Annotated in this window: 46 protein-coding genes and 1 tRNA gene; 23 read left to right on the top strand and 24 right to left on the bottom strand. The window is 63.4% G+C overall.

The features are described 5' to 3' along the window. The 3 genes from HZB49_RS20225 to HZB49_RS20215 form a co-directional block, all read right to left on the bottom strand. Positions 1-507: acyltransferase family protein (locus tag HZB49_RS20225; RefSeq protein ID WP_291614604.1), on the bottom strand; the 507-nt coding region annotated here is incomplete at its 3' end. 1,349 nt (positions 508-1,856) lie between these two features. Then, positions 1,857-3,038: a cyclophane-forming radical SAM/SPASM peptide maturase GrrM/OscB gene (grrM, locus tag HZB49_RS20220; RefSeq protein ID WP_291614602.1), complete on the bottom strand. Its 1,182-nt coding sequence runs from the start codon at positions 3,036-3,038 to the stop codon at positions 1,857-1,859. Between the two features lie 66 nt (positions 3,039-3,104). After that, positions 3,105-3,386, bottom strand: a complete 282-nt coding sequence (locus HZB49_RS20215) for a hypothetical protein (RefSeq protein ID WP_291614600.1) — start codon at positions 3,384-3,386, stop codon at positions 3,105-3,107. 276 nt (positions 3,387-3,662) lie between these two features. On the opposite strand from HZB49_RS20215, the gene HZB49_RS30075 reads away from it, so the two are divergent. The 4 genes from HZB49_RS30075 to HZB49_RS20190 all read left to right on the top strand — a co-directional run bounded on the left by HZB49_RS30075 (position 3,663) and on the right by HZB49_RS20190 (position 6,269). Beyond that, entirely contained in the window at positions 3,663-4,313 is a 651-nt protein-coding gene (locus tag HZB49_RS30075; protein WP_365858613.1) for a tetratricopeptide repeat protein, read from the top strand. Positions 4,314-4,511: 198 nt separating this feature from the next. Then, entirely contained in the window at positions 4,512-4,823 is a 312-nt protein-coding gene (locus tag HZB49_RS20200; RefSeq protein WP_291614607.1) for an ATP-binding protein, read from the top strand. Positions 4,824-5,013: 190 nt separating this feature from the next. Next, on the top strand, positions 5,014-5,745 hold the full coding sequence (locus HZB49_RS20195) for a sulfite exporter TauE/SafE family protein (protein WP_291614596.1): 732 nt from the start codon (positions 5,014-5,016) through the stop codon (positions 5,743-5,745). A 128-nt stretch (positions 5,746-5,873) separates the two neighbouring features. Beyond that, positions 5,874-6,269 (top strand): hypothetical protein, encoded by a 396-nt coding sequence (locus HZB49_RS20190; RefSeq protein WP_291614594.1) that lies wholly within the window; start codon positions 5,874-5,876, stop codon positions 6,267-6,269. Positions 6,270-6,345: 76 nt separating this feature from the next. On the opposite strand, the gene HZB49_RS20185 is transcribed toward HZB49_RS20190, so the two are convergent. The 5 genes from HZB49_RS20185 to HZB49_RS20165 form a co-directional block, all read right to left on the bottom strand. Beyond that, the gene (locus HZB49_RS20185; RefSeq protein WP_291614592.1) at positions 6,346-6,627 is read right to left on the bottom strand and encodes a cytochrome c; all 282 of its coding nucleotides are present in this window, start codon (positions 6,625-6,627) and stop codon (positions 6,346-6,348) included. Between the two features lie 12 nt (positions 6,628-6,639). After that, positions 6,640-7,866 (bottom strand): molybdopterin-dependent oxidoreductase, encoded by a 1,227-nt coding sequence (locus tag HZB49_RS20180; protein WP_291614590.1) that lies wholly within the window; start codon positions 7,864-7,866, stop codon positions 6,640-6,642. Between the two features lie 125 nt (positions 7,867-7,991). Next, entirely contained in the window at positions 7,992-8,702 is a 711-nt protein-coding gene (locus tag HZB49_RS20175) for a hypothetical protein (protein ID WP_291614588.1), read from the bottom strand. Then, complete coding sequence (locus tag HZB49_RS20170; RefSeq protein ID WP_291614586.1) at positions 8,695-9,195, bottom strand: RNA polymerase sigma factor; 501 nt, start codon at positions 9,193-9,195, stop codon at positions 8,695-8,697. The genes HZB49_RS20175 and HZB49_RS20170 overlap by 8 nt, the downstream gene beginning before the upstream one ends. Before the next feature lie 329 nt (positions 9,196-9,524). Continuing rightward, positions 9,525-10,826, bottom strand: coding sequence for an integrase family protein (locus HZB49_RS20165; protein ID WP_291614584.1), 1,302 nt, complete (start codon positions 10,824-10,826; stop codon positions 9,525-9,527). A 125-nt stretch (positions 10,827-10,951) separates the two neighbouring features. Here HZB49_RS20165 and HZB49_RS20160 point away from each other — a divergent pair. Beyond that, positions 10,952-11,049 (top strand) — tRNA-Ser (locus HZB49_RS20160). A gap of 116 nt (positions 11,050-11,165) precedes the next feature. Next, a complete protein-coding gene (queD, locus tag HZB49_RS20155; RefSeq protein ID WP_291614582.1) occupies positions 11,166-11,522 on the top strand; it encodes a 6-carboxytetrahydropterin synthase QueD in 357 nt (118 codons plus the stop codon). A gap of 30 nt (positions 11,523-11,552) precedes the next feature. On the opposite strand, the gene HZB49_RS20150 is transcribed toward queD, so the two are convergent. Together HZB49_RS20150 and HZB49_RS20145 are read right to left on the bottom strand one after the other, a co-directional pair. Further along, positions 11,553-11,951 (bottom strand): XRE family transcriptional regulator, encoded by a 399-nt coding sequence (locus tag HZB49_RS20150; protein ID WP_291614580.1) that lies wholly within the window; start codon positions 11,949-11,951, stop codon positions 11,553-11,555. Further along, complete coding sequence (locus HZB49_RS20145) at positions 11,936-12,247, bottom strand: type II toxin-antitoxin system HigB family toxin (protein WP_291614579.1); 312 nt, start codon at positions 12,245-12,247, stop codon at positions 11,936-11,938. Before HZB49_RS20145 ends, HZB49_RS20150 begins: the two co-directional genes overlap by 16 nt. A gap of 182 nt (positions 12,248-12,429) precedes the next feature. On the opposite strand from HZB49_RS20145, the gene HZB49_RS20140 reads away from it, so the two are divergent. Beyond that, positions 12,430-13,002, top strand: coding sequence for a DUF2478 domain-containing protein (locus HZB49_RS20140; RefSeq protein ID WP_291614577.1), 573 nt, complete (start codon positions 12,430-12,432; stop codon positions 13,000-13,002). Between the two features lie 25 nt (positions 13,003-13,027). Here HZB49_RS20140 and HZB49_RS20135 read toward each other — a convergent pair whose 3' ends face one another. Together HZB49_RS20135 and HZB49_RS20130 are read right to left on the bottom strand one after the other, a co-directional pair. Continuing rightward, a complete protein-coding gene (locus HZB49_RS20135; RefSeq protein ID WP_291614575.1) occupies positions 13,028-13,447 on the bottom strand; it encodes a CBS domain-containing protein in 420 nt (139 codons plus the stop codon). An 86-nt stretch (positions 13,448-13,533) separates the two neighbouring features. After that, complete coding sequence (locus HZB49_RS20130; RefSeq protein WP_291614573.1) at positions 13,534-14,016, bottom strand: hypothetical protein; 483 nt, start codon at positions 14,014-14,016, stop codon at positions 13,534-13,536. 280 nt (positions 14,017-14,296) lie between these two features. On the opposite strand from HZB49_RS20130, the gene HZB49_RS20125 reads away from it, so the two are divergent. Beyond that, positions 14,297-15,916: an FAD-binding dehydrogenase gene (locus HZB49_RS20125; RefSeq protein ID WP_291614571.1), complete on the top strand. Its 1,620-nt coding sequence runs from the start codon at positions 14,297-14,299 to the stop codon at positions 15,914-15,916. 8 nt (positions 15,917-15,924) lie between these two features. Then, the gene (locus tag HZB49_RS20120; RefSeq protein WP_291614569.1) at positions 15,925-17,658 is read left to right on the top strand and encodes a thiamine pyrophosphate-binding protein; all 1,734 of its coding nucleotides are present in this window, start codon (positions 15,925-15,927) and stop codon (positions 17,656-17,658) included. Positions 17,659-17,675: 17 nt separating this feature from the next. Here the strand turns inward: HZB49_RS20120 and HZB49_RS20115 are convergent, their stop codons facing one another. Both HZB49_RS20115 and HZB49_RS20110 read right to left on the bottom strand, forming a co-directional pair. After that, the gene (locus HZB49_RS20115; RefSeq protein WP_291614567.1) at positions 17,676-18,689 is read right to left on the bottom strand and encodes an NAD(P)-dependent alcohol dehydrogenase; all 1,014 of its coding nucleotides are present in this window, start codon (positions 18,687-18,689) and stop codon (positions 17,676-17,678) included. Between the two features lie 116 nt (positions 18,690-18,805). Beyond that, entirely contained in the window at positions 18,806-19,234 is a 429-nt protein-coding gene (locus HZB49_RS20110; protein WP_291614565.1) for a DUF3574 domain-containing protein, read from the bottom strand. 210 nt (positions 19,235-19,444) lie between these two features. On the opposite strand from HZB49_RS20110, the gene HZB49_RS20105 reads away from it, so the two are divergent. Then, positions 19,445-20,692 carry a rhodanese-like domain-containing protein gene (locus tag HZB49_RS20105; RefSeq protein ID WP_291614606.1) on the top strand — a complete coding sequence of 416 codons (1,248 nt, stop codon included), beginning with the start codon at positions 19,445-19,447 and terminating at the stop codon, positions 20,690-20,692. Between the two features lies 1 nt (position 20,693). On the opposite strand, the gene HZB49_RS20100 is transcribed toward HZB49_RS20105, so the two are convergent. Continuing rightward, a complete protein-coding gene (locus HZB49_RS20100) occupies positions 20,694-21,872 on the bottom strand; it encodes a cupin domain-containing protein (protein WP_291614564.1) in 1,179 nt (392 codons plus the stop codon). Positions 21,873-21,973: 101 nt separating this feature from the next. Further along, the gene (locus tag HZB49_RS20095) at positions 21,974-23,296 is read right to left on the bottom strand and encodes an autotransporter outer membrane beta-barrel domain-containing protein (RefSeq protein WP_291614562.1); all 1,323 of its coding nucleotides are present in this window, start codon (positions 23,294-23,296) and stop codon (positions 21,974-21,976) included. 715 nt (positions 23,297-24,011) lie between these two features. On the opposite strand from HZB49_RS20095, the gene HZB49_RS20090 reads away from it, so the two are divergent. Next, the gene (locus HZB49_RS20090) at positions 24,012-25,373 is read left to right on the top strand and encodes an adenylosuccinate lyase family protein (RefSeq protein ID WP_291614560.1); all 1,362 of its coding nucleotides are present in this window, start codon (positions 24,012-24,014) and stop codon (positions 25,371-25,373) included. Between the two features lie 66 nt (positions 25,374-25,439). Here HZB49_RS20090 and HZB49_RS20085 read toward each other — a convergent pair whose 3' ends face one another. Next, on the bottom strand, positions 25,440-27,962 hold the full coding sequence (locus HZB49_RS20085) for a methyl-accepting chemotaxis protein (protein WP_291614558.1): 2,523 nt from the start codon (positions 27,960-27,962) through the stop codon (positions 25,440-25,442). A 179-nt stretch (positions 27,963-28,141) separates the two neighbouring features. Between HZB49_RS20085 and HZB49_RS20080 the strand changes: the two genes are divergently transcribed. The 4 genes from HZB49_RS20080 (at position 28,142) to HZB49_RS20065 (ending at position 32,935) form a co-directional block, all read left to right on the top strand. Beyond that, positions 28,142-29,119, top strand: a complete 978-nt coding sequence (locus HZB49_RS20080) for a helix-turn-helix domain-containing protein (RefSeq protein WP_291614556.1) — start codon at positions 28,142-28,144, stop codon at positions 29,117-29,119. A 118-nt stretch (positions 29,120-29,237) separates the two neighbouring features. After that, positions 29,238-30,494 carry an aminopeptidase gene (locus HZB49_RS20075; RefSeq protein ID WP_291614554.1) on the top strand — a complete coding sequence of 419 codons (1,257 nt, stop codon included), beginning with the start codon at positions 29,238-29,240 and terminating at the stop codon, positions 30,492-30,494. Between the two features lie 38 nt (positions 30,495-30,532). Continuing rightward, complete coding sequence (locus HZB49_RS20070) at positions 30,533-30,748, top strand: hypothetical protein (RefSeq protein ID WP_291614552.1); 216 nt, start codon at positions 30,533-30,535, stop codon at positions 30,746-30,748. Between the two features lie 30 nt (positions 30,749-30,778). Beyond that, positions 30,779-32,935, top strand: coding sequence for an alpha/beta hydrolase fold domain-containing protein (locus HZB49_RS20065; RefSeq protein ID WP_291614550.1), 2,157 nt, complete (start codon positions 30,779-30,781; stop codon positions 32,933-32,935). Positions 32,936-32,943: 8 nt separating this feature from the next. On the opposite strand, the gene HZB49_RS20060 is transcribed toward HZB49_RS20065, so the two are convergent. From HZB49_RS20060 to HZB49_RS20045, 4 genes are all read right to left on the bottom strand, one after another. Next, the gene (locus HZB49_RS20060; RefSeq protein ID WP_291614548.1) at positions 32,944-33,996 is read right to left on the bottom strand and encodes an amidohydrolase family protein; all 1,053 of its coding nucleotides are present in this window, start codon (positions 33,994-33,996) and stop codon (positions 32,944-32,946) included. 42 nt (positions 33,997-34,038) lie between these two features. After that, positions 34,039-34,848 (bottom strand): MBL fold metallo-hydrolase, encoded by an 810-nt coding sequence (locus tag HZB49_RS20055; protein WP_291614546.1) that lies wholly within the window; start codon positions 34,846-34,848, stop codon positions 34,039-34,041. A gap of 420 nt (positions 34,849-35,268) precedes the next feature. Beyond that, positions 35,269-36,795, bottom strand: a complete 1,527-nt coding sequence (locus tag HZB49_RS20050) for a permease (RefSeq protein ID WP_291614544.1) — start codon at positions 36,793-36,795, stop codon at positions 35,269-35,271. Then, complete coding sequence (locus tag HZB49_RS20045) at positions 36,792-37,538, bottom strand: ABC transporter ATP-binding protein (protein WP_291614542.1); 747 nt, start codon at positions 37,536-37,538, stop codon at positions 36,792-36,794. Before HZB49_RS20045 ends, HZB49_RS20050 begins: the two co-directional genes overlap by 4 nt. Before the next feature lie 286 nt (positions 37,539-37,824). Between HZB49_RS20045 and HZB49_RS20040 the strand changes: the two genes are divergently transcribed. The 6 genes from HZB49_RS20040 to HZB49_RS20015 all read left to right on the top strand — a co-directional run bounded on the left by HZB49_RS20040 (position 37,825) and on the right by HZB49_RS20015 (position 44,707). Continuing rightward, positions 37,825-38,700, top strand: coding sequence for a branched-chain amino acid ABC transporter permease (locus HZB49_RS20040; RefSeq protein ID WP_291614540.1), 876 nt, complete (start codon positions 37,825-37,827; stop codon positions 38,698-38,700). 9 nt (positions 38,701-38,709) lie between these two features. Continuing rightward, on the top strand, positions 38,710-39,861 hold the full coding sequence (locus HZB49_RS20035; protein ID WP_291614538.1) for a branched-chain amino acid ABC transporter permease: 1,152 nt from the start codon (positions 38,710-38,712) through the stop codon (positions 39,859-39,861). Continuing rightward, positions 39,858-40,616, top strand: coding sequence for an ABC transporter ATP-binding protein (locus tag HZB49_RS20030; protein WP_365858588.1), 759 nt, complete (start codon positions 39,858-39,860; stop codon positions 40,614-40,616). The genes HZB49_RS20035 and HZB49_RS20030 overlap by 4 nt, the downstream gene beginning before the upstream one ends. A gap of 13 nt (positions 40,617-40,629) precedes the next feature. Then, a complete protein-coding gene (locus tag HZB49_RS20025) occupies positions 40,630-41,409 on the top strand; it encodes an ABC transporter ATP-binding protein (protein ID WP_291614536.1) in 780 nt (259 codons plus the stop codon). A 96-nt stretch (positions 41,410-41,505) separates the two neighbouring features. Beyond that, positions 41,506-43,344, top strand: coding sequence for an AMP-dependent synthetase/ligase (locus tag HZB49_RS20020; RefSeq protein ID WP_291614534.1), 1,839 nt, complete (start codon positions 41,506-41,508; stop codon positions 43,342-43,344). 163 nt (positions 43,345-43,507) lie between these two features. After that, the gene (locus HZB49_RS20015) at positions 43,508-44,707 is read left to right on the top strand and encodes an ABC transporter substrate-binding protein (RefSeq protein ID WP_291614532.1); all 1,200 of its coding nucleotides are present in this window, start codon (positions 43,508-43,510) and stop codon (positions 44,705-44,707) included. Between the two features lie 181 nt (positions 44,708-44,888). On the opposite strand, the gene HZB49_RS20010 is transcribed toward HZB49_RS20015, so the two are convergent. The 3 genes from HZB49_RS20010 to HZB49_RS20000 all read right to left on the bottom strand — a co-directional run bounded on the left by HZB49_RS20010 (position 44,889) and on the right by HZB49_RS20000 (position 49,271). Continuing rightward, positions 44,889-46,958 (bottom strand): PQQ-dependent dehydrogenase, methanol/ethanol family, encoded by a 2,070-nt coding sequence (locus HZB49_RS20010; RefSeq protein WP_291614530.1) that lies wholly within the window; start codon positions 46,956-46,958, stop codon positions 44,889-44,891. A 309-nt stretch (positions 46,959-47,267) separates the two neighbouring features. After that, a complete protein-coding gene (locus tag HZB49_RS20005; RefSeq protein ID WP_291614528.1) occupies positions 47,268-48,386 on the bottom strand; it encodes a lysozyme inhibitor LprI family protein in 1,119 nt (372 codons plus the stop codon). 90 nt (positions 48,387-48,476) lie between these two features. Next, positions 48,477-49,271 (bottom strand): transglutaminase-like cysteine peptidase, encoded by a 795-nt coding sequence (locus tag HZB49_RS20000; RefSeq protein ID WP_291614527.1) that lies wholly within the window; start codon positions 49,269-49,271, stop codon positions 48,477-48,479. Positions 49,272-49,861: 590 nt separating this feature from the next. Here HZB49_RS20000 and HZB49_RS19995 point away from each other — a divergent pair. Continuing rightward, complete coding sequence (locus tag HZB49_RS19995) at positions 49,862-51,643, top strand: FecR domain-containing protein (protein WP_291614525.1); 1,782 nt, start codon at positions 49,862-49,864, stop codon at positions 51,641-51,643. Beyond that, the coding region (locus HZB49_RS19990; RefSeq protein ID WP_291614523.1) for a VCBS domain-containing protein at positions 51,586-52,856 on the top strand (1,271 nt) is incomplete at its 3' end. The genes HZB49_RS19995 and HZB49_RS19990, both read left to right, overlap by 58 nt.

Below are 52,856 nucleotides of genomic sequence, written 5' to 3'. Positions count from 1 at the left end.
TACCAAATAGCACGTGACTTCAAATTTGAGGGTCCAGATCGAGGCGTTCATGGTGAAAGGATGGGGGTTCTCGCCGAAGACGCCGGGCAAGCCCGCGGAGGCCGAACCGAGCAGCAGCGTTTTCAGGCCGTATCGCCAGACGCGGGTGTCGGAGAGGAACTGAGCCGGGGTGCAAATAGTAACGATTGCGCCCACTAAAATTAACAGAAGCGCGCAAACGGCGAGAGCCGGGAAGATCCGAAGGCCCCGCGCGACAATGAATTGCGTGGTCGATGCTGATCGCGCCAGGCTGGCGGCCACGGTAAGGCCGGACAGAACGAAAAACACGTTCACCGCATGGTCGCCCAGATTGTAGAAGGTGACGCCGGACAGGATTTCGTCGGCCTTAAGACCGGAGTGCAGAAACAACGCATGAGAGACTACCACGGCCGACGCAGCCAAGAGGCGCATCAGATTAAAATTGTTCCGGTCGGGCTCGAGAATGTGCCCGACGCGCCTCAACGACATCTTGCTATCTCCCTAGTTTTTCAGGGGCAGGTCTGTGCCGCATTGAAACATCAAAAACATCAAGTCCACTCTCAGCAAAAATCATGCCGGACACCTGTTAACCATGGGCGCCCATGTGATCCCGAGCGTTGAAACAGTTCAAACACGGGCATCTTTTACTCAATGGAATTTTGAAAAGATTGACCGAAAGCGGTCTCTTGGAAGTAATGAATTGCGATCGAGTGTGACTGTATGCGGCTGCCATCTCGCATCTTTGATCTCGCAGCAGGTTCAAGAGCAGAACCAGTCCAATCACAAGAGGGTGATTTTTTCAAAATGATGTCGTTGCACCCGAAGTCGTGGCGTCTCTACGCCATTCACGACGAGATTTTAAGTGAATGAAAACAACCCATTTCGGAGTCTGGCGCGGCAGAGACCAACTTCGCGCCGAAAGGGCACAGTCGCCATCCCGTATTGGATCGCGGCCGTCGTCAGCAAAAACGCGTGTGATGCCCATCACAGCGGCGAATGGGGGCCTGCGCTAAGTTGAAGCCGTCATCGTGCCAAAGCAAGGAGAACGGTGCACAAGAAACACCCTCCTCCCCGTCACGACGTCGATCATAAAATCGAAACTCAGGAGATATCTCATGTTACGCAAGACCATCATCGCTCTCGCGGCTCTAGGTTTGATTGGGGCCACTGCGCTTGCCCCGACCACTGCCTCCGCAGACAACGAGCACGACCAATTCTTCAGCCTTCTACACGGACACGGACACGGACACGGACACGGACATGGACATGGACATGGAGGTGACCATGGGCATGGGCATGGGCATGGACATGGTGGGGGGCATGGGCACTGACGCCAGTACCCTGATGTCTACAACGACGTCTTGACTTGGCTGCCGGCTTGGGGATCGCGACAGGGGCGCTCAGTAATGGGCGCCCCTGGGTGGAGGCCGGCCTCAGTGAGTTTTCTGTCATTGCGGGGGCAGATTTGAGCTTGCGACCTCAAGGCTATGAGCCTGATGAGTTGGTGATCGCTGGTACCTTTGCTGGTATTGTCAGAAAGGCACCACCGACGAAGTCTTAAAAATCAATAGCTTGATGTGGAAAATAGCGCGCTACGATCGACGAAGATAGGCACTACTCTTTCGCCGTCGCGCTATGACGGACTATCCGGATCGGCTCAAAGCCATCCAAGCCTGATCGCCGCTTCTTTGGAACACTACGCCAACTCCGCGGTCAGGTGCCGCTCGTCGTTCGCGGGACCGAGCTCTCTTGGTCGACGGCAGCACCGATCGGGCCGACATTCGGGTCGTGTAGCTCTGATCTCCTTATGGCCGGCGTACAGGCGCTCCAGAGAACATTCAACCGGGCCACATACCCAAGGGTGGGGCGCCCGCACGGGAATGATTTGCCGCTTGCGCCAAGTCGGGTGGAAGCCGTTCTATTATATCCAAGACGACATCCACCGAGCGCTTGAAAGTGCGGCAATGTACCGTTTCAGTTGTTGCCGCGGAGCCATTCTCAAAAATCTTGTTTGATGGCGCACCTCCGCCACAAAGACCATAGTAGGCGCACGTGTCTGCACATTGACGCACACCCGCCCTGATGTCGGCATAAAGGCGGCTTTCGTGCACCCGGGCGGCAATTTCCTCGAAACTGTCACGGGCCAGGTTGCCAAAGCAGAACGATCCATATGCTTCGTGCTCAATGCCCAAAAGTTCCGGCGAGAAGGTGGAGAGATTGCCGTCGCAATCTAACGAGATGATGCGGAATGGCTCGTTCTGCTCGTTGCGGACTGGGGTGCCGTGCGCTTCGATCATCCCCATGCATTGCTCGACCTCTCGAACGAGAACGGGCCGTTGCCGTTGAACGGCGAGATCGAGGAAGCGCTGCAAGAACGAGCGGTACATCGCGTCCGCAGTCTCGCAGCTCACGAGTTTCGACTTGGCGTTTGCTCCTTCCTGCTCTTCAACATTGAAACAGATGTACCTGATCTGGTTCTCGACATAGAAATCGAGCATCTTCTCCGGCTGCGCCATGCTTTCGACCGTCAGCACGCTGATGACATGAAAGGAGATGCCCGCGCGCTGCAACATCCGCAAACCTTCGTACGCACGATCGAACGACCCAGTACCGTTCCTTTGTTTTCGGTAAAGGTCGTGCAGTTCGCGCGGCCCGTCGATGCTAACGCCGATGTTGACGTTCCACTTCTTAATGAGATCGCACCAGGCTTCTGAAATCAGCGTCCCGTTGGTCTGAATTGAATGTCGGATATTCAAATGAGGTGGGGCGATAGCCCGGATCAGCTCAAACATCCGTTCGTAGTAACTAACCGACAGAACCATCGGTTCGCCAGCATGCCATACGATTGTTACGGACTCCCCGATCGTAGGGAACGCAATGAGTTTCTTGAAGATGATTTCGGCTAACTCAAACGTCAGCCGCTTTTTCGAGGATCGATGGGGCAGATAGCAATAAGTACAATCGATGTTGCAAAAGGGCGTTGGCTGAAGAACCAAAAGGCTGGTTTGGCAATACTCCATTTACCGGAACCTCGCGGGGCGCGACCCGTTCCTTGGCTTGCCGCTCAGATGGCAAAGCCGGATGCGTCAGTGGTGATGATTGCCCCAATGATGGTTGTGCCAATTATTCCAATGGTCGTGCCAATTGTTCCAATTTGGCCAATTGTGCCAGTGCTGCGCGAGCTTTTCGCCCTTCGATTCGGTACCGGCCTTCGCTTCGCCTGTCACCGCAAGCTTGCTCAATTCCGCGATCTTAGCCTGCGCATTGGCGATCCGCTGGTCGAGAGGAACATCAGCCGGGTTAGACGCGGCGGGAGCCGCACCGGTCGTTAGAATTAGGGCAAGAACACCGAAAATTCCACGGAACATGGGAAACCCCTCCAGCTAACCACGCTATTATGTCAGAGCAGTTTACTTTCCTCAAGCCGTATTTGGCCGACGTGTCCTTGATGGCTTCGCGGAAATTGATCCGTGGGAATGGTGCCGATAGAGCGCGAATCGTTCGCTGGCGACGCAGGCGGGCCGCCGACCTCTGCATCTTCTCGGACGATTATATTGTTCGTGTTCGACGCCGCAGCAAGAACGCCGCCTCGTCTCGCATCCTTCCACAACACGATGTGGTAACATCCGCAGACTGCGACGAGCATCAATTACCTTGCAGGCCTGCTGCAGGCGCAGGGTGATCTTACTGGCACGCGGCTGCTCTACGAGCGCGCGTTGGCCATCAACGCGAAATTGCTGGGTCCGGCGCATCCGGACACGAATCGGACTCGATCTAGTCTTGCGAGACTATTGCTAGCCACCGGTCCCGCTGAGGCACATGCACTCGCCGAGGCGGCGCTCGCCGCCCACGACAGGGCGCTTGGAGCGAGCCACCCCTCGCGCAAGGAGTCCGCTCGCGTCGGTGCTGAAGGACTTGCCGCCGATCTGGTGAGGATTGATGCCCAGGGGAGCGAAGCGCCCGGTGGGGCGCGCGCAAACCGCACATCTGCCAAACAAGCCCTTCGCGATCGACGATCCGAAGGGTTTCAATGGGCCGGTGAGCGTTGTCACCAACGATCCGGGCCACGGATTCTACCAGAATCAAATGCAGATCAACGGCGGCAAGAAATCGACCGGTTCGCTGCATATTTGGATGTGGGCGCCTTGGTCATGGGGCATTATGACGGATCGAAACTCTCGGCGTGGAATATCGCAAGGCGATACACGCTGGCCGACAATTTCTTCATGGGTGCCTTCGGCGGCTCGTTCGCGCGGAAAACGTCGTTGACGTGGCTGAGCGAGACAAGCTGCTGACCAGCATTGCCGAAATGGACTCCATGATCGTCGCCGCAACACTGCAATTCGCCCGTGACGAAGCAATGGCTGAGCCGCGCCGCCGAACCGATCTCACCGCACTTCTTTCCAGCGTGGTTGACGACATAGCCGATACCGGACTTCCTGTTGCCGATGGAATCGGCGCAGCCCATCGTCTGCGAATGCCAGCCGGCTGCCTTGAAGCGCGCGCCCACCAATCTGATCGACAACGCCGTCAAGTACGGCAAGCGGGCGCGCGCAGCGATCCGTTCGACGCCGCAAGCGATCGAGATAACGATCGACGACGAAGGGCCTAGAATCCCCAAAGACGAGCTCACGCGCGTGTTTCAGCCCTTCTACCGCGTGGAAGGCTCCAGAAGCCGCGAGACCGGCGGGATTGGTCTCGGGCTGGCGATTGCGCTGTCGGTGGTCCAGGCGCACGGCGGCCGGCTTACGCCTTCCAGCCGGCCGGAAGGTGGTCTTCGGGCCTCTATCACTCTGCCTCTCTAGACAACGTGAGAGTGCATTCGCGGCCCTTAACGTCTTGACGCGTGTGTGGACCTACCTCTTCGAAGGCGAATAAGTCTTCGGTTGTTTTGGCGGTACATCGCCTTGAATGCGATGAGAATAGGAGGCAACTTGAAAAGAAGCTGGCGGAGCAACTCCAAGGGCTCGGCGGCAATAGCCCACGAGGGGGCCGATGCTGACACTGCTATTCGGTGCCGTATCCCTGCTCTATGCGACGGTAGGTCAAGCTGGAGGAACAGCTTTCCTCGCACTGATGGCTTTTGCCTCTTTCCCCTCGAACGAGATGCGGCCCACGGCGCTATTGCTCAATATCGCCGCCGCAACCTATTCGACATGGCTGTTCAATCGCGGCAGTTTTGTCGATTGGGCGAAGCTCAAACCGCTCCTGATTGCATCGCTGCCGACCGCCCTCGTTGGAGGGTTCATCGTACTTGATGAGAATGTTTATAACGCGATGACCGGCATTGTGCTCCTGGCCGCCGCAGCCATTCTCGCCTTCCGGCGAAGGAAGGATGGGGAGCCGGACCATTCCACTCCTTTGTGGGGTGCCATAGCCATAGGCGCGGGTGTGGGCTTCGTATCGGGTCTCACAGGCGTCGGCGGTGGGGTTTTTCTGGCGCCTATCCTGATCGCGCTGCATTGGGCATCGCCCAAACAGACCGCGGCCCTTTCAGCACCCTTTATCCTGGCCAATTCCGCAGTCGGTTTGGTTGGCGCGTTGTATGCCGGCCAAGTGCCGTCCGGTCACGCTTGGCTCTATGCCGTAGGAGCGTTGGCTGGAGCGATGGTTGGCACAACGGTAGGCTTGCGGTGGCTATCGCAAGCCGCAACTCGCTACGTTCTGGCAGCCGTCCTGGGCAGCGCGGGGGTTCAACTGCTATTCTTCGCCGGTCACTACGGCTAGTAGCCGTTTGCCGAGGGCAACATCGCCTCAAGGTGGACTAGCTAGAATATGGTGCGTCGCCCGGGGATATCATACTCGCGATCATCCAAGTGCGATGAAGTGATGAAGTCGACGAACGGTGAACCACTGTGTCCAACCGTTTTTCTGTTGCATCAACCGATAAACAAGACGCCCAGTTGCTGGGAACGCTGGCGCAAGTCGCGGCCATTTGGATCGTTTCAGATGCCGGATACTATTTTCTGCTGCCGCTATTCGGCGTGCAAGCAAACTACAATGCTGGCTCTCTTGCGGTCACGCTGTACTACGGGTTCTGGGTCGGAATAACAGTCATCATCTTCTGGCCTGCTTTTTGCCAGTTGGCACCGATGCGCCCGCTGGGCCACATTCGAGAATCGCCTGACGAGCCTTGTCGTTTGGTCGCTTGCCTTCGTTGGCTGCATTTTATTCGCAGCGTACGCGCTTCCTCGCCGCCCTTTATCCGAGCTGGATGCGCAAAGAGCTTTCGCCTTGCTGCTCATAGATAGATAAGGTCGGCCGTAAGAAAAAAGCCCCGCCGCGAGGGCAGGGCCGGCTTCTTAGCATCTATGACGAAAGGTCCAGTCAGGTGCCGTAGATCTTCGTCAGGTAGTCTTTGATCGCCTTGGCGTCGGCCTCGTCGATCGGCGCTTTGAACGCGTTGATCATCTTGTTGACGGTGGCGTCCCATCCCGCCGCGTTGAGGAATGGCGAGTTCATCTGGATGTAGTCGAGGCTGTGGCAGGCTTGGCAATTGGCTTCCACCTTATCAAGGCCCGGCCCCGGCTTCAATTTTATCGGTTTCTCTTGCGCGGCCGCCGGGACAGCGATCAGCGCGGCGACAACAGCGATAGCGAATGTCCGCATGGATAACCTCCCTTAAGCGACCAGCGTGATGTTCTGCATCACGTTGTTGTGGTAGCCGGCCGGATTGAAGATCAGTTCTGAGGTTTGCGCCTGGCCGATCCTGTTGGTTGCATTGACCATCACGCTGTTCTTGCCGGCCTTGGCTGACAGGTTGAAGCTCCATGGCCGGAACGCAAAGCGGCCGAGATCCTCGCCCAACGTCGCGGCGGCCCAAGTCTTGCCGCCGTCGGTGGAGACTTCCACCGCGCGGATGCCGTAGCCGCCGTCCCAAGCCATGCCGCTGACCGTGACTTTGCCGGTTTTCACTTTGGCGCCGTCGCGATGGCTGGTGATCAGTGAATTCACCACCATCTCGGTGATCGGGGTGGTGGTAGCATTTTCCTGCGTGATGAAGCGGTCCCTGAGCGGGAACTTGCCGACCGGAATGCGATAGGCCGGGTTCATCCAAAAGTTCGTTTCGGGCTTGGTCAGGGCGTTGATCGCGATGACGTGCTTTATCCAGTACGTGCCGGTCCAGCCGGGTACGATGATGCGGGCCGGGAAGCCGTTGAAATGCGGCAGCGGCTGGCCGTTCATCTCGTAGGCGACGATTGTCGACTCGTCGACGGCCTTCCACACTGGAATGCTCTTGATGAAGTCCGGCGTCTTGTCGACCGCCGGACCGTCGGCGCCGTTGAAGCCGATCTCGATCGTTTCCTTCTTCAGGCCGACCTTGTCGAGCACGTCCTTGAGCCGTGCGCCCTTCCAGCGGGCGCAACCCATAGCGCCGTAGCCCCATTCCACGCCCTGCACATGCGGCTTCGACAGGCCGCGGCGGTTGCCGGAGCATTGATTGACCGCGACCACCTCGACAGCCGGCATTTTCTTCAGCTCGTCGAGCGTGATCTCGGCCTGGCCGTTGGCGCCGTCGCCGCCGACCGCGATCTTGTAGGTCTTGACGTCGACGTTCGGGATATCAGAGAGGTGATAGCGGACATAGAATTCGTCATTCGGCGTGATCGGCGTGCGCAGATATTCGAGTGGCGCTTCGTAGTTCGGTGGCCGGTAGGAGAGCTTGATTAGCGGCTTCTTGCCCGGCAGCGCTTCCATGATGGCGGAGCTATTGACGCCCGTCGGTACGCCGGGCGTCAGATCGACGCCGGCGGCTTCGGCTTCCGTCGGCTGGCGTAGTCCCCCGATCAGTGCCGCGCTCGCGGCGGCCGATGTGCTGAGGAAGTGCCGGCGATTCATTTTTTGCATTCGTTCCCTCCTTCTCTTGCCGCTTGCGGCGGATTATCGATTTGCGTGACCCCCGTCACGAAATCGCAATGTAGAAGAAACGAAGGAGGGGCTCGATTTATTCCAACCTCTGCCGGCTCGACAGACTACCCGACGCAGGGGGGCGCTCCAATATTGGCTTCGCGCAGGCGCCGCTCGACCCGCTCGGGGTCGGAGCCGAGCCGGGTCTGCTGCTCGGCGGCCCCCGCGATGATGGCGAAACGCCATTGCGGCATGCCATGCGCCACCAGCTCGTAGACGAGGTCGCCGACCGCCCAATTGCGTCGGCTGGTTCCGGTGACCGCGGGCGCCTCGGCCCCCGCCGGCCAGGCCCGCAGGTCGAGACGGCATCCGTGCGGGCCGCGATAGCTCGCCGTGATCACCGGGACCTTGCCGGGGTCGATCGCCAGGCCGATGAGCTTCAACCCTGCCGTATCGAGCCTCGGGATGTTCGTTCCGGCCGGCAGCGACGCCAGCGTGATGGCCATCGGCCCCTCGGCGGTCACGGCGTCCGGGCTGGCGCTGGACAGCAGGCCGTGCACGGCCACAAGCCCGCCGATGACAGCGGCGACGCAGGCTGCGGCGGCAGTTAGCCGCCAAGCCACCGGCCGCCGGGTCTTGGGAAGCCGCAGTGTCGGCACGTCGTCGGCTGTGTTTGCGACAGTCGCCTTGAGCCGTGCCAGCGCCGCATAGGCGCGCGCCAGATCGCGATCGACCGCCAGACGTGAGGCGATCTCGGCGCGCTCGGCCGGCGCCAGCTCGCCATCGACGAGGGCATTGAGCGTCAAGAGGTCGTCTGGGTTCGGACTGTTATCCATGGTGCGACTTCAGTGGCTGGACGCGGCTCGCCTCGATCGCCGCAAGGAGCGCGCCACGCGCCCGGGCGATACGGCTCATGACCGTGCCGACGGGAACCTGTAGCAGGTCGGCGGCCTCGCCGTAGCTGAAACCGGCCATATCGATCAAGGCGATTATTTCCCGATGCGTCGGCGCAAGGACGGCGAGACCTTGCTCGACGGTGATCTTGGCAATGCGCATATCGTCGTAGCGCCAGAGATCGATCTGGGCATGGTCCTCGATGGGCGGCTGCCGCAGGCGGCGCAATTCGTCGAGGGCGGCGTTGCGGACGATGCGGAACATCCAGGCGTGATAGGCGGGCTCATCGTCCGGCACGCGCCTGGCGGCCAGCGCCCGGGCCGCGGCCTCCTGCACCAGATCGCGGGCGGTGTCGGCATCGCCGAGCATCGTCCGCGCAAATGCAAAAAGTCGCGGCAGCAACGCCGGCAGGCCGGCATGAGGATCGCGGACCACGTCGCTTCGTCGCCTCGGTTGGATCAGCACCGACTATCGGACCGCCAGCGCAATTATGCAACGGGCTGGGACGCGACTGCGCGATGGCCGGCTTGAGACCGAGGCTCCTGTTGACCCCCATCTTGAAACGGCAACCGCCCGATTGCGCTGCCCCTTTCGCCGATCGGACGACCGGGCGAGACACGAAAGGGGCTTAAGCGACTATGCGGGCACTGCGGCAGCCCCATGCTAAGATTCGACCGGCCTAGCGGATCAGAAAGCGTGGATCGTCGCGGCCAATGCTTGATGGCTACGTTTGGCTATCGGGATCCAACGTTTACGCTTGGAGTCTATGCAGCAATCGACATGGTATCGGGTTCAAGCCCCGGTTCAGCCTGATCGACAGTCTCCTCGACCTTCGTGCTTTTGAGCCACCGGACTAAAGAAGGATATCGCGTTGCTTCGAGGCTTTGAACGACCAGTTCTGATATTCGCTGCTGCTGTTGGCGCAGGTGGTCTCGTAGTAAACGGTCGCGCGTGATGTACCCCGCATTCACGCCGGGCAGCGAATGGTTCATCAGCAGATGAATGTCAAGCTCCGAAATACCCGCGGCTTGCGCGAGCGTGCGATAACTCTGCCGCAGTTCGTTACCCCACTTGGAAAGGACGTCACGCACTTCCTTGTGCTCCACGAGATGTCCGATTTCGCTGTCGGCTGGAAACAGCCACGATTTTGCCTGCTCGGAATACATGATCTGCCCCCACCTGATTGCGCGGACGACGCACCGGATCATCGGCCGCGATAGCGGGATGTCGAATGCCTTGTCCTCTCCACCTTTGGGCTGCGGGATGTGGATCAGCCTCGCACGTAGATCGATGTGCTCAATGCGAACCTTCTTAAGCGCAGTTGGTCGTGACCCACTGAAGAGTATCAAAAGGTGAAATTCCCGCCTTAGCGGGTTCTCCATTGCGTAAAGCTCCTTCAGCCAGCCACCGATGTCGTTCGGCCCCATCCCACTGTTGCGTCGATGCTCCTTATTCCAGTCAATGGCGGAAACCGGGTTCGTGGCAGGCAGATCCGTATTGCTTTTCCTGGCGTGGTTGTAGACGGCCCGCAGACTGCGCATGGCGCCATTGGCAATGTAGGGGCCGTTTTCTTTTGTTATCTTGTCGTGGTGTTCAACGACAAGGTTCGGCTGTCGGCCAAGCCGGGCCAGCGGATCGTCGAGCCAATCCTTGAACAGCCGCTCCATGTGATCTCGATAGTTTTCAATCGTGCCAGAGCTTCGACCCTTACGTTTCATGTGTGCATCCCGGTAGCGCTCCCAAGCCTGGCGAAGCGTGATTGACCCTGGCTTGATTTTGGGAGTTTCACCTGGACGTTGTCCTTTGGCTATCGCTCCAAGCGCTTCCTTAGCTTTGCCTCTGGCTTGGCGCGTGGTCATTTCGCCGAAGTCGCCGAGCTTTACTTGGGCTGTGAATTCACGAACACCGTCACGCCAGAACTCACCTTGAGCCATGAAGGTCTTGCGGCGCTTGCCGACGAGAACGAAGAATCCCAGCAATTCGCCATCGCGCACCTTGTACTGTTTTTTCCCCGCAGACAGACGCGCAATGCTTTTGTCGGTGAGAATCTCGCGTTGATCAGCCATGACCGTCCACCATTTTAGTCTGGGTTTAGTCTGGGGAAGTCCACGACAGGAGTTATCGTGGTGGCTCTACGCTAGCGCACGCCATGGCGCGAAATCTTATGATCAATCAGTAGCTTGTCGAAGGGGCGGGAGTATGGCAACGTGTCCCGACGCGCCGCAGAAAAGCTTCGAATTCAGACTACGAATCTGAGGGTCGGACGTTCGAATCGTTCCGGGCGCGCCATTTTACGACGCCGGTCAGAACAGCATTGCATCTGGTCGCTCGCGCATGATCCCGAAGGGTGGAAACCGGTTTTCGGAAAGGATCATGCGCAAAACGAAAGACATCTCAGGGACCAGATGAAGATATCGCAGGCGTTCAAGTTCGAGGCGGCACACTTTCTTCCGGGCGTGCCGGCAACGCACCGCTGCAGCCGGCTGCACGGTCATTCCTACCGCGTCGAGGTTCAGCTGGAAGGTCCCGTCGACGCCCATACTGGATTCGTCGTCGACTTCTTCGATCTCGAAGAGTCCTTTGCCGGCATCATGGATGCGCTGGATCACCGCTGTCTCAACGAGGTCGAGGGACTGGGCAATCCGACCGCGGAAAACATCGCGGTCTGGATTTGGGAACGCCTGAAGCCGGGCCTGCGGCAAATCTCCGCCGTGCGGGTCTACGAGACCGCGGACTGCTGGGCCGAATTCGACGGGCGGTGAAGCGCGTGCGTGGCGCACACCGCAGTACTACTACGCCGCCGACCTTCTTCCGCGCGACCGCGGCGGTGCGATCAATGCTTCCGCCGGTATTTCCCACTCGCGGTGCAGCCGCCAGGCCATCCTCATGGTGAGGGGACGCTTCCTCGTCAGGATGTCGGAGGCGCGCTGGCGCGAACCAAGCAGTCGGCCGAGATCGGCCTGCGAAAATCCGCCCGTCTCCATCCGGTAACGGATGGCATCGATCGTATCGGGCGGTTCGATCGGCCAGCGCTTGCGCTCGTAGTCCTCGATGATCAATGCGAGAAGATCGAAGCGGTCGGCCTCCGGTGTGTCGGGTTTCGGTTCGTTCTCGAAGTACCGCTCGATCTCGTTCAGCGCTGCATCGTAGTCCGCCTCCGAGCGAAGCGGGCGGATCATTTTTTTCGCCATGACACGGTCTCCGGGTCGATACGATCATACTCAGCGTGAGTTCCGATGAACTTAACGAGCAGGCGGCCGAAGGAAAACGACACATGGACGACCAGCCGGTATTTGTTGCCGCCGAGATCGAAGATGATCCGATTGTCGCCTACAAAGTCGACCGTGCTTCCAAACTGCCGCTTTATTTCGGCCGGACTTGTCCAGCGCGCTTTTGATGCAACCGTCACCCATGCGCGGATTGGGCCCTCAGCATGTGGGTAACGCGCCCAAAATTCCTTCAGCGTCCGGCGGGCGATCACCTGCATGCTGAAATTATATCATGTCACCATTTCGGTGACAACGCGTTCTGGTTGCCAAATGTCCAGGCCGGAGTCATGGGTTTTCAGGGATCGATCGTTCTACCCTGCCCCCTACAATTTGCGTTTCCGCAAAGTGCCGCCTCGCTACCTGCTTCAAGCTAAGCTATTTCGCAATTGAGGTGCCGCCGATGTCCGTCACGCAACTTGTCCCGAACGACGAGCGACCGTCGCCACAGGTGTGGCGGGTCGCGGCGATCGTCTATCCGGACAATGCCTATCCCGGCCCCGCCTTCGACGCACTCGTGCGGCTTTGTCGGGATCGCGGCATGGCGCTCGCCGGCGTGCTGCAGCATCAGGTCTGCACCGCGCCGGACCGGCGCTGCGACGTCGTGCTGGAAGACCTGACGACGGGCTACCGCACCTCGATCTTCGAGGACCGCGGGCCGGGCGCGGGCGGCTGCCGCCTCGATGAAGGGGCGCTTGCGGAAGCCACCGCCCGGATCGAAGGCAATCTGGAGGGCGGGGCGGACCTGCTGGTGCTCAACAAGTTCGGCAAGGCAGAATGCAGCGGCGGCGGACTGGTCGACCTGATGGCGAACGCGGTGGACCGCGGCATTCCGTCGGTGATCGGCGTGCCGAAAAGCAACCTCGAGGCCTGGCGCAAGTTTGCCGGCGACTTCGCCGTCGAGTTGTCCGACGACGTCAACGGGGTCGGACAGTGGCTCGCCAGCCTGCGCGAGCCGCCTGCCGTCGGCGACTAACCGGTTGCGCGGTGCCGGCGCCGCCTCAGTGATGCGCCGAGACGCTCTTGACGTACTGGGCTGCGAGTTCGGCGGTGGCGAACCGGCCGACATCGCCAAGGCTGATCATGCCGACCATCCGCTTGCTCTTGTTGATCACGGGCAGCCTGCGGATCTTCAGCGTCTCCATGTGGTGTATCGCTTTCGCCAGATCGTCGTCTTCCCGGCAGCAGTGGATGCCTTCGGTCATCACATCCCGCGCCGTCGTCCGCGCGGCGTTGAAATCCTTGCGCGCGAGGCCTTTGCAGACGATGTCGCGGTCAGTCACCATGCCGATCAGGTGATCGTCCTCGCCGATCGGAATGCAGCCGATGTCATGCGCCTGCATCAGTCTTGCGATCTCGGTGATCGGAGTCTCGGGGCTGACCCAATCGACTCCCTTGTGCATCACGTCCCTGACTTTCATGGAGGAACCTCCGTTGCAGCTCAGCCCCCGCTGGCTGCACTATACCGTGGACCGGAGGTGGCTGCACGCGACTCTAGCGGCAGCCTCTACTCGATGACGATCTCGCCGGTCATGCCGTGATCGGCATGGCTCTTGCCGTCCGAGCCCGTGATGCCGCAGCGCAGGTCGGTGACGCGGCCGGCGGCCACCGGCACGAACCACCATTCGGCGCTGTGCCCGGGATACACCTCGATCTCGCGGATCGCGCCCTTGAATTCGGCGAGCGTCACTGGCTTGCCGTCGCGCGTCTGCGTCACCTGCACCTTGCGCGTATAGATCATCTGGCTGAAGCCGTGCGAGGTGAAATAATGCGGCGCCTGGCTCTGGTTGCTGAGCACGAGCTTGTAGAGCTTGCCGGTCTCGAAGCGCAGCTTGTTGGGCACGAAGGCGTGCTCGCTGCCCTTGCCGAGTTCGACCGTCACGACGATCGGCTCCTGGCCGGCGAGGTTGCCGGCCGCGCGCGTCTCGACGGCGGGCGCCATCGCCAGCATCGCCACGAGCGCGAGGGTATTGGCGAAAGAAAATCTCATGTTGGTCATCCTCTTGGTCACCTGCTGCCGGCGTGCGGGGGGAGCTCCGCTCCTTGATTTGATGCAAATGCAAATGAGTTGCAATATCAGAAATCGTTGTCCCATGGCAATGGGAGCCGTCTTGGAGGACGATTCGCCGCAGAAGGGCGGGTTCGGACAACGCATGCGGCAATGCTCGGTTCGTCCGGACAGCCTTTGTTGCCTGCGGCAATCCTTGATCTGCACCAAACCCGGAATGCGCGGACCGTGGTAACGGGCCCGGAGTTTGGGGAAGGGGCCGATGCAGCAAGACCGCAGCGACGTACTGATCATCGGCGGGGGAATCGCCGGCATTGCCACCGCGCTCGATCTGCTCGACGGCCATAAGTCGGTGCTGCTGCTTGATCGCGACCGCGAAGAATCGTTCGGCGGCCTTGCCCGCGAGAGCTTTGGCGGAATGTTTTTCGTCGACTCGCCGGAACAGCGCCGGCAAGGCATCCGCGATTCCGCCTCGCTTGCGCTGCGCGACTGGACGAGCTTCGCAGAATTCGGCGCGGACGATCGCTGGCCGAAGGCCTGGGCCGAGGCCTATGTGCAGCGCTGCACCGACGAGGTCTATCGCTGGGTGCGCGGCTTCGGCGTCAGCTTCCTACCCGTGGTCAACTGGGTCGAGCGCGGCGAATTCACGCCGGGCAATTCGGTGCCGCGCTTTCACGTGGCCTGGGGAACCGGCAAGGGGCTGGCCGACGCCCTGATCGCGGCGCTGCGCGGACACCGCAATGCCGGCCGGCTCACCATCCGCTTCAATCGCCGCGTCGAGCGACTGTTGACGCAAGGCGGCCGCATCGAGGGTGCGGCGGGTGTCGACGAGGAGAGCGGGACGCCGTTCGAGGCCCGCGCCGAACAGGTCGTGGTGGCGGCCGGCGGCATCAACGGCGATCTCGGCCGCGTGCGGCGGAACTGGCATCGCGACTGGGGCCATCCTCCCGCCGAGCTTCTCAACGGCTCACACCGCTTCGCCGACGGACGCCTTCACGATGCCGTCACGGCTGCCGGCGGCGTTACTACGCACCTGGACAAGATGTGGAATTATGCGGCCGGCGTGCATCATCCGCGTCCGCGCAAGCCGAACCACGGCCTGTCGCTGGTGCCGCCGCGCTCGGCGCTGTGGCTGAACTGGCGCGGCGAGCGCATCGGGCCGCAGCCGCTGGTCTCCGGCTTCGACACGCGGCGGCTGGTCACCGATATTTGCGGCCAGCAGCGGCAATATTCCTGGCAGCTGATGAACATGAAGATCGCGCTGAAGGAGCTCGCGGTCTCCGGCGCCGAGCACAACCCGTCGATCCGCGAGAAGAACCGGCTGGGGTTTTTGCGCGACATCCTGTTCGGCAACCGCTGGCTGGTGAACGAGATGCTCACCCATTGCCGGGATTTCGTCACGGCGCCGACGCTGCCCGAACTGGTCGAGAAGATGAATGCGCTGCAGGGCGACCAGGCGGTGCAGCTCGATCGGGTCGCGGACGCCGTGGCGCAATATGATGCCACCATCGCGCGCGGGCCGAGCCTGAGGAACGACGAGCAGCTGCGCCGCATCGCCGCGCTGCGCGCCTATCGCGGCGACCGCATCCGGCTGTGCAAGTTCCAGCCGATCGACGACGCCAGGGCGCTGCCGCTGATCGCGGTCCGCGAATTCATCATTAGCCGCAAGAGCCTCGGCGGTATAATGACTGACTTGCAGAGCAGGGTTCTCGACGCGGCCGGCCGGCCGATCGAGGGGCTGTATGCGGTGGGCGAGGCGGCCGGCTTCGGTGGCGGCGGCGTTCACGGGCTGCGCGCCCTGGAAGGGACCTTCCTCGGCGGCTGCATTCTCTCGGGCCGCATCGCCGCGGCATCCATCGACGGCAGAACTCTGGGCGGGTGAGGATACACATGAAGAGAACCGGAGCCTGGCTGACGGTCTACGCGCTGGAGCAGATCGGCGCGCGTTTCACCTTCGGCATTCCCGGCGTGCACACGACCGAGCTGTACGATGCCCTGAATAATTCCAACCGCATCAGCCAGGTGCTGGTCACCCATGAGGGCGGCGCTTCGTTCATGGCCGACGCCATCGGCCGGCTGTCGGATTCGATCGGCGTGCTGACCGTGGTGCCGGCCGCGGGCCTGACCCATGCCGCAAGCGGAATCGGCGAAGCCTTTCTCGACGGCGTGCCGATGCTGGTGCTGTCGGGCGGCCCGCGCACCGATACGCCGCATCGCTACCAGCTGCACCAGATGGACACCCATCGCTTCATGGGCGGCCTGACCAAGGCGACGTTTCGCGTCGAGCGGCACGAGGACGTCGTGCCGACGCTGTTCAAGGCCTATGAGATCGCGGTCTCCGGCGAGCCCGGCCCGGTGTACGTCGAGCTGCCGGTCAATATCCTCTTGCTGACCGACGAGATCGGCGAACTGCCGGCATTCCAGCCGCCGGCGGCGCCGCGCGTCGAGGCGGCAACCGAGATCGCCCGCGCCGCCGAATTGCTGGCGGCGGCCGAACGTCCCTGCATCTTCACCGGCTGGGGCGCGCGGGATGCGACAGCCGAGCTGGTGCGTATCGCGGAATGGCTGGAGGCGCCGGTCGCCACCACCTTGCAGGGCCTGTCGGTATTTCCCGGCAACCATCCGCTGCATGCAGGCTTCGGCTTCGGCGCGTCGGCAGTACCGGCCGCGCAGAACGCGTTCAGGGATTGCGATTGCATCCTGGCGATCGGGACGCGGTTTGCCGAGATCGCCACCGGCAGTTACGGCGCCGCTGTGCCGGAGAATTTGATCCATATCGACATCAATCCGAACGCCATCGGCGCCAACTATCCGGCCAGGGTCGGCATCGCGGGCGATGCGGGAGCGGCGCTGAAGCAGCTGTCGGCCGCGCTGGAGGCTCGTGGGCCGCGGCGGCCGGCATCGTCTGCCCTGCGCGAGCAGATCGCGCGCGACAAGGCCGCCTATCGCGAGAGCTGGTACCGCCACGATGCCGCCGGCATCGTCAATCCTGCGCGCTTCTTCGACGAACTGCGCCGCGCGACGCCGGACGACGGCATCCTCGCCGTCGACGACGGCAACCACACCTTCCTCACCGCGGAGCTGATGCCGATCCACGCGCCGAAAAGCGTGATCCTGCCGACCGATTTCAACTGCATGGGCTATGCGGTGCCCGCGGCAATCGGCGCCAAGCTCGCCTTTCCGGACCGCAGCGTGCAGGCGATCGTCGGCGACGGCGCCTTCATGATGACCTGCATGGAGATCCTCACCGCCGCCAGCAACGGTCTCGGCGTGATCTATTACGTGTTCAATGACGGCGAACTCGCCCAGATTGCCCAGGCGCAGTCCATTCCCTACGGACGCAAGCCGTGCACGCAGCTTGGAAAACTCAACATCGAGGGCGTGGCGCTGGCGACCGGCGCGGCCTTCCTGCCGATGAACGACAACGCCGCGATATCGGGCGTCATCGCGCAAGCCCGCGCGATTGCGGGCCGCGGCCAGCCCGTCATCGTCGCCGTGCGCATCGACTACTCAAAGCGCACGGCCTTTACGCTGGGAACGGTGAAGACCAATTTCGGCCGCTTCCCGCTCAACGAGAAGCTCCGCTTCCTGACCCGTGCGGCGGTCCGCCACGTTGTCGGCTGAACGCGATCGGGTGCCGTTCATCCGATCGCGATTGCCACCTTGCCGAAATGCGCGCCGCTCGCCATGTGGGCGAAGGCCGCCTTGGCATCGGTGAATGCAAACACCTTGTCCACCACCGGCTTCATGCGGTTGACGGCAATCGCGTCCGCCATGGCCTGCAGGTCTTCCACCGAACCGACCGTCACGCCCTGCAGCCGCTGCTGCTGCATCACCATCAGCGGCAGGCGCGACTCCTGGTCGGGCCGACCGGCGAGCACGCCGATGAAGGCGATGCTGCCGCCGATCTTCGTCGCGCGGATCGACTCGTTGAGCGTGCCGACGCCGCCGACTTCCACGACGAGGTCGACGCCGTGGCCGGTCTCCTGCCGCACCAGCTTGCCCCATTCCGGCGCGGTCTTGTAGTTGATGGTGACGTCGGCCCCGAGTTGCCTGAGCTTTTCGATCTTGGCCTCGCTCGATGACGTCGCGATCACCCGCGCGCCGCTCATCTTCGCAAACTGCAGCGCAAAGATCGAAACTCCGCCGGTGCCCTGGGTCAGCACGGTCTGCCCCGGCCGGATGTTGCCTAGCTTCACCACCGCGCTCCATGCCGTGAGGCCAGCGCAGGGCAGCGATGCCGCCTCGACGTCGCTGAGATGATCCGGCGTGCGCACCAGCGCCGCCGCGGGCCAGACGCGATATTCGCACAGCACGCCGTCGAGCGCGCCGCCGAGATTGGAGCGCATCTTCGCCTCGCTCGGCTCGCCGCCGAGCCAGCCCTCGAAGAAGCTGCCGGTCACGCGGTCGCCCGGCTTGAACCCTGCGACACCGGCGCCTGCGCTTGCCACCGTGCCCGCGCCGTCGGACAAAGGTACCAGCGGAAATTTCTGCCGCGAACCGTAGCCGCCCTTCACGGTCAAGAGGTCGCGATAATTGATCGTCGCAGCCTTCAGCTTCACCAGCACCTGGCCGGGGCCGGGCACCGGGACCGGCTTCTCGACCAGGTTCATCGCATCGATTCCACCGGGTCCCTGCAACTCAAAGGCTTTCAATTCTGTCTCCTCCTTCTCGTGCGAATTGGCGTCACGCTACTTGCTTGCATGCGGGACGGAAAGACGGTTCTGATGGTGGGTACCATGCGGTGAAGGCCGTTCCGGCCCGCGTCCACCTAGAATCGCACGCATGCGGGGCCGATGATCAGCCCCACCGATTGCTGCTCGAATCTTCGCTTGTAGGCCTCGGCGATGGCATCGATCTTTACTCTGTCGTCGCCGCCGCCGGGCAGCACGATCTCGATCAGCTTGCTCGCCTCGTGCAGAATGCTGCCGCGCCGCGCATCGCGCCATTGTCCGGTCGAATCGATGACGGTGAAGCCGTCGGGAAACCGCGGCGAAACCTCGCGCGCGACGAAATCGCTCCAGTCGGCCTCGCTGACCCGGATCCGGTCCTCGACATTGCGGCCGAACAGCAACTGCGCCACTTGCCTGGCCTGCAGCGACGCGTCGCATGGAATGGAATCGGTGGTGGCGCCCGCCGGCGCCGCGGCGAGCACCAGGCCGGCGACGGCAGCGCGAAGCGGACGAAACGATCTGGCCATCCCTGCCATCATCGAACCGGTTCCTCCCTCGAGGTCATCCCGTCGTCTCGCCGGCATTCTGCAGCCATTGAATCCGGTTTCGCAGATCAATTGGAAGTCGCGATTTCGTTATGTTGCGAGATTGCCACGTCTCGCGTTCCGGCCCTGTGGCCTTGCAACGGCCGGGACGAATGCTACATCTGCGCACCCGCGTCCGTCCATTGCCGCATGATGATCCTTCCTTCCGCAACGCCAAGTGAAATCACGCCAGCTGGAGTCAGGACAGCCCTGCTGCTGCGCGAGGAGATCGCGCTGCTCGATCTCCGACATGAGGCGGAGTTCGCCACCGGCCATCCGCTGTTCGCCGCCAACATGACAGCCGGCCGCATCGCGCTGGAGGCGGAAGCGCGCCTGCCGCGCAAGGATGTCCCGATCGTCGTGTACGACAATGGCGAGGGCCTTGTCAGCGCGGCGCGCGAAAGCCTGGCAAGGCTCGGCTACGTCAACGTCCGCGAGCTCGCGGGCGGGCTGAAAGCCTGGGCGGCTTCCGGCTACGAGCTGTTCCAGGACGTCAATTCCTACGCCAAGGCCTTTGGCGAGCTGGTGGAGTCCCGCCGTCACACACCTTCGCTGCCCGCGGAAGATGTCGCCGCGCTGATCTCTTCCGGCGCCGACATCGCGATCCTCGACGTCCGCCGCTTCGACGAATACGCCACCATGAACATCCCGGGCTCGGTCAGCGTGCCCGGCGCCGAGCTCGTGCTGCGCGCCGCGAAGGCCGCGCCAGATCCCGCCACCACGATCGTGGTGAACTGCGCCGGCCGGACCCGCTCGATCATCGGCACGCAGTCGCTGATCAATGCCGGCGTGCCCAACAAGGTGGTGGCGCTGCGCAACGGCACCATCGGCTGGACGCTGGCCAGGCACACGCTCGAGCACGGCGCCAACCGTCGCGGCGCGATCGGCACCTTCGACGGCGCAGCGAACAACGCCCGCGACGTCGCCTATCGTGCCGGTGTCCGCCGCCTCGGCGCGCCGGATTTCGCCGCGCTCGAGGCGCAAGCCGGCCGCACGCTGTATCGCTTCGACGTCCGCGACGCCGAGGAATATGCCGCCGGCCACCTCAAGGGTTTTCGCCACTATGCCGGCGGGCAATTGGTGCAGGAGATCGACATGGCCGCACCCGTGCGCGGCGCGCGCATCGTGCTGACCGACGACAAGGGCATCCGCGCCGACATGACCGCATCCTGGCTCGCGCAGATGAGTTGGGAGGTCTACGTCCTCGACGGCGGCTATGACGGCTCGCTGGAGACGGGCGCGCCCGCAATGGTTCCGAAGCCCGATCCGGCGCAGCGCTATCGCAGGCCTTACGAGGGCACGGACGTCTCGGCAGAGAAGATGCAGGCCTATCTCGATTGGGAATTCGGCCTCGTCGAGCAATTGCGCCGCGACGGCACGCATGGCTTCTTCGTGATTTGACCTACTTCCCCGACCCGCTCTTGCCCGCGACGAACACGTCGCGGTGCGGAAACTTCTGCACCAGCTCCGCGGTCTGGCCAAAGTTGGTGGCGAGCACGTCGGCGGGATTTCCCGCGATCCATTGCGTGAGGTCGATGCTTTCGTAGATCCCGCTGTTGAAGCCGATCAGGATCCGCGCGCGCGTGTTGCCGGTGTTCTCGATCGAGTGTCCGTAGCCCTGCGGGATATAGCCGACGTCGCCCTTGTCCAGTTGCTCGGTGCGGAAGCGGCCGTGCGAGCCGAACAGCGTCACGCTCACCTGGCCGTCGATGACGTATTGCCATTCGTCCGCATTCGGATGCCAGTGCAGCGTGCGAAGCGCGCCGGGATCGAGGTCGAGCACCACGCCGGTCACGGTCCTGGAGATCGGGAAGCGGCTGGAGTCGACGCGCCATTCGCGGCCGCCGTCGAAGGTAGCGGTCGGCTGCTGCGACAGCAGGCGATATTTGTGCGTCTCGGGCGGCAGCTTCCAGCCCTGCAGGGGCGTCGATGGTTCAGCGGGAGGAATTTTGCCGCGGGCAAAATACACCTCCTCCTTCGGAAAGGAGTCGAATACGGATTCCGGCAGGCCGAAGTTCTTGGCCAGCAGCGGCTTTGGCGTGTGCCCGATCCAGTCGGTGATCGAGAAGGTGCCGAACTCGGAGAAATAGCGGTTGTCGAAGATCAGGATGAAGTGGCAGGGCCGCTCGCCCAGGCATTGCAGCATGTGGCCGTGGCCGCGCGGAAAATACCAGACGTTGCCGGGGTCGAAATCATTGGTCTCCGAGGCTCCTTGCGGGTCGATCACCGTGGTGCGCACGCGCCCCTCCAGCACGAACGCCCATTCCGCGGCGGTGGCGTGCCAGTGCAGCTCGCGCATCGCGCCGGGCTCGAGCTTCATGGAGACGCCGGCAATGCCCTTGGAGATCGGCAGCTGGGTGACGGTCGCTTCCTTGCCGAAGCTGTTGCCGATCACCTTGCCTTGCGATTTCTCCAGCGCGAACTTGAAAGTCGGCAGTTCCTTCTCTGCCAGCGCGGGATCTGGGACGTTGTTCATGAAGGAAGGATCGCCCGCCACCGCCTGCTGCGATCCGCTCAGCGTCGCCAGCGTGGCGATGCCGGCGGCGGCGGTGAGGAACTCGCGGCGGTGCGGATCGGACATGGGCGTCTCCTGATGCATCGGCGAACGGCGGGGCTGGCCAAGTGTAGCAGCGACCCGTCGCGGCCCGAAGACCGGAGACCTTTCATTTTCGAAAGACGCGATCAGCCCTTGGTCACCAGCACCGGTTTTGCTACCGGAAACTGGTAGCGCAGGCCGGCATTGAGTCCCCAAGCCTCGATATTGTCGCCCTTCCTGTAGTCGGCGCGAGCGTAGCCGACCCATTGCGAATCCAGCGTGCTGCCGGAAATGCCCACGCCGTATTGGCCGTAGGTTCCGACGCGATCGGCGCTGAGGTTGAAGATCGTCGGGCCCGCCAGCGTGACCGCCCGAAGCTGCGAATTGTCGGCGAATTCGTGCCACACGCTCAGCGCTATGAAGGGTTGGTAGTTCATGTTCGCGAATTGCTGGTTGAACCCGACGCGGACGCCAGCCCGCCCGAGCAGCGTGTCGATGTCGTTCACGAACAGGTTGCCGGCAGGCACGTTGAAGATCGCATTGCCGGCGAACGGGATCGGATCGATGCTGAAGCGGGACCAGATGACGGCGGCCGACGGCTCAATGAACCATCCGCCCAGGGAATAGTGATAGCCGGCCGACCCGCTCACCGAGTAGGCGTGTCCGTCGACCTTGCTGAAGAGGCCGACCTGATTCTGCGTGCCGGTGAAGCGATACTGATCGTAGCGGACCATTACATCGGCAAAAAAGCCGCCGCGGATGACAGCTGCGTAGCCGCCGACGAAGGGAACGTCGAATCCACCGGTGGCGAAGCCGTTGATCTCGCGGCCGGTCGCGTTGATATAGCCGCCGGTCACTCCGAAGTGGAAATCGGTGCCGTCCACGTTCAACCTGGCAATGTCGCCGCCGATTTGAAAGCCGACATACCGCTCGGCGAACCGGCTGGTGCAGGGCGTGGGCGCCGAAGGCGGAGTCACGAAGGTGACCGTGGCTGAGCCGTTCAGGGTGACCTCTCCGGTGATGGCGCGGCCCCAGACTCCGCCGCCGGGCTGGTCCGGTGCGCTCGGCTGGCCGGCGACAAAAGCATTGGTCTGGGTCAGAAAGGCCGTGTTGACCGTATTGAGCGTCGCCAGTAGGCCCGTCGCCGAGGAGAGACCGACCGAGCCGGCCGGCCCGCACGGCGCGACCGCCGGCGCCTGTGCGAACGCCGCAGATGCTGCGAGAATGACGACCAAGGCGGCTGCTCCGCCGCGAAGAATGCTTTGCACGATACCCATTGGATTGCCCCCGTCTGGTTCGCATGGCCTGTTGCGGGTCGTCATTCTTCCGTGACGACTGATTGCAGGTCGATTCACTGCCCCCGTGAGTTGCAAATCAAGGAAGTAAGGGGAGGCGGGGACGGAGGAGAGTGGTATTTCGGTGTGTGTGTTGCCCGTTCGCAACGTTCCGTTGCAGTGCACGCCATTCACGGATTGCGGCCCCTGAAATCATGCACGCCCGGGATGCGCGGCTTGACCGGACGAAATCAGGAGCGCCGGGCGCGAGTCCCGGGTGTTGCAAATCCGGAACGACGGGCAAATCACCGGTTCCGTTTTACGGAATCGATGTCAAGCCCTCGAATGAAAAATATTCTCCTTTTCAGAATACCCAAATCAGGTCCATAACCTCTCCCAGCCCGCGCCACCATGAGGGGACGCTTCGCGGTCGTCACGAACGTTGGCGCGGGTTGCGATGGACGCTGCGGCGTCAGGCGGGATCATTCCTGCCAGACGAAACGCGGCAGCGTACGGTGAAATCGTGTGGTCCTGGCGCCGCGACCCTGGCGCTACGCTGGCGGGGAGTCTTTCCGCCTGCAACGGGGGCAAGAAAGGCCGTTCCCCGGGGAGAGCGCGACATAAGCCGTAGAGCCATTGCGCGGGGAAAGCCGGGATGTCTCGGCTGTACCTGTCAAACCCGTGTGCATTTTCTTTCGCTACAGATCGCACACGGCGATGCGGGTGCCGCCGGCACCCGGCTTTCCCTGCGCCCTCAGTCGGAGAGAGGGCCAACGAGATGGCACAACCCGGGCGAAAACGCGCCGCGGCAATGCATATTCGCGCGCCGTATCAGGCGGGTCCCGGCTGGCGTCGAAATCGTGCGCCGGTGCATCATGCAGGCAGTCATGACACCTCCCGGGGAAATCCCATGCCCGCTTATCCGGCTTCGACCACCGTCCTCGATTCCATCCTGTTCCGCGACGCCTTCGGCACGCCGGCGATGCGTGAGGTGTTTTCCGATCTCGCGCTCGTCTCCCGATATGCCGAGGTCGAGATCGCGCTCGCGAAGGCCGAGGCGCGCTGCGGCGTGATTCCGGCAGAGGCCGCCGAAGAGATTGCGCGGCGCACCGATGTTTCCGCGTTCGATTTCGACCTGCTGCGCCGGGAGACCGACGTGGTCGGCTACCCCATCCTGCCGCTGGTGCACCAGATGGTGAAGCAATGCGGCGAGGCCGGGCGCTACGTGCATTGGGGCGCCACCACGCAGGACATCATGGACACCGCCGTGGTGCTGCAGATCCGCGCCGCGCTGCAGCTGATCGAAGCCGACATCGCGGTGCTGCGCGACATCCTCGTCGGGCTCTCGAAGCGTTACCGCGACACGCCGATGGCCGGGCGCACTCATCTGCAGCAGGCACTGCCCGTCACCTTCGGCTACAAGACCGCGATCTGGCTCGCGATGTTCGACCGCCATGCCGGGCGCCTCCAACAATTGAAGCCGCGCGTGCTGGTCGGCCAGTTCGCGGGCGCGGCCGGCACGCTCGCTTCGCTCGGCGACAAGGGGTTCGAGGTGCAACGCGCGCTGTGCGAGGAGCTTGGCCTCGGCGTGCCCGCCGCCACCTGGCATGTCGCGCGCGACGGCCTTGCGGAAGCCGTCAATTTCCTTGCGCTTGTCACCGGTTCGCTCGGCAAGATCGCGCTCGACATCATGCTGATGGCCTCGACCGAATTCGCCGAGGTCTACGAGCCGTTCGTGAAAGGACGCGGCGCGTCCTCCACCATGCCGCAGAAGCGCAACCCGATTTCCTCCGAGCTGATGCTGGCCGCCGCCAAGGGCGTGCGCCAGCATGCCGGGCTGATGCTCGATGCGATGGTGCAGGATTTCGAGCGCGCCACCGGCCCCTGGCATGCCGAATGGATGGCGATCCCGGAGAGCTTCGTGCTCACGGCGGGCGCGCTGCATCAGGCGAAGTTCGCCCTCGGCGGCCTGGTCGTGGACACCGACAGGATGGCCGCCAATCTCGGCATCAGCCGCGGCCTCATCGTGGCGGAAGCGGTGATGATGGGGCTTGCGCCCGCGATCGGCCGGCAGGAGGCGCATGACGTCGTCTACGACGCCTGCCGCCTCGCCAATGACAGGGGCATGACCTTGGCCGATGCGCTCTCCGCCGATCTGCGCGTTGCCGCGCGGATCGACCGCGCGACCATCGATCGCCTCACGTCGCCGGAAAACTATCTCGGGCTCGCGCCCGAAATGGTCGATCGCGTGCTTGCGAGCGCGAAGCGGTGAAGGCGGCTTTTCCGCTCACCCATCCTGCGCCGGGGCGCCGCGCCGGGAGGATCACCGCACTTGCGATCACGCCTTGAATGCCAGTCGCAGCCCGCCCCAATGCTTTCCCTTGATGTGGATGGGGACATCGATTTCCTTGAGCGTCACCACGTTGCCGCCCCCCATGTCCCGGTCATAGGTCTGCAGCGCGAATTCGCGGCTGGTGCGGGCGGCGCGCAAGCCGGCGCTGTCCTTGAAGAAGCGGCGATTGCGACAGTTCGCGGCATTCCAGACCGGATCGTCCCTGCGCGGGGTTTGCGAGAATTGCCGGTTATGCGTCGGCAGATAGGCATTCCGGTCGACGGCTGCGCAGAACACCACCCGCGGATCGAGGGCAAGCGCGGGCTCCTGGATCGCCGGCAGCAGCCGGTCGCACAATTCGGTGAACGGCGCGTCGAACTGCTGCGGGTTGGAGCCGGCGATTGGCCGGTAGTCGAAGTCGAACAACCGCGCTTCCGGGATCGTGCCCCTGGCAATCTCGGCCTCGAAGGCGGCGCCGATCTTCTGGGCGGCCTCGCGAGCCGCGGCCACGAAACTGCGGTCGGCCTCGTCCACCGATCGCAGGAAGCGCGCGATCGCCGCGTTGCGGTCCTCGGACAGCTCGTCGAACTGGACATGGATGCTCGACTGCCCGATCGAGATGATGGTTCCGGCGACCTCGCCGAATTGTTCGGTCTCGAAAACGACCGGCTGCCCTTCGCATGCTGCCGCCGCGGAACCAGTCGACCGGAAGCGCAGGCCTCCTTCCGAAAGGTCGAGTATCGTGCCTTCGATCCGGCTCGCACCGCAGCGCATCCGCGCCGGGACCGACACGGGGCGGCGGTTCTCCTGCGACCTTCGGTCGCCCGCGTCGGACGAGCGCAGCGACACCACCATGTTGGCCCGCAACTCGGCGACCCGGCCATTGGTGCCGGTGACGAGTTGCGACACCAGCCGGGACTGGGTCTCGATCTCGGCAGAACGGCCGGAGATCCGCGTCACGTTTTCCGAGACCAGGGCCACTCCCTGAGAAGCCTCGGTCAGGCTGCGCGCCACGTCGAGCAAGGTCGCTTCCTGTTGTTCCGCAGCGGCGGCGACCGCTCCGGTCACCTCCTTGATGCCGGACACGGCCACGCCGACCTTGCCGATCACGTCGATGCTCTCGCGCGAAACCCGGCAGATGTCCTGGATCCGGTGCGCGATGTCCTCGGCGGCCTCGCTTGTCTTTTTCGACAACGCCTTCACTTCGTGGGCGACGACGGCAAAGCCCCGGCCGGCCTCGCCCGCGCGGGCCGCCTCGATCGTGGCATTGAGCGCAAGCAGATTGGTCTGTGCGGCAACCTCGGAGATCAGATGGGTCACGGTTTCGATCCGCGTGGCCGCTTCGTTCAGCGCCGCAACCGTTGTACTGGCCTGCTCGACTTCCTCCGCTGCGCGGTTGGCGAATTGTGCGGTTTCCACCGCCCGCTGCGCGATCTCGCGGCCCGCGGCGGAAAGCTGCTCGGTCGCGGCCGATACCGAGGTGACGTTGCTGGTGGCCTGCTCCGAGGAGGCCGCCACGGCGCAAGCTTCCGAAGCGATGGTCTGAGCGTCCCTGGCGGCTGCTTCGCCGCGTTGCGAAGCATCGTTGCTGATCGCCAGCACTTCGGCTACCGCGCTGTCGAGATCGGCCTCGAGAATCCTGCACATGTCGATCAGCACCTGACGTTGTTCCTGTTCGGCGCCGGCGCGAAGCTCCTCCATGCGTCGGTCGCTTTCCGCTGCGCGCACGCTGTTGTCCCGGAATACCTCGACGGCGGCAGCCATCGAGCCGATCTCGTCTCGGCGGTTCAGGGAAGGAATACCGGTGGTCAGATCGCCGTCGGCGAGATTGCGCATCGCGCCGGTCATGGCGCTGAGCGGCCGAATGATCCCGAAAATGATCCCGAGAAGGCCAAGCACCACGGTGGCGCATACCAGGCCGGAAATGCTCCACAGCAGCGTGTTGAACCAGTCGACGCGGCTCGACGCATCGCTTTCCAGCGCGGTATTGGCGTCGTTGGCCTGCTTGACGATCTCGTCAATGATGGCGCGGTGCGCGGCATAGGCGGTGCTCAGCTCGGCGTAGGCCTTCTCGGCTTCCTTCCTATCGCCCCTGGCAAGCGCGTCGATCATATCGCGCTCCGAGGCCTTCCAGAAGCGCTGAACCTCGGCGTCGGAACGTTCGATGAGTTTCTGCTTCAGCCCCGCGTCCAGCTCCGACTTGCGCCAATAATCGCGCCGATCCTCATAGTCCTTGTGCAGTTCCGCGAGCCGTGCGCGGCGTCCGGCATGGGACGACGGATCGCGCATCGCGAGCGTCGATTCCAGATAGGCCTCGATGACGTATTCCGGCGGCGGCAGGATGTCGGCAATGAGATCGTTGCCGAGCTTGATCTTGGTATAGAGCGGCCCGCCAACCCGCAGCTGCTCCAGCGCCCACCGCCCGGTGCCGACGACGGCGACAAAGCCGAAGATGGTGATGACGGCAAACAACAGAATCCATTTGACGATCGAAATGCGCACGATGATTGCCCCCGGCTTGTCCTTCATCAGGTATCCCTTGGACAGGCATAAGGCGCGGCTAAAGCGGCTAACGGAATTCTGCAGCCCGCCGGCCGTTCTGTCAGGAATTTCCGGACAAGCGGATTCAGGACTCGTTAACCACGGTTTCGGCAGTCTGACGGCGATAAGTTCCGCGCGAAAGCGCTCATTTTTTCAAGTCCACGACGATGCTGTTCGAGAATTTGCCTGCGTCCACTGCATTGAAGCTCGACCGGTTCGAGGACGTCGACCATTTCCACGAGAGCGAGCGGTATGCGAATGCGGAGAGCATTCCGCTGCGAGCCGGTGATTTCTGCGTGATGCGGGCAAGCCTTGCCCTGCCGTCATGCACCTTGTCGCTGGTCCGGACCTTTCCGCGACTCATCAACGGCTTCGACTCCTCGGGGCGGCTGCTGATCGTCGTTCCCATGAACGACATCTCCTCGACGCGTCTGAACGGCAAGGCCGTCGGGCAATCGCTGATCCTGATCAAGGGGAAGGCGAACTGCACCGTTGTGGAGCCCGAAGGGCGGCTCGTTGCGATTCTTTCGATCCGCCCGGAAACGCTGGATCGCAGTTGGTCCGCCTTCAACGGTCACTTGCTGATGCATTTGCCGACGGCGGAGCTGGCTCGCCTGCAAATGCTGATCCGCAGTGCGCTGCAACTCGCCGCAACGGAGCCGGAAAGCCTTGCGGTTGTGGACGTGTCAAGCGCCCTGGAGGATTCGCTGTCCCTGGGCTTCGACGAGGCCATGTGTGCCGGCATGTTCCACGATTGCGACAATCCGGCGTCGCTGGCGCGCTACAAGGGCATCGTCGATCATGTCGATCGCTTGCTGAGTCACAATCCGATCGACGCGGCGAACGAAAAGCTGGCCGACGAGATCGGCATTTCCGTCCGCACGCTGCAGACCGCCAGCCAGTCCGTCTGCGGCATGGCCGTCCATCGCTATACCAGGCTGAGGCGCCTGTGGTCGGTGCGCCGGCAGCTTCGTACCGGCGCTACCGGCCTGACGGTGAAGGCAAGCGCGCTCGCCCACGGATTCTGGCATCTCAGCCAGTTTACCAACGCCTACCGCGCAAACTTCGGCGAACTTCCCTCGGTTACGCTCGAGCAGGCGCGGTTCGGAACCGGCGTGGCGCGATTGGCCTTGAACTCCCGCTAAAGTTACTGGCATCCTCGCCTGCGCAGGTGAATCGTCGGCGGCCACGGTTCCGCGAGCCCGGTGCGCTCGCCAGCCGCTTCCCGCGCACTCGATTCCAACAACAGAACATGGACGTCAGATGAATCAGCCCCAGCGCAACCTCGTTGCCGCCATCGATCCGGTCAAGCTCGACCGGCTCGCCGAAGTCGCGATCAAGGTGGGGCTGCGGCTGCGCGAGGGACAGGATCTGCTGCTCACCGCGCCGGTGGCGTCGCTGCCGCTGGTGAGGCGGATTGCCGAACATGCCTACAAGGCGGGCGCGGGCCTGGTGACGACGCTCTTCTCCGACGAGGAGCTCACGCTGGCGCGCTATCGCTTCGGCCACGACCAGAGCTTCGATCGCGCTGCCGGCTGGCTCTACGAGGGGATGGCGAAGGCGTTCTCCGGCAATACCGCCCGGCTGGCGGTGGTCGGCGACAATCCGATGCTGCTGTCCGGCGAAGACCCGGCCAAGGTCGCGCGCGCCAGCAAGGCCAATTCGATGGCCTATCAGCCGGCGCTTGAGAAGATCGTCAATTTCGACACCAACTGGAACATCATCGCCTATCCCAGCACCTCCTGGGCGAAGCAGGTATTCCCCGACGATCCCGAGGACGTCGCGATCGCGAAGCTTGCGGATGCGATCTTCTCGGCTTCGCGCGTCGACAAGGACGGCGCGGTGGCGAACTGGGAAGCGCATAATGCGCGGCTGCGCGAGCGTACCGAATGGCTGAACGGCCAGCGCTTTCACGCGCTGAAATATTCCGGGCCCGGCATGGACCTCACCATCGGTCTCGCCGACGGCCATGAATGGGAAGGCGGCGCCTCGACCGCGAAGAACGGCATCACCTGCAACGCCAACATCCCGACCGAGGAAGTCTTCACCACGCCGCACTGCCGGCGCGTCAGCGGGCATGTGGTGAGCTCGAAGCCCTTGTCCTACCAGGGCACGCTGATCGACAACATCCAGGTCAAGTTCGAGGAAGGCCGCATCGTCGAGGCGAGGGCCTCGCGCGGCGAGGAAGTGCTGAAGAAGGTGCTCGACACCGACGAGGGTGCGCGCCGGCTCGGCGAGGTGGCGCTGGTACCGCATTCCTCGCCGATTTCGAAGAGCGGGCTGCTGTTCTTCAACACGCTGTTCGACGAGAACGCCGCCTCGCACCTCGCGCTCGGCCAGTGCTATTCGAAATGCTTCGTCGACGGCGGCAAGCTGACGCCGCAGCAGATATCAGCGCAGGGCGGCAACCAGAGCCTGATCCATATCGACTGGATGATCGGCAATGGGCAGACCGACATCGACGGCATCCACGCCGATGGCCGCACGGTGCCGGTGTTCCGCAGGGGTGAGTGGGCGTAACGTGTTGGCCAAATCAATCTCGGAACTGGAGGCTTGTCATGTCCGCCGGAGAGGAGCCGCTTGAACCCTGTTGCAAGGACATGGCGGCTGCCTTGTCCTTCGAAACCGGACGCCATTTCTTCGTCGAGGACGGTGAACTGAGGCTGCTCGTCGCGCATACGCCGTTGCTTGACGGCGGCGAGGCCGAACTGGAGAATATCGTCCGCTTCTGCCCGTTCTGCGGCAAGCCGGCCAAGACGTTGTTCGAGCACTAGCAAATTTGAGCACCAGTAAGGGAGACGCCCATGCGCGTACTCGTGGCGGGCGGCGGCATCGGCGGACTGACCACTGCGATAGCGCTGCGCCATCAGGGTATCGACGCGCTGGTGCTCGAACAGGCGCAGACCCTGAACGAAATCGGCGCCGGCATCCAGATCGCCGCCAACGCCGCGATCGTGCTGCGCGAACTCGGGCTGGAGTCGGCGATGCGCGCCGTCGGCGTCAAGCCGCAGTCCTACGACTATCGCGACCTGCGCACCGGCCGCATGCTCTACCAGGCGCCGCTCGGCGATGAGGCGGCAGGCCGCTACGGCGCGCCGATGTACAACATCCACCGCGCCGATCTGGTCCAGCTGCTGTTCGATGCGGTGCCGCCCGAAGCAAAGAAGCTGGGCGCGCGCTGCGTCGACGTTGCGCAGGACGAGGGCGGCGTCGAGGTGACGCTGCAGACCGGCGAGAAGGTTCGCGGCGACGCCCTGGTCGGCTGCGACGGCATCCATTCGGCGGTGCGCAGGCATCTGCGCGGCGAGGAAGAGAAGCACTTCGCCAACATCCTGATGTGGCGTTCGCTGATCCCGGCGGAGCGGCTCGAAGGCCTCAATCTGGAAGAGCGCGGCAATTACTGGTTCGGCCCGGGCCGCACGCTGATCACCTATTGGGTGCGGCCCAAGAAGCTCTACAGCATCCTCGCCTCCGTGCCGGCGCACGAGGTGCAGCGCGAGTCCTGGGACGACAGCGGCGACATTTCCGAGATGCTGCGCTCGTTCGACGACGCCGAGCCGCGCGCCCGCAGGATGCTGGAGCAATGCAGGAGCGTCTTCATCACCGGCATGTACTATCGCGACCCGATCGACAGCTGGACGAAGGGCCGCGTCACGCTGCTCGGCGATGCCGCGCATCCGATGGTGCCGTTCCTTGCCGCCGGCGCCGGACAAAGCATCGAGGACGCCTGGACCTTTGCGCGCGTGCTGGCGCGGCGGCAGGACGATGTTCCCGGCGCGCTGCTCGAATATGAACGGCGGCGCCTGCCGCGCACCACGCGCATCCAGGCCGGCGCGCGCGCCGCGGTCAAGCTGATGCACGAGTCCGATGCGCAGCGCGTGCGCGACCGCAACGGCCGCTGGAAGGGCATGGCGCGGATCGATCCGCTGGCGGAGACCAGCTGGGGCCTTGCCTGGGCCTATGACGTCGTCAAGGCGGTCGAGGGACCGCCGGGCGAAGTGCTCAACGTCACGGGCCTGCGCGAAGGCAAACGCCTGCAGCGCGAGGTGAGCCAGCGCGCTTTCGATCTCTGGAAATATGCGTTCCGGCCCGAAGACGTTTCGCGCGGGCACGACGGTCTGCGCGAGGCCTATGACCGCTTCCTCACCACGAACTTTCCGTTGCCCGATGGCGTCTCCGCCGTGGAGGAAGAACTCGGCGACGTCAGGGCGTGGCGCGTGGCGGCGCCGGATGCGCCGCGCGGCAATGTCGTGCTGCATTTCCATGGCGGCGGCTACCTGATCGGTTCGGCCAAAGGCTCGCTGGAATATGCCAGCCGGCTTGCCACGGCGGTCGACGGCGCCTGCTACACTGTCGATTATCGCCTCGCGCCGGAGCATCCCTATCCCGCCGCGATCGACGATGCCGTGATGGCCTACCGCGCGCTGCTGGCGCGCGGCATCCCCGCGAGTTCGATCCTGGTGTCCGGCGAATCGGCCGGCGGCGGCCTTGCCGTTGCGCTGGTGCTGGCGCTGCGCAATGCCGGCGATCCATTGCCGGCGGCGATCCTCGCGGTAGCGCCGTTTGCGGACCTCACGCTGTCGGGACCGAGCATCAAGGCTTTCAACGGCAGCGATCCCGCGGCCAACCGCGATCTCCTCACCTTCATGGGCGCGTCCTACTTCCAGGGACACGAGCCGACCGACCCGCTGGTCTCGCCGCTGTTTGGCGATCTCGCTGGCCTGCCGCCGCTGTTCGTCACGGCAACGGAAGGGGAGGTGCTGCTCAGCGACGCCACGCGGCTTGCCGAACGGGCGGAGAAGGCCGGCGTCGACGTCACGCTGCGCCTGGTCGAGGACTCCGTGCACGTCTACACGATCTTCCCGTTCCTGCCGGAAACCAAGAGCACCATGGAGGAAGTCGCCGCGTGGTCGCGGCGGCATTTGCGCCGCAACGACGCCAAGACGCAGGCGGCCGAATAGTCACGGCGTCATGCAAGCTGCAGCCGGTAGAAATCCGCTGCGGTCCTGGAGAACAGCGCGGTCTTCTCGGCCTCGCTGTATTGCGCCGAAATCCGCTTGAAGGCGTTGAAGATCACTTGATAGCTGCACTGGCCCTTGTCGGGCGGAAAATTGCTCTCGAACATCGCGCGCTGCGGCCCGAATGCCTCGATACAGGTCTCGATGTAGGGCCGCCACGCCTGGGCCGCTTCCTCGGAAGTGGGCGGCCTTGGGCGCAGATGGAAATCATAGCCGAGCAGGCACATCGCGAGCCCGCCGAGCTTGACCACGACATTCGGACATTTCGCGATGTCCTGGATCGCGGCCTTCCACACCGCAAACGTCTCCTCGCGCTTGCCCGCGAAGCGCCCGAGCCCGACCGGCCCGCCGCAATGGTCGAGCACGATCTTGGTATCGGGAAAGGCGCGGGCGAGATCGGCAAGCTCGCCGATCTGCGGATGGAACAGCCAGGCGTCGAAGGAGAGATCGAGCGGCGCGAGGCATGCAAATCCCTTGCGGAAGGTCGGATCGAGCAGCAGCCCCTTCGGCCGCGTCGCATACATGCCGGCGACGTCGGGCTCGGGATCCCAGGCGGAGGAGTGCCGGATGCCGCGGAAGCGGCCGTTGCCGGCGGCGATCTCGGCCTCCAGCACGCCCCTGGCGGCGTCGCCGAGCAGCAGATTGGCATGGCTGACGATGCCGGCATTGATCTGCGCCTTGCCGTAGCCGCCGCTCGCGCTCATGGCCGCCACGCCGTTGGCGAATTCGACCTCACCGACGGGACGGAACGCCTCCGGCCCGCCGGCGCGGTACATCGAGCGGCAATCGACATAGACGGTGGCGACGATGTTGTGGCCGGTGGCGATGTCGGCGGCCATCTCCTCGATCATGTAGCGCAGGCCGCCGCGGTCCCAGAGATGGTGATGCGGATCGACGATCGGGCGGGCGGGATCGATGACTGCTTCGGCGTGCTGGGCAAGCCAGTCCTCGCGCGGATTGGCGTAGAGCCCGCTACTGGAAGCGGGCGCGGTGCTGGCGGACATTCTCACTCCCCGACGTTGTCATTATTGCCTGGACGGCGCGTCTCACACCCCGTCGAGAATGATCACCGTAGGCATCGTTGGCAAGCTGTCGCGAGAAATCTTCAAGGAGCGTTCGCTGCGCCGGTCGATCTCGAATTGCTGGCCGATCTTCTGCATGAACTCGTCGAGCGGGGTGGCGAAGCGGTGCATCGGCAGCACCACGGAAGAGCGCAGGCGTTTTGTGATCTCGGAGACGCCGTCGAGCGACATGGTGTAGGTGCCGTCGATCGGCACCATCAGGATGTCGATGCGGCCGATCTGGGCAAAGTGACTTTCGTCGAGCTTGTGGTGGAGGTGGCCGAGATGGCCGATGCACAGCCCGGCGGCCTCGAAGATGAAGATCGAATTGCCGTCCCGGATCATGTCGCCGCCGGCGAAGTCGCCATAGTAGCGGCGGATGTCGGTGGTGACGTTGCGGATATAGGCGTCGCCGAGACGCAGATCGACATGCGCCGCCTTGCCGCCGTCGCTCCAGCCGTGCAGGACGTGGGGGATCTTCGGATCGGGATACAGCGTGAAATGCGTGCTGTGCGCCCGGTTCATGGTGACGACGTCGGGCAGCCGGCCGGGCGCATGATAGGCGCCGCTGAAATCGGTCGCAATCCGCACGCCGCGCGGCGTGTCGATGTAGTAGGTGGAATGGCCGGCATAGGTGATGACAACATCCTCGGCCTTGGCGGCGAGGCGATAGCTCACCGGCACCGCGCGCGGCGCGCTTGCCATCGCCAGGCACTCGCTGCGCTGCGGGGTCTGCGCCAAGGCCGACGTGACGAATGGACAAAGCAGGGCAAGCGCGGCGATCAATCTCGACATGATTGGCCCATTCCCGAAGGGATGTCTTCGGCCACTCTATCGCCGAATCCGGTGGCCGTCATGACGGCAGTTCGTCGCGTGATCGAATTGCAATCCTATCGCGCGCCGGCCCATCCTCGAGTTGAGACTTGGCCTATTCGTCGAATCGATAATGACCGGCGACTGTGGCCCTTCAGTGCGCCGAAGATGTCTGTGATTTTGCCTGTCTGGCATTCAGCTTTGAATTCGATCCGCCCATTGGGCAGTTTGCTTGCGACAACTCTTCCACCCGCAACGAGGCCCAAATGTTCGAGCATGTCGTCGCTCAGCAAGATTTGGCCCTTTGCGCTGATAGTGATTTTCGTCATGCAAAGCCTCGCAACGCTGAGCCGGAAAGATAGAGCAAGAATGCCGGAAGCGCGAGGGCGAAACCGACGTGCATCACTCCCGCCGCGGGCTGATCTTCCAGGTGACGGCCATGATGGCCGCGGTCAGGACGCCGCTGATGCCTGCGGCGAACGGCGCGGCCAGCGCCAGTGCTGATGTGGCGGCCCAGCCGATCGAGGAAAACGCCTCCGCGAAGGTCGCGATGCGCGAGGAGGTCTGGCGGCGGCGGAACTGGCTGCGCCGGGCCTGCACGCGGAACCAGAGCTGGATCGCAGTGGCCGATACCGTTGCCACGATCACGCCGAGCGCGGTGATCGCCGCCTGAATGGGGGACGCAAGGGCAAGCGCAGCAACCAGCGGCGCGAAGATCGCGGCGATCGCGATCAGCACCACTTCGATCTTGGCTCTGACGACGCTGACGGGCGGCAACGGCGCAGTCGCAACCAGATCGGCCGCATCCTCGCCGGAGATGGTGAGCCAGGCGAGGCCGCCCGCGAGCTGGCCGGCCGCCATCACCATCACCGGCGTCACCAGCATGATCGCGGCGGAGCTGTCGGAGAAGCCGCGCCACAGCAGAAGCGCCGGCGGCACCAGATAGAGCAGTTGCATCAGGCTCTGCGACATCAGCCAGGGATCGCGCTTGAGCAGCACGAACTCCTTGCGCCGCAGCGCCTGCTGGCGCGAGCCGTTGCGGAAGGGATTGGCGTGCTGGCTTGCGCGGGCCGAGGCGTGGCTTCCGGAAACGCCGATGGCGGTATCGGCAAAGCGCGGCGAGAAGATCGCCATCACCGCGCCGAGCATGACGAGGCTGCCCGCGAGCAGGAGCAACAGCGCCTCGGGATCGCCGAGCGCGGCGCGGGCCGGCCACCACAGCAGGCTGTCGGGGCCGGGCGCGAAGCCGGCGGCGGCATCGGAAGTCAGCACCGCGAATCGGGACAGCGTGCCGTAGGAGAGAATGGCGGCGACCTGAAGCGCGATGACGAAGCCGGCGCCGACGACGGCGGCAAGGATCTGCGCGACCAGCCGCGTGCGGCCCGGGCCGATCAGGCGGAACAGGATCAGCGTCACGGCAATGGCGACGGCGACTGCGGAAAGTCCGATCGCGATGACGACGGCAAAGGCGGCGAGCCACCGTGCACCGCCGCTGATGACGAGCACGTCGACGAAGGGCGCCGCGAACAGCAGCGCCATCGAGGTGACGGAGAGCGCGATGGCGGCGATGCGGACGGAGAAGATATTGGTCAGCCGCACCGGCGAGGACATGATCAGATCGAGATCGGCGCGGGCGTAGAACACCCGCGTCACCGATTCGATGGCCTGCGACAGCATCAAGGCCCAGGCGAGTGCGATGGTGGCGGTCATCACGATCAGCGAGGTCTTGTCGAGCGGCATCTCGAGGCCGGCGAAGCGGCCGATCACGGCGTAGGCCGGCAGATGCATGATGGCGGCAAATACAACGAGGCCGATCATCGCGGCGCGCTTGCGGCCGCGGCGGCCGCCGGTGAGCATGGCGATCCATTCGCGCCAGGCCAGCCGCACCTCGTGCCGGACGAACCAGGACAGGCTGCTTGCGGAGCTCATGCCGCGGCAGCCTCGTCGACCAGCGCAATGAACATGTCTTCCAGGGTGTCGTCGCGGCCGTTGCGCTGGCGCAACTCGTCGAGCGTTCCCTCCGCGACCAGGCGGCCGGCGGCGATGACGCCGATGCGATCGGCCATGCGTTCGGCGACCTCGAGAATGTGCGTGGTCATGATGACCGTGCAGCCGGCGCGTACGCGCGCCTGCAGCAGGCCCTTGACGTGGCGCGCCGACAACGCGTCGAGGCCGGTGAGCGGCTCGTCGAGAATGATGAGCCGGGGGTCGTGCACCAGCGCGCCCGCCAGCGCCACCTTCTGGCGCATGCCCTTGGAAAACCCTTCGCAGCGTTCGTGCAGATGCGGGCCGAGGCCGAGCGAGGCGAGCAGTTCGTGTGCGGAAGCCTCGGCCGATGCTGCGTCGATGCCCCAGAGGCCGGCGACGAATTCGAGATATTCCAGTGGCGTCAGCTTGTCGTAGATCATCGGCTCGTCGGAGACCCACGCCATCGTCTGCTTGGCGGCGACGGGATCGGCGAGCGCATCGATGCCGAGGATCGACACCGAGCCGGCATCGGGCCGCAGCAGGCCGGCCACCATGCGCAGCGTGGTGGTCTTGCCCGCGCCGTTGGGGCCGAGCAGCGCGTAAAATTCGCCCCTGCGGACGGCGAGATCGAGCGCATCGACCGCCGGGCGGTCAAAACGCTTGGTTAACCCTCGCACTTCCAGAGCGGCTTCGGCGATCGTCATCGGAAAATCCATGTCCGCTTCGTTACAGACCATGGACAGAAAGATATTTCGGCGCGGTGAATCGCCTTGCCGCAATGATTAACAATTCGGCGGGCTGCGGCATTTCTCCGCAAGAAGCAAGTGCCGGGGGCAACCAAGGTTTGTTGACAGGGATCAGGGCTTTAGGGCTGTATAGCCGCGGCCCGCCGGAGGGCAAATCGGCGTGCCAAGACGCCGTAGCGTGTGGACACAAGATACGAAAAAGGCGGTCTTCCAAGAATCGCCGTCGTATCGGGGGAGGGATTTAATGCTGGACTTCGTTCAGCAGCTGGTGAGTGGCATTGCGCTCGGCTGCGTTTACGGCCTGATCGCGCTCGGTTTCGTCCTTATCTACAAGGCGACCGAGGTCGTTAACTTTGCCCAGGGCGACCTGATGATGCTGGGCGGGTTCTTCGGCTTCACCTTCATCAGCATGCTCGGCTTCAATTACTGGTTCGGCTTTGCCTGCGCGGTTGCCGCGATGGCGGTGTTCGGCATGGTGGCCGAGCGCGTGGTGGTGCGTCCGATCCTCGGCTACCCACAATTCTCCATCATCATGGTGACGATCGGGCTTGGCTTCTTCCTGCGCTCGATGGCCGGCATCATCTGGGGCACCGACGACCTCAAGATCGATACCCCGTTCAGCCAGGGCGTGCTGAAAATCGGCTCGCTGGTGCTGGCGCATGACAAACTCTCGGTCATCGCAGCTACGGTGATCCTCTGCACACTTCTATATCTCTTCTTCAATCGCACGACGCTCGGCACCGCGATGCGGGCGAGTTCGGAAAACATGCTCGCCGCCTATTACATGGGCATCCCGGTCAAGCGCGTGGTGTCCATCGTGTGGGCGATCAGCGCCGCGGTTGCCGGCACGGCCGGCGTGTTGCTGGCGCCGATCACCTTCGTCCATTCCAATGTCGGCCTCGTGCTGGGGCTGAAGGCGTTTCCGGCGGCCGTGCTCGGCGGGTTCGGGTCGATTCCCGGCGCCCTGGTCGGCGGTGTGCTGATCGGCGTGATCGAAAGCATGGCCGGCTTCTACCTGCCCCAGGGGTGGAAGGACGTCGCGCCCTATATCGTTCTGCTGGCGGTGCTGCTGCTCAAGCCCGAAGGCCTGTTCGGCCATCACGTGCGCAAGAAGGTTTGAGGAACCGCCATGCGTTTCATCTTCAAGACCGACTACGAAGACGACATCCGGCTGTTCCCGCATTCCGGCTATGTCTGGACCTACGGCACGCTGCTGGTGCTGCTCGCGATCGCGCCCTTCGTGCTCTCCAGCTACATCATGAGCCAGCTGGTGTTCGTCTGCATCTACGCCACCGTCGGCGTGGGGCTGATGATCCTCTCCGGCTTCACCGGTCAGGCCTCCCTCGGCCACGCCGCGTTCCTGGCGATCGGCGCCTACACGGCCGCCTATCTGCAGCAGTATAATGTGCCGTTCCCGGTGTATTTCCTCGCCGCCGGCCTGCTGACCGGCGTAATCGGCGCGCTGGTCGGTTTTCCGGCGCTGCGGCTGCAGGGCATCTATCTCGTCATTGCGACCATCTCCTTCGCCTTCATCGTCGAGGAAATCCTGGCGCGCTGGGAAAGCGTGACCCATGGTAACGAGGGCATGCGGGTGAAGACGCTGTCGTTGTTCGGCCTGATGATTCCGCGCGATAGTCCTTCCTTCTATTTCCTCTGCCTGGGCTTCCTGATCCTGACCATCATCGGCACGCTCAATTTGCTGCGTTCGCCGACCGGCCGCGCCTTCATCGCGATCCGCGACAGCGAGACCGCGGCGCGCAGCATGGGCGTCAATGTCGCGCTCTACAAGGTGAAGTCGTTCGCGATCTCGGCGGCGATCACCGGCTTTGCCGGTGCCCTGTTCGCGCACAAGCTCACCTTCATCTCGCCGGAAATGTTCACGCTGCTGCTCTCGATCGAGTTCATCATCGTGATCCTGATCGGCGGCACGTTCAGCCTGCACGGCGCGGTGCTGGGCGCGATCTTCCTCGTCATGATCGACCCGTTCCTGACCTATCTCAAGGACGATATGCCCGGCATCATCTCCGGCAGCGCGTCGGCGTTGGGCGCCAGCAAGGCTACCGCATCGAATATCCAGAGCAGCGTCGCAGCCTTTGCTTCGGCCAACGGCCTTAAGGGCGCGATCTACGGCTTCATCATCGTGGTGTTCGTGCTGTTCGAGCCGCTCGGGCTCTACGGCCGCTGGCTGAAGATCAAGCTCTTCTTCCAGCTGTTCCCGCTCTACAAGCGCGCCACCTTCAAGCGGCAGAAGATCTACGTGAAATCGGAGCGGAACCGATGAGCTATTTTCGGGCCGAAAACCTCTCGCTGCATTTCGGCGGCCTGAAGGCGGTCGATTCCGTCAGCTTCGCCGTCGAGAAGGGCGAGATCCTCTCCATCATCGGCCCCAACGGGGCCGGCAAGAGCTCGATCTTCAACCTGATCTCGCGCATCTATCCGCCGACCCACGGCAAGATCTTCTTCGAGGATCAGGACATCACCCACCAGCCGGCCTACGACATAGCCGGACTCGGGATTGCCCGCACCTTCCAGAACATCGAGCTGTTCGAGAATGCGACCGTGCTGTCCAACCTCCTGGTCGGCCGTCACCGTCACTCCACCACCAGCCTGTGGCAGGAGCTCTTGTTCATGCCCAGCGTGCGGGCGAGCGAGAAGTTGCATCGTCGCCGCGTCGAGCAGGTGATCGAGTTCCTCGATCTCGAGCCCTATCGGGACAAGCTGATCTCGGGCCTGCCTTACGGCGTGCGCAAGGTGATCGAGCTGGCGCGTGCGCTGTGCTCCGAGCCGAAGCTGATCCTGCTCGACGAACCGTCGTCGGGACTGAACGTGGAAGAGACCGACGACATGTCGTTCTGGATACGCGACATGAAGAGCGAGCTCGGCATCACCGTGCTGATGGTCGAGCACGACATGAGTCTGGTGAACCGCGTCTCCGACCGCGTGATCGCGCTGAACTACGGCAAGGTGCTGGCGATGGGCTCGCCTTCCGAGGTGCAGAGCCATCCCGACGTCGTTGCGGCGTATCTGGGCGCTTGATGAGGACGATGCCATGAGCGCTACCGACGTCATCCTCAAGATCAGCAACATCGAGAGCTATTACGGGCCGATCATGGCGATCCGGGGCATCAGCCTCGAAGTGCCGCGCGGCCGGATCGTCACGCTGTTGGGAGCCAACGGCGCCGGCAAGACCACGGTGCTGAAGACCATCTCCGGCATCCTCGATCCCCTGAAGGGTTCCATCGAGTTCATGGGCAAGCCGATCCAGCGCATGGAGGCCGACAAGATCGTGCGCATGGGGCTGTCGCACGTGCCGGAGGGACGCGAGGTGTTCCCGTTCCTGACGGTGCGCGAGAATCTGATGATGGGGGCCTATCCGCGCAAGGACCGCGACGGCGTCGCCCAAGACCTCAACATGGTCTACGGCTACTTCCCGCGGCTGAAGGAGCGCATCAATCAGCCGGCGGGACAGCTCTCCGGCGGCGAGCAACAGATGCTGGCGATCGGTCGCGCCCTGATGAACCGGCCGACCATGCTCCTCCTGGACGAGCCGTCGCTCGGCCTGTCGCCGATCCTGGTGAAGGAGATCTTCACCATCATCAAGCGCGTCAACGAGGAGCAGGGTACCTCCATCCTGCTGGTCGAGCAGAACGCCAAGGTGGCGCTGGAAACGGCGCATTACGGCTATGTATTGGAGATCGGCCGCGTCGTCATGAACGACACCTGCGAGCGGCTGATGAATTCGCAGGATATCCAGGAATTCTACCTTGGCGCCAAGGAAGCCGGCGCCCGGGGTGAGCGGCGCTGGAAGAAGAAGAAAACGTGGCGTTAAGAAGGACTTGGCGCTAGATTCAGCCCCGGCCCCCGCGGACAAGACCGGCTTCAGCCGGCGGACGGGGAGAGGGTTTACGAGAGGGAGGAAGCAAGCATGGCCGGAGCGGCAGTGCTGACGGTGGCCGACACGATCGCAAGGAGCTTTGTGCTTGCCGTGGAAAAGCGCGGCGACAAGCCCGCGGTCCGCGAGAAGAAGTTCGGCATCTGGCAGCCGACCAGTTGGCGGCAATGGCTGCAGATATCGAAGGACATCGCCTACGCGCTGCACGCAATCGGCTTTCGGCCGGGCGACGTGGCTTCGATTCTGGCGAACGCCGTGCCCGAATGGGTCTATGCCGACATGGGCATCCTGTGTGCCGGCGGCGTTTCTTCCGGCATCTATCCGACCGACTCCACCGCGCAGGTCGAATATCTCATCAATGACTCCCGCACCCGCGTCGTGTTCGTCGAGGACGAGGAGCAGCTCGACAAGGTCCTGACCTGCCGCTCGCGTTGTCCGACGCTGGAAAAGATCGTGATCTTCGACATGGAGGGGCTGTCCGGCTTCACCGATCCGATGGTGCTGTCGCTCGCCGAATTCATGGCGCTCGGACAGAACCACGAGCAGGGTCGTGCGGAACTGTGGGACGAGATGATCGGCAGCCGCCGCTCCGACGATCTCGCCATCCTGGTCTACACCTCGGGAACGACCGGTCCGCCCAAGGGCGCGATGCATTCCAACCGCAGCGTCACCCACCAGATGCGTCACGCCAACGACCTGTTCCCGTCGACCGACGCGGAGGAGCGGCTGGTTTTCCTGCCGCTGTGCCACGTCGCCGAGCGGGTCGGCGGCTATTACATCTCGATGGCGCTGGGCTCGGTGATGAACTTCGCCGAGAGCCCGGAAACCGTGCCGGACAACCTGCGCGAGGTGCAGCCGACCGCCTTCCTCGCGGTGCCGCGGGTGTGGGAAAAATTCTATTCCGGCATCACCATCGCGCTGAAGGACGCGACCAACTTCCAGAAGTGGATGTATTCGAAGGCGCTCGCGATCGGCAACCGCATGACCGATTGCCGGCTCGAGGGCGAGACGCCGTCGCTGGGCCTGCGCATCGCCAACCAGTTCGCCTACTGGCTGGTGTTCCGCAACATGCGCCGGATGCTCGGGCTCGATCGCTGCCGCATCGCCTTCACCGGCGCCGCGCCGATCTCGCCGGACCTGATCCGCTGGTACCTCGCGCTCGGCATCGACATGCGCGAGGTCTACGGCCAGACCGAGAACTGCGGCGTCGCCACGCTGATGCCGACCGAGCGCATCAAGCTCGGATCGGTCGGTACGTCGGTGCCATGGGGCGAGGTCAAGATCTCGCCGGAAGGCGAAATCCTGATCAAGGGCGACTTCCTGTTCATGGGCTATTTGAACCAGCCGGAGAAGACGGCCGAGACGATCGACGCCAATGGCTGGCTGCACACCGGCGACGTCGGTGCGATAGACAACGAAGGCTTCGTCAAGATCACCGACCGGATGAAGGACATCATCATCACCTCCGGCGGCAAGAACATCACGCCGTCGGAGATCGAGAACCAGCTGAAGTTCTCGCCCTACGTCTCGGACGCGGTCGTGATCGGCGACAAGCGGCCGTTTCTGACCTGCCTCGTCATGATCGACCAGGAGAACGTCGAGAAGTTCGCGCAGGACCACAATATCCCCTTCACCAACTACGCGAGTCTGTGCCGCGCCACCGAGATCCAGGATTTGATCCAGCGCGAGATCGAGGCGGTCAACGCCAACTTTGCCCGCGTCGAGACCATCAAGAAATTCTACCTGATCGAGCGCCAGCTGACGCCCGAGGACGAGGAACTGACGCCGACCATGAAGCTGAAGCGCAGCTTCGTGAACAAGCGTTACGCCGCCGAAATCGATGCCATGTATCGCGATCGGGCGGTGGCATAGGGCTTCACGCCCGAAGCAAAGAGAGGGCATGATCCCGGGAAGTGGAGACCGGTTCCCGGAACGAGATCATGCCCCACCAGGAAGTGCGGGAGCGACGAAAACGGCGGAGGATTGAAGGCCCCCATCCTTCGCTCAACACGGGCCAACAAAGAGGAGACTGCGAATGTCGAAGTCGTTCAAGGCGCTGGGCCTTGCGGTGGGTGCGCTTGCGCTGACCCAACTGCCGGCTGCAGCCCAGACCAAGATCACCAATCAAGGCATCTCGGCCGACGAGATCGTGATCGGGACGCATCAGGACCTGTCCGGTCCGATCAAGGTCTGGGGCGTGCCGGTATCCAACGGCATGAAGATGGCGGTGGAGGAGATCAACGCCAAGGGCGGCATCCATGGCCGCAAGATCAAGCTGGTGCTGGAAGACAGCGGCTACGATCCGAAGCGCGCGGTGCTCGCCTCGCAGAAGATGGTCGAGCGCGACAAGGTGTTCGCGATGGTCGGGCCGATGGGCTCGCCGACGGTGCTCGCCTCCCAGGACGTGCTGTTCGACGCCGGCGTGATGCAGCTGTTCCCGCTGACCGCGGCCGAATTCACCTTCAAGTTCGATCCCGCCAAGCCGCAGGAGCGGCTGAAGTTCAACAACCTGCTGCCCTACGTCGAGAGCACCCGCGCTGCGGTCAAATACATGGTGGAGCTGAAGGGCTTCAAGAAGCCCTGCATCATGTACCAGGACGACGAGTACGGCAAGAACGTGCTCGACGGCTTCAACCAGCAGCTTGAGGTGATGAAGATACAGCCCGCCTCGGTCACGAGCTACAAGCGTGGCGTTGCGGATTTCAGCGCGCAGATCGCCAAGATGAAGGCCGACGGCTGCGACATGGTGTTGCTCGGCACCGTGATCCGCGAGACCATCGGCGCGATGACCGAAGCCAAGAAGCTCGGCTGGGACGTCACCTTCCTCGGTGCCACCCCCACCAACGTGCTTGAAGTGCCCGCGCTCGGCAAGGAAGCGGTCGAAGGCCTTTATGCTGCCTCCGGCTTCGAAATCCCGTACCCCGACACTGCCAAGGGCAAGGTCAAGGACTGGCTCGAAAACTACAAGAAGATGTTCGGCACCGACGCCAACACCCAGGCGATCATCGGCTACAATACGGTCCAGACCTTTGCCTTCTATGTCGAAAAGGCAGGCAAGGACCTGACCGGCCAGAAGCTGATGGACTCCCTGGAGTCCGGCGCCGAGTTCCGCGACATCTTCAACTCGCCGCCGAGCAAGTTCTCCAAGACCAACCACCTCGCCAACACCATCACCCAGGTGCAGCAGATCAAGAACGGCCGCTGGGTCCTGGTGAAGGACGGCCTGATGTTCTGAGGCCGACCTCAGGTCCAACGAAAAGAGGGCTGCGCGAGACGATCGCGCAGCCCTTTTGTTTTGGTGCTGTCTCCATCTTCGTCATGCCCGGGCTTGTCCCGGGCATCCACGTCTTTCTTCGTAGGGCCTCACGTGGATGGCCGGGACGAGAGCCCGGCCATGACGACGGCTGGCGCCGTCGTCACTTCGGCCGGATCGCGTCGGCGGTGCCCTGGATGAAGGCCTGCAGCTTCGGGATGTCCTCTTCCTTCAGCTTGCCCGTGAAGTCCGGCATGCCCTGGTCGCGCATCGGTCCCTTGAACACGAAGTCCTTCAGGTTGGTGATGACGTCCTTGGAGACGTAGCCGAGGTTCCTCACGTTGCCGCCCTTGTCGACTCCAGGCACGCCGTGGCAGAGCACGCAGTTGCTGAGATAGAGCACCGTGCCTTCGCCGACATGCTTCGGGTCATAGGGCACGCCGGCCAGCAGGCCCTCGGTCTGGTATTTCACGAATGCCGGCGGCGCGGCGTTGCCGTCGATCGCGAAGGTGTAGACCGTGCCCGGGCTCTGCGTTTCGGTGGCGCGTTGCATGATGCCGTACACGCCGCCCCAGCCGACTGCGATCGAGACATATTGCTTGCCGTCGATCATGAAGGTGGAAGCCGCCGCGACGACGCCGCTGCCGACCGGCTTTTCCCAAAGCTTCTCGCCCGTCGTTGCATTATAGGCGATGAAGCGTCCGTCGGCCGAGCCCTGGAACACCAGATTGCCCGCGGTGGTGAGTGTGCCGCCGTTCCACGGCGCCACGTATTCGACGCGCCATGCTTCCTTCTGCTTGACCGGATCCCAGGCGAGCAGGCGGCCGAAAGGCTTGTTCTGCGGCGGATCCGCATCGAAATTGTAGCCGATATTCCAGCCGAGGCCGCCATGAGGCTTTCCGGGAGCGTTTTCGTTGTGCGCCCATTTCTTGTCCTCGACCACCCGCACGGGAACGTTCTGCGCCGGCAGGTAGACCAGGCCGGTCTGCGGGTTGAATGACATCGGATGCCAGTTGTGGGCGCCGTACGGCCCGGGAATCATGTCGTACGGCTTGTCGGTACGCGCATCGGCCGTCTCCATCGGCCGGCCGTTCTCGTCATAGCCGGTCGCCCAGTTCACATCGACGAAGTTTTTGGCCGAGATGAACTTGCCGTTGGTGCGGTCGATGACGAAGAAGAAGCCGTTCTTCGGCGCGTGCAGGATCACCTTGCGCGGCGCGCCGTTGATATTGATGTCGGCAAGGATCATCGGCTGGGTGGATGTGTAGTCCCAGTTGTCACCGGGGGTTTCCTGGTAATGCCAGATGTACTTGCCGGTGTCGGCGTTGAGCGCCACCAGCGAGGCCAGATAGAGATTGTCGCCGCCGGCAGGGCTGCGCGCGTTGCGGGCCCAGGGCGAGCCGTTGCCGGTGCCGACATAGACCATGTTGAGGTCGGGGTCGAAGGTGATGGTGTCCCACACCGTGCCGCCGCCGCCGTTGACCCAGTACTTGCCGGAGGGATCCCAGGTCTTGGCCGCCGCCGCCATCGAGTCATCCTCGAACGGTTTCGACGGATCGCCCGGCACGGTGAACCAGCGCCAGGCCTGGTTGCCGGTCTCGGCGTCGTAGGCGGTGATGTAGCCGCGTGCGCCATATTCGGCGCCGCCATTGCCGATGATCACCTTGCCGTTGAACACGCGCGGCGCACCGGTGATGGTGTAGGAATGCACCTGGTCGATCAGCGTGTCCTTTTCCCAGGCGACCTTGCCGGTCACCGCGTCGAGCGCGACCAGCCGGCCGTCATAGACGCCGACGAACACCTTGCCCTTCCAGAGCGCGACGCCGCGATTGACCACGTCGCAGCAGCCCTTGTAGCCCTTCTCCTTGTCGACCTTCGGATCGTAGCTCCACAGCCGTTTGCCCGAGCGCGCGTCGATGGCATGCACGACGCTCCAGGATGCCGTGACATACATGATGCCGTCGACCACCACCGGCGTCGCCTCGACGCCGCGCGAGGATTCCAGCGGATAACTCCATACCAGGCCGAGCTTGCCGACGTTGTCTGCGGTGATCTGGCTGAGCTTGGAGAAACGCGTTTCCGCATAATCGAGGCCGATTGTCGGCCAGTCGTTCGACATCGCCGTGTTGGCGCGGATCATGGCGCCATCGACGGCCGAGGTCACCGCCTTGACGTGGTCGGGCGATCCCTTGGCCGGCGTCTGCGCCGACGCCACGCCAAGCGACAACGCCATGCCCAGACCAAGGGCCAGCGCAGCGCCCGCAAGGCGCCCTGGTCGACCGGATTGTAAGGGGGTGTCGGGGATAAACAGGCAAGCGGAAGCAACACGCGGCGAACGCATCATTTCATTTCCCTCCCAGTGATCTCTAGCGGATCTGTCGAGATCGTATGCCGCGGGAAAGGACGGCGTCAATGAAACGCGCGATGCGAAACGCAAAAGAGAAAAATCGTCTCGTCATCATTTTGCAAAAACGACTGATGCGGTGGTATCCCAGACGCACTGCAACATCGGCGCGAAAGCCGATTCCGGTGGGCCCGCGCGCTACGGCCCGCGCTGCACCGTGCCGTATTCCACCGGCCGCAAGGCCTCGGTGCTGCAGCGCCAGCTGCCGTCCTTTGTTTTCTGGAACGCGAAGGACTTCTCGACGGTGACGCGGTAGCCGACCGAGATGCTTTCCCGGCCGTTGGTCGCTGCCTTCGGCTGATGCGTCTGCAAGTCCCAGCAGGTGCCGGTGCAACCGGATGCGATCGGGCTGCATACCGCAAACGGCGTCAGCACCTTCATCTCGACTGCCGCCGTCACGATCGCCTCCCGCTCGGAGGCCTCGACGTCGAGCTGGATGACGCGGCTGATGCGCAGGAAATTCTCGCAGCTGTTGGCCGAATGGACGCGGCCCACGCAGAGATCGACGGCATCCGCATCGGGCGCAGGCGAAAGCATGTCCTTGCCGAAGAACTTTCTGGGATCGCCCCTGGCGGCGGCGACCTCGGCCAGTTTCTGCTTGATGAGGTCGTTCAGGCAGGGCTCGGCGGACTCCAGCTCGTTCAGCGGCACGTTGTCCTTGTCGTCGAGTTCGCAGATGCGGTCGCGGGTGCGGGTCCATCTGGCGAATTCCGCAAGCGCGCCCTTGGCTTGATCTTCCTTCAGCTTCGCGATCAGGGCGACGACCCGGGTGGTGAGATCCTTGTCGGCGATCGCGAGCTCTGGATCGGCGCAGATCACGAGACTCGCGGTGGTGTTGGCCGCCAGGCAGTCGAAATTCTCGTCGGCCAGGATCGCGATCCGCTCCTGCGTTGCCTTGGTCAGGCAGGCCTTGATGGAGGCAAAGCTCCCAGGCTGTACCGGCTGGAGGCCGAAAAGGCCGCAGCTTGAATCGCGCGCTCTGATCCACTCCACGTTCTCGGCAACCGCTGCGCGGCGATCCAGAATGCGGCTCAGCCGGGCCTCCACCGCGCTGCTGAGCTTCGGCGCCAGCGCGTTGAGATCGGGATCGCCGCAGAACAACTGCTCCGCCGTCTCCCTCAACTCGGCACATTTGTTCTTGCCGAACAGCGGCAGCATCTCGGCCATCGGCCGCTTTGCATCGGGCGGCGCGCCTTGCGCAAGGGCCGGCATGGTCCAGCCGAACTGGAGCGCGAGGATAGCTGCCGCAATCCGCATTTCAATTCCTGCCCGGGCGAGCCAACGCAAATTTCCGCCCGCACCCGATGTACGGCCGGCGGCAGAATGGAATCGGATAGGGAAACTTTGTCAATCCATCGCCGCTGCGGCAATTTTGGCCGCAGCGGGAGCGGGCAGGGTAGCAGGCTCAGCAACCGGCGCTGCGATGCCGGACAGCAGCGGGGCCGGCACGTATCGCCGGATGCCGTCGCGATCCATCACGAAAGCCGGCCGGTAATTCCTGAGGTCGGCGTCCTCGATCATCGCCATGCGGCGGTTGTCGAGCGTCAGCCAGCGGCCGTCCAGCCGCGCGGCGGCCACGGCATGATCCTCGCCGCGGAGGGCGTCGCGCACGATCAGGATGCGCAGATCGTCGGCCGCGACGCCGGCAAGGCGAAGGGCGGCGAATTTTGCGATCGCATAGTCCTCGCAATCGCCCGCGCCGCGAATGAAGCTGGCAAGGGGAGAGGCCCACACGTCGGCCTCGCCATACTGCGCCTCGTCGCTCACGGCGCGGATGGCAAGGTTGATGGCGCGATTGATCTCGCCGAGTTTCGCGCGACCCTCGCGCTGCCGCGCGGCGTCGACGATGGCGAGCAGCCGCAGCGCGGCCGGCGAGATGCAGCCATCGCGGTCGCCGTCGCACAGCGCAAGCTGCACCATGTCGTCGTCGAGGCGGCGCTGCAGGCCAAGCCATTTGTCGTGCAGGTTGCCCGCGGCAAGCACGGTGGCGGAGAGGCCGAACGGCTCAGCCGGTTTCGCGGGCAGGTCGGGCGTGGCGGCAGCCGGCGTCTCGGCCCGCAGGCCCGACACCGATCCGAACCAGGCCAGGCCGCATGCAAGCACGATCGCGCGCCATGCGCGCGATTGACCGAAAAACCCCATCTGACGCCCCATGTCCGGGCATCGGCGGGCTGCTTAGCCTTCGCGCGTGACCGGATCGTTTGACGGGACGAGGATCGGGGAGGGAGCTTTGGATTGGCTTAAGGGGGGCGAATTGGCGCCGGAAACCGCAAAACAGGCTGAAACGAGCCTCAGCGAATTGCCGAAGATTTTATCGATCCGGACGCCCGCCCTTGGGCCCCTAGGGGCCGGCTATCGTTGATTCGGGGTTAACAGGCCTGGTTCACTGACGGATGCGTGATTTGTTAGCTAAATCACAGTTCTAGCCTCGCGGTCCGTGCAATATCGGGGCGTAGAAATACGGGACGGGTCGATCAAAGTAAAAATTCAACGCGATATACTTTGAATACGTTCGATCCGTTCAGATTCGGTTCAGCTGGACGGGGATAAGCTTATGATTTGGGATCTCATTACTGCAAGTTTCGCAAAATCCTCAAGTAGAATGGGTTCGTCTTCCGCTTTGCCTAATCGAACAGCACAAGCAATGGATGGTTTCGCCTAGCACCTGCCAATGATATGCAAGACTATGTTGCTGAATAATTTCTGAATATTAACCCTTTTCCGGTGGCCGCTTGAATTTCGTTTCAAAATTCGATGGCAGCCTGCCTTTCACGGGAACTCACCCGAAGGCGCAGACGCATGTCGAGACGGTGCAGACCAAGGCGCCGTCGGATGCGATCGTCGTCAAGGACGCCAATCTCCTCTTCAACGGCGACTTCAGGCGGGCCGGCACCGACCTCGTCATCTCCAAGGATGATCACGAGTTGGTGTTGTCGGACTATTTCAAGGGCGACAAGCGCGCGCCGATTGCCTCGCCCGACGGCGCCTGGCTCAGCGGCAAGATCGTCGACGCGCTGACCGGCCATGTCCAGGTGGCGCAGGCCGACGGCAGCGCCAGCGCCGCCAAGATCATCGGCCATGTCACCAAGCTGAGCGGCAACGCGACCGTGGTCCGCAACGGCGTGTCGATCATCCTGAACAACGGCGACAACGTCTATCAGGGCGACGTGGTTCAATCCGGATCCAACTCGACCGTAGGCATCACCTTCATCGACGGCTCGGTGTTCGGTCTCGCATCCAATGCGAAGATGGTGCTGAACGAGATGGTCTACGACCCCAACGGGTCGAGCAATTCCTCGTTGCTCAGCCTCGTGCAGGGCACCATTTCCTTCGTTGCCGGCGCGACCGCCAAGCACGGCGACATGAAGGTCGACACCCCCGTCGCCACCATGGGCATCCGTGGCACCGCCGTGCTGGTGGAAATCGATTTCGTGGTGACTGTGCCGGGCAGCGCTCCGCCCGCGCGCTTCCAGGTGCTGGTCGAGCCGGACGGCACCAGCGGCTCCATTTTGCTGCTCGACCGGGTGACGCTGGCGCCGCTGGCGACCGTCAACCAGCCCGGCACGGTGACGACCGTCAGCGGCCAGGGCACGGTTTCTTTCCTCGCCTCCGCGCAATTGTCGCCGGAATTGATGAAGCTGATCTCGGAGGTCTTCTCCCTGAGATTCACCGACTCCAGTCCGAAGTCGAATACGCATTTCACGGACTCGGTGGTTCCGGAAATCACGTTCCCGGTGAAGTTCGCCGGGGGCGAGACCGGCACGGCCACGCTTCGCATTGTCACGGTCCAGGAAGGATCGACCGGACCGAGCGGCACTCCGCCGGCCACCAAGGACCACATTCCCGGTTCGCCCGGCATCGTGACCTTCAACAAGGAACTCGCCGAACGCACGGCTCTCACCGGCAGTTCGCTCGTCGATACCACGTCGGGCGGGGTCAGCTATTCCGATCCAAACCTCGGCGACGTGCCCACCGTCAGCACCACGTTCCTGGGCTTCGGCTACAAGAACGCCACGGGCCAGGATGTCAAAGACACGCTGACGGCGACGCAGCTCAGCGCGATTGCTGCGGTCTCGGTGCCGCTGGTCGTGGTGCAGGACGCCAACGGCAAGAACAACGGTACTGCGACCTGGACCTACAACGTCGAGGACCACTCACTCGATTTCCTGGCCGCAGGCGAGATGCTGACGCTGACCTACGTGGCGCGCGTCGACAATAATTTCGCGCAGAACAACGAAATCAGCTTTGCGTCGTTCACGATCACGATCACCGGCACCAACGACGTGCCGACGATCGTCGTGAACCTGACGACGGCGTCGGACGGAGTGGTCGAGGACGCCGCCTTGAAAACCTTCCCGGATTTGCGGAAGGCGCCGGCGCGGGCGTCGCCAACATCGGAACGTTTGCGCTCAATGCGGTCGGCGAAGTTCCGGCGGATGCCGACACCAAGGGCTCGGTGGGCTGGACCTTCACGCTCAACAACAACAGCACCGTCCTGCAGTCGCTGGCGGTAGGCCAGACCATCACGCAGGTCTACACGGTCACGATTATCGACAACAACGGCGCGGCGGTCACCCAGGACGTGACGGTCACGATTGCCGGCACCAACGACGATCCGGTGATCATCAGCAGTGCTGGGGATGCTTCAGGCGCGGTGACGGAGGATACGAACCCCACCACGTTGACCACGGGCGGCACGCTTTCGATCCGCGATCTCGACCTGATCGACACCCATGGGGCGACGGCCGTCTTCCTGACCTCGTCCTCGAACGCGCATCTGCCGGGCTTCAGCGAAGGCACTACCAATATCGGCAGCTTCGCGATCGACCCGTCGGTGACGGAGAGCAACGGCGATACCGACAATACGGCGACGCTGGGCTGGACCTTCACGTTGGCTGATGACGACCCGATGCTGCAATCGCTCGCGGCGGGGCAGATCATCACCCAGGTCTATCGGGTCACGTTCACCGACAACAACGGGGCGACGGTCACCCAGGACGTGACCGTCACGATCACCGGCTCCAACGATTCGCCAAACCATGCGCCGACGATCATCGGGGAATTGACGACGGCTACCGGCGCGGTGACCGAGGACGCGGCGACGCCGACCTTGTCGACGGGCGGTATAATCACGTTCAGGGATGTCGACCTGATCGACACCCACACCGCGGGCTTCGTGCTGAAGTCGACCGATGCCACCGCCGACCTGCCGGGCTTTGCCGAGGACAATTCGGCGCTTGCGGACAATATCGGCACGTTTGCGCTGACACCGGCGACGGTGGTCGGCGGGACCGTGGTGGAGTTCGCCGACACCAATAACACCGCGACCGTGGGCTGGACCTTCACGCTCAACAACAACAGTTCCGTGCTGCAGTCGCTGGCCGCGGGGCAGACCATCACGCAGGTCTACACGGTCACGATCACCGACAATAACCTCCTGCCGGTCACCCAGGACGTGACGGTGACGATCACCGGCACCAACGATGCGCCGGAGATCGTCGGGGCGTTGACGACGGACAGCGGCGAGGTGACCGAGGATGCGGCGACGCCGACCCTGACGACCGGCGGCACGATCACCTTCCAGGACGTCGACCTGATCGACACCCATACCGCGGGCTTCGTGCTGAAGTCGACCGATGCCAGCGCCGACCTGCCGGGCTTTGCCGAGGGCATTTCGGCGCTTGCGGACAATATCGGCACGTTTGCGATCGACCTGTCGGTAACCGA

This window comes from Bradyrhizobium sp. (assembly GCF_016219575.1).
Classification (GTDB): domain Bacteria; phylum Pseudomonadota; class Alphaproteobacteria; order Rhizobiales; family Xanthobacteraceae; genus Bradyrhizobium.
The sequence above is the reverse complement of the archived record's forward strand: the minus strand, read 5'-3'. Positions and strand labels throughout refer to the sequence as shown.

Coding starts and splice junctions, on each gene's coding strand:
- HZB49_RS20165 (WP_291614584.1), bottom strand. CDS start 10,826: ATGGCTGATCAACGCGAGATTCTCACCGACAAAAGCATTGCGCGTCTG.
- HZB49_RS20025 (WP_291614536.1), top strand. CDS start 40,630: ATGAGCGCTACCGACGTCATCCTCAAGATCAGCAACATCGAGAGCTAT.
- HZB49_RS20035 (WP_291614538.1), top strand. CDS start 38,710: ATGCGTTTCATCTTCAAGACCGACTACGAAGACGACATCCGGCTGTTC.
- HZB49_RS20000 (WP_291614527.1), bottom strand. CDS start 49,271: ATGGGGTTTTTCGGTCAATCGCGCGCATGGCGCGCGATCGTGCTTGCA.
- HZB49_RS20100 (WP_291614564.1), bottom strand. CDS start 21,872: ATGTCCGATCCGCACCGCCGCGAGTTCCTCACCGCCGCCGCCGGCATC.
- HZB49_RS20175 (WP_291614588.1), bottom strand. CDS start 8,702: ATGGATAACAGTCCGAACCCAGACGACCTCTTGACGCTCAATGCCCTC.
- HZB49_RS20055 (WP_291614546.1), bottom strand. CDS start 34,848: ATGTCGAGATTGATCGCCGCGCTTGCCCTGCTTTGTCCATTCGTCACG.
- HZB49_RS20150 (WP_291614580.1), bottom strand. CDS start 11,951: ATGGCGAAAAAAATGATCCGCCCGCTTCGCTCGGAGGCGGACTACGAT.
- HZB49_RS20060 (WP_291614548.1), bottom strand. CDS start 33,996: ATGTCCGCCAGCACCGCGCCCGCTTCCAGTAGCGGGCTCTACGCCAAT.
- HZB49_RS20045 (WP_291614542.1), bottom strand. CDS start 37,538: ATGACGATCGCCGAAGCCGCTCTGGAAGTGCGAGGGTTAACCAAGCGT.
- HZB49_RS20040 (WP_291614540.1), top strand. CDS start 37,825: ATGCTGGACTTCGTTCAGCAGCTGGTGAGTGGCATTGCGCTCGGCTGC.
- HZB49_RS20125 (WP_291614571.1), top strand. CDS start 14,297: ATGCAGCAAGACCGCAGCGACGTACTGATCATCGGCGGGGGAATCGCC.
- HZB49_RS20090 (WP_291614560.1), top strand. CDS start 24,012: ATGCCCGCTTATCCGGCTTCGACCACCGTCCTCGATTCCATCCTGTTC.
- HZB49_RS20030 (WP_365858588.1), top strand. CDS start 39,858: ATGAGCTATTTTCGGGCCGAAAACCTCTCGCTGCATTTCGGCGGCCTG.
- HZB49_RS20195 (WP_291614596.1), top strand. CDS start 5,014: ATGCTGACACTGCTATTCGGTGCCGTATCCCTGCTCTATGCGACGGTA.
- HZB49_RS20015 (WP_291614532.1), top strand. CDS start 43,508: ATGTCGAAGTCGTTCAAGGCGCTGGGCCTTGCGGTGGGTGCGCTTGCG.
- HZB49_RS20130 (WP_291614573.1), bottom strand. CDS start 14,016: ATGAGATTTTCTTTCGCCAATACCCTCGCGCTCGTGGCGATGCTGGCG.
- HZB49_RS20185 (WP_291614592.1), bottom strand. CDS start 6,627: ATGCGGACATTCGCTATCGCTGTTGTCGCCGCGCTGATCGCTGTCCCG.
- HZB49_RS20120 (WP_291614569.1), top strand. CDS start 15,925: ATGAAGAGAACCGGAGCCTGGCTGACGGTCTACGCGCTGGAGCAGATC.
- HZB49_RS20075 (WP_291614554.1), top strand. CDS start 29,238: ATGAATCAGCCCCAGCGCAACCTCGTTGCCGCCATCGATCCGGTCAAG.
- HZB49_RS20110 (WP_291614565.1), bottom strand. CDS start 19,234: ATGGCCAGATCGTTTCGTCCGCTTCGCGCTGCCGTCGCCGGCCTGGTG.
- HZB49_RS20135 (WP_291614575.1), bottom strand. CDS start 13,447: ATGAAAGTCAGGGACGTGATGCACAAGGGAGTCGATTGGGTCAGCCCC.
- HZB49_RS20070 (WP_291614552.1), top strand. CDS start 30,533: ATGTCCGCCGGAGAGGAGCCGCTTGAACCCTGTTGCAAGGACATGGCG.
- HZB49_RS20215 (WP_291614600.1), bottom strand. CDS start 3,386: ATGTTCCGTGGAATTTTCGGTGTTCTTGCCCTAATTCTAACGACCGGT.
- HZB49_RS20020 (WP_291614534.1), top strand. CDS start 41,506: ATGGCCGGAGCGGCAGTGCTGACGGTGGCCGACACGATCGCAAGGAGC.
- HZB49_RS20010 (WP_291614530.1), bottom strand. CDS start 46,958: ATGGCGTTGTCGCTTGGCGTGGCGTCGGCGCAGACGCCGGCCAAGGGA.
- HZB49_RS20145 (WP_291614579.1), bottom strand. CDS start 12,247: ATGCAGGTGATCGCCCGCCGGACGCTGAAGGAATTTTGGGCGCGTTAC.
- grrM (WP_291614602.1), bottom strand. CDS start 3,038: ATGGAGTATTGCCAAACCAGCCTTTTGGTTCTTCAGCCAACGCCCTTT.
- HZB49_RS20140 (WP_291614577.1), top strand. CDS start 12,430: ATGTCCGTCACGCAACTTGTCCCGAACGACGAGCGACCGTCGCCACAG.
- HZB49_RS20180 (WP_291614590.1), bottom strand. CDS start 7,866: ATGCAAAAAATGAATCGCCGGCACTTCCTCAGCACATCGGCCGCCGCG.
- HZB49_RS20085 (WP_291614558.1), bottom strand. CDS start 27,962: ATGAAGGACAAGCCGGGGGCAATCATCGTGCGCATTTCGATCGTCAAA.
- HZB49_RS20050 (WP_291614544.1), bottom strand. CDS start 36,795: ATGAGCTCCGCAAGCAGCCTGTCCTGGTTCGTCCGGCACGAGGTGCGG.
- HZB49_RS20065 (WP_291614550.1), top strand. CDS start 30,779: ATGCGCGTACTCGTGGCGGGCGGCGGCATCGGCGGACTGACCACTGCG.
- HZB49_RS20080 (WP_291614556.1), top strand. CDS start 28,142: ATGCTGTTCGAGAATTTGCCTGCGTCCACTGCATTGAAGCTCGACCGG.
- queD (WP_291614582.1), top strand. CDS start 11,166: ATGAAGATATCGCAGGCGTTCAAGTTCGAGGCGGCACACTTTCTTCCG.
- HZB49_RS20005 (WP_291614528.1), bottom strand. CDS start 48,386: ATGCGGATTGCGGCAGCTATCCTCGCGCTCCAGTTCGGCTGGACCATG.
- HZB49_RS20105 (WP_291614606.1), top strand. CDS start 19,445: ATGATCCTTCCTTCCGCAACGCCAAGTGAAATCACGCCAGCTGGAGTC.